The 55,081-nt window shown below is 64.3% G+C and carries 54 protein-coding genes and 3 tRNA genes (2 of these 57 running past the window's edge); 35 read left to right on the top strand and 22 right to left on the bottom strand.

What is annotated here, in order from left to right:
- From L879_RS0114085 to L879_RS0114075, 3 genes are all read right to left on the bottom strand, one after another.
- Positions 1 to 319: the 5' portion of a DUF1236 domain-containing protein gene (locus L879_RS0114085; RefSeq protein WP_027316673.1), read on the bottom strand. The gene continues 32 nt to the left of window position 1, outside the view; the window shows 319 of its 351 coding nt (coding positions 1–319); it begins with the start codon at positions 317 to 319; the stop codon falls past the left edge of the window.
- Between the two features lie 237 nt (positions 320 to 556).
- Positions 557 to 1,966, bottom strand: coding sequence for a type I glutamate--ammonia ligase (gene glnA / locus L879_RS0114080; RefSeq protein ID WP_027316672.1), 1,410 nt, complete (start codon positions 1,964 to 1,966; stop codon positions 557 to 559).
- Between the two features lie 70 nt (positions 1,967 to 2,036).
- Positions 2,037 to 2,375, bottom strand: a complete 339-nt coding sequence (locus L879_RS0114075; protein ID WP_027316671.1) for a P-II family nitrogen regulator — start codon at positions 2,373 to 2,375, stop codon at positions 2,037 to 2,039.
- 179 nt (positions 2,376 to 2,554) lie between these two features.
- Here L879_RS0114075 and L879_RS0114070 point away from each other — a divergent pair, with 179 nt between their 5' ends.
- Complete coding sequence (locus L879_RS0114070) at positions 2,555 to 4,042, top strand: NAD(P)H-hydrate dehydratase (RefSeq protein ID WP_027316670.1); 1,488 nt, start codon at positions 2,555 to 2,557, stop codon at positions 4,040 to 4,042.
- On the opposite strand, the gene L879_RS0114065 is transcribed toward L879_RS0114070, so the two are convergent.
- Complete coding sequence (locus tag L879_RS0114065) at positions 4,035 to 5,375, bottom strand: multicopper oxidase family protein (RefSeq protein WP_027316669.1); 1,341 nt, start codon at positions 5,373 to 5,375, stop codon at positions 4,035 to 4,037. The two genes, L879_RS0114070 and L879_RS0114065, sit on opposite strands and share 8 nt — an antisense overlap.
- A gap of 171 nt (positions 5,376 to 5,546) precedes the next feature.
- On the opposite strand from L879_RS0114065, the gene L879_RS0114060 reads away from it, so the two are divergent.
- From L879_RS0114060 to L879_RS0114030, 7 genes are all read left to right on the top strand, one after another.
- A tRNA-Leu gene (locus L879_RS0114060) sits at positions 5,547 to 5,631 on the top strand.
- Between the two features lie 116 nt (positions 5,632 to 5,747).
- A complete protein-coding gene (gene tig, locus L879_RS21715) occupies positions 5,748 to 7,145 on the top strand; it encodes a trigger factor (protein WP_035459639.1) in 1,398 nt (465 codons plus the stop codon).
- Between the two features lie 77 nt (positions 7,146 to 7,222).
- Positions 7,223 to 7,855, top strand: a complete 633-nt coding sequence (locus L879_RS0114050) for an ATP-dependent Clp protease proteolytic subunit (RefSeq protein WP_027316668.1) — start codon at positions 7,223 to 7,225, stop codon at positions 7,853 to 7,855.
- A 223-nt stretch (positions 7,856 to 8,078) separates the two neighbouring features.
- The gene (gene clpX / locus L879_RS0114045) at positions 8,079 to 9,347 is read left to right on the top strand and encodes an ATP-dependent Clp protease ATP-binding subunit ClpX (RefSeq protein ID WP_027316667.1); all 1,269 of its coding nucleotides are present in this window, start codon (positions 8,079 to 8,081) and stop codon (positions 9,345 to 9,347) included.
- A 229-nt stretch (positions 9,348 to 9,576) separates the two neighbouring features.
- A complete protein-coding gene (gene lon, locus L879_RS0114040) occupies positions 9,577 to 12,003 on the top strand; it encodes an endopeptidase La (protein ID WP_027316666.1) in 2,427 nt (808 codons plus the stop codon).
- Positions 12,004 to 12,200: 197 nt separating this feature from the next.
- On the top strand, positions 12,201 to 12,479 hold the full coding sequence (locus L879_RS0114035) for an HU family DNA-binding protein (protein ID WP_027316665.1): 279 nt from the start codon (positions 12,201 to 12,203) through the stop codon (positions 12,477 to 12,479).
- Positions 12,480 to 12,628: 149 nt separating this feature from the next.
- Positions 12,629 to 12,704: transfer RNA gene (locus L879_RS0114030), tRNA-Val, on the top strand.
- Positions 12,705 to 13,051: 347 nt separating this feature from the next.
- Here the strand turns inward: L879_RS0114030 and L879_RS0114025 are convergent.
- The 3 genes from L879_RS0114025 to L879_RS0114015 all read right to left on the bottom strand — a co-directional run bounded on the left by L879_RS0114025 (position 13,052) and on the right by L879_RS0114015 (position 14,613).
- Positions 13,052 to 13,129: transfer RNA gene (locus L879_RS0114025), tRNA-Pro, on the bottom strand.
- Positions 13,130 to 13,261: 132 nt separating this feature from the next.
- Positions 13,262 to 14,221: a threonine ammonia-lyase gene (locus tag L879_RS0114020; protein WP_027316664.1), complete on the bottom strand. Its 960-nt coding sequence runs from the start codon at positions 14,219 to 14,221 to the stop codon at positions 13,262 to 13,264.
- The gene (locus L879_RS0114015) at positions 14,218 to 14,613 is read right to left on the bottom strand and encodes a RidA family protein (protein WP_027316663.1); all 396 of its coding nucleotides are present in this window, start codon (positions 14,611 to 14,613) and stop codon (positions 14,218 to 14,220) included. The genes L879_RS0114020 and L879_RS0114015 overlap by 4 nt, the downstream gene beginning before the upstream one ends.
- A 137-nt stretch (positions 14,614 to 14,750) precedes the next feature.
- Here L879_RS0114015 and argE point away from each other — a divergent pair, with 137 nt between their 5' ends.
- From argE to L879_RS0113975, 8 genes are all read left to right on the top strand, one after another.
- Entirely contained in the window at positions 14,751 to 15,905 is a 1,155-nt protein-coding gene (gene argE, locus L879_RS0114010; RefSeq protein ID WP_084021034.1) for an acetylornithine deacetylase, read from the top strand.
- A gap of 154 nt (positions 15,906 to 16,059) precedes the next feature.
- Positions 16,060 to 17,658, top strand: coding sequence for an ABC transporter substrate-binding protein (locus tag L879_RS0114005; RefSeq protein WP_027316661.1), 1,599 nt, complete (start codon positions 16,060 to 16,062; stop codon positions 17,656 to 17,658).
- Positions 17,659 to 17,759: 101 nt separating this feature from the next.
- Positions 17,760 to 18,740: an ABC transporter permease gene (locus L879_RS0114000; protein ID WP_027316660.1), complete on the top strand. Its 981-nt coding sequence runs from the start codon at positions 17,760 to 17,762 to the stop codon at positions 18,738 to 18,740.
- A 10-nt stretch (positions 18,741 to 18,750) separates the two neighbouring features.
- On the top strand, positions 18,751 to 19,701 hold the full coding sequence (locus tag L879_RS0113995; RefSeq protein WP_027316659.1) for an ABC transporter permease: 951 nt from the start codon (positions 18,751 to 18,753) through the stop codon (positions 19,699 to 19,701).
- A 14-nt stretch (positions 19,702 to 19,715) separates the two neighbouring features.
- On the top strand, positions 19,716 to 20,708 hold the full coding sequence (locus L879_RS0113990) for an ABC transporter ATP-binding protein (protein WP_027316658.1): 993 nt from the start codon (positions 19,716 to 19,718) through the stop codon (positions 20,706 to 20,708).
- Positions 20,705 to 21,709: an ABC transporter ATP-binding protein gene (locus L879_RS0113985; RefSeq protein ID WP_027316657.1), complete on the top strand. Its 1,005-nt coding sequence runs from the start codon at positions 20,705 to 20,707 to the stop codon at positions 21,707 to 21,709. The genes L879_RS0113990 and L879_RS0113985 overlap by 4 nt, the downstream gene beginning before the upstream one ends.
- Positions 21,710 to 21,782: 73 nt before the next feature.
- Positions 21,783 to 22,721, top strand: coding sequence for a bifunctional helix-turn-helix transcriptional regulator/GNAT family N-acetyltransferase (locus tag L879_RS0113980; RefSeq protein ID WP_027316656.1), 939 nt, complete (start codon positions 21,783 to 21,785; stop codon positions 22,719 to 22,721).
- Positions 22,718 to 23,608 (top strand): DMT family transporter, encoded by an 891-nt coding sequence (locus tag L879_RS0113975; RefSeq protein ID WP_027316655.1) that lies wholly within the window; start codon positions 22,718 to 22,720, stop codon positions 23,606 to 23,608. Before L879_RS0113980 ends, L879_RS0113975 begins: the two co-directional genes overlap by 4 nt.
- 25 nt (positions 23,609 to 23,633) lie before the next feature.
- Here the strand turns inward: L879_RS0113975 and L879_RS0113970 are convergent, their stop codons facing one another.
- From L879_RS0113970 to L879_RS21705, 3 genes are all read right to left on the bottom strand, one after another.
- On the bottom strand, positions 23,634 to 24,200 hold the full coding sequence (locus L879_RS0113970) for a TetR/AcrR family transcriptional regulator (protein ID WP_027316654.1): 567 nt from the start codon (positions 24,198 to 24,200) through the stop codon (positions 23,634 to 23,636).
- 1 nt (position 24,201) lies between these two features.
- A complete protein-coding gene (locus L879_RS21710) occupies positions 24,202 to 25,149 on the bottom strand; it encodes an alpha/beta fold hydrolase (protein ID WP_210163825.1) in 948 nt (315 codons plus the stop codon).
- Between the two features lie 181 nt (positions 25,150 to 25,330).
- Complete coding sequence (locus L879_RS21705) at positions 25,331 to 25,882, bottom strand: DUF1697 domain-containing protein (RefSeq protein WP_051435316.1); 552 nt, start codon at positions 25,880 to 25,882, stop codon at positions 25,331 to 25,333.
- 354 nt (positions 25,883 to 26,236) lie between these two features.
- Between L879_RS21705 and L879_RS23275 the strand changes: the two genes are divergently transcribed.
- Entirely contained in the window at positions 26,237 to 26,713 is a 477-nt protein-coding gene (locus tag L879_RS23275; protein WP_084021024.1) for a hypothetical protein, read from the top strand.
- 62 nt (positions 26,714 to 26,775) lie between these two features.
- On the opposite strand, the gene L879_RS0113955 is transcribed toward L879_RS23275, so the two are convergent.
- Both L879_RS0113955 and L879_RS0113950 read right to left on the bottom strand, forming a co-directional pair.
- Positions 26,776 to 29,052 carry a CDC48 family AAA ATPase gene (locus L879_RS0113955; protein WP_027316653.1) on the bottom strand — a complete coding sequence of 759 codons (2,277 nt, stop codon included), beginning with the start codon at positions 29,050 to 29,052 and terminating at the stop codon, positions 26,776 to 26,778.
- A 124-nt stretch (positions 29,053 to 29,176) separates the two neighbouring features.
- Positions 29,177 to 29,704 carry a hypothetical protein gene (locus tag L879_RS0113950; protein WP_154664215.1) on the bottom strand — a complete coding sequence of 176 codons (528 nt, stop codon included), beginning with the start codon at positions 29,702 to 29,704 and terminating at the stop codon, positions 29,177 to 29,179.
- 164 nt (positions 29,705 to 29,868) lie between these two features.
- On the opposite strand from L879_RS0113950, the gene L879_RS0113945 reads away from it, so the two are divergent.
- Positions 29,869 to 30,576, top strand: coding sequence for an extensin-like domain-containing protein (locus L879_RS0113945; RefSeq protein WP_027316651.1), 708 nt, complete (start codon positions 29,869 to 29,871; stop codon positions 30,574 to 30,576).
- An 87-nt stretch (positions 30,577 to 30,663) separates the two neighbouring features.
- On the opposite strand, the gene L879_RS0113940 is transcribed toward L879_RS0113945, so the two are convergent.
- Positions 30,664 to 30,939: a hypothetical protein gene (locus L879_RS0113940; protein WP_154664214.1), complete on the bottom strand. Its 276-nt coding sequence runs from the start codon at positions 30,937 to 30,939 to the stop codon at positions 30,664 to 30,666.
- Between the two features lie 146 nt (positions 30,940 to 31,085).
- Between L879_RS0113940 and L879_RS23720 the strand changes: the two genes are divergently transcribed.
- Entirely contained in the window at positions 31,086 to 31,301 is a 216-nt protein-coding gene (locus L879_RS23720) for a hypothetical protein (RefSeq protein WP_154664213.1), read from the top strand.
- On the opposite strand, the gene L879_RS0113935 is transcribed toward L879_RS23720, so the two are convergent.
- Complete coding sequence (locus tag L879_RS0113935; protein WP_035459632.1) at positions 31,283 to 31,702, bottom strand: BA14K family protein; 420 nt, start codon at positions 31,700 to 31,702, stop codon at positions 31,283 to 31,285. The two genes, L879_RS23720 and L879_RS0113935, sit on opposite strands and share 19 nt — an antisense overlap.
- A gap of 405 nt (positions 31,703 to 32,107) precedes the next feature.
- On the opposite strand from L879_RS0113935, the gene L879_RS0113930 reads away from it, so the two are divergent.
- The 5 genes from L879_RS0113930 to L879_RS0113910 all read left to right on the top strand — a co-directional run bounded on the left by L879_RS0113930 (position 32,108) and on the right by L879_RS0113910 (position 36,662).
- On the top strand, positions 32,108 to 32,614 hold the full coding sequence (locus L879_RS0113930; RefSeq protein WP_027316648.1) for a putative pterin-binding protein: 507 nt from the start codon (positions 32,108 to 32,110) through the stop codon (positions 32,612 to 32,614).
- Between the two features lie 2 nt (positions 32,615 to 32,616).
- Complete coding sequence (locus tag L879_RS0113925; RefSeq protein WP_027316647.1) at positions 32,617 to 34,761, top strand: sensor histidine kinase; 2,145 nt, start codon at positions 32,617 to 32,619, stop codon at positions 34,759 to 34,761.
- Positions 34,762 to 34,774: 13 nt separating this feature from the next.
- Positions 34,775 to 35,818: a response regulator gene (locus L879_RS0113920; RefSeq protein ID WP_027316646.1), complete on the top strand. Its 1,044-nt coding sequence runs from the start codon at positions 34,775 to 34,777 to the stop codon at positions 35,816 to 35,818.
- Positions 35,819 to 35,990: 172 nt separating this feature from the next.
- Positions 35,991 to 36,359, top strand: coding sequence for a hypothetical protein (locus tag L879_RS24330; protein WP_084021032.1), 369 nt, complete (start codon positions 35,991 to 35,993; stop codon positions 36,357 to 36,359).
- Positions 36,360 to 36,467: 108 nt separating this feature from the next.
- Positions 36,468 to 36,662, top strand: coding sequence for a hypothetical protein (locus L879_RS0113910; protein ID WP_027316644.1), 195 nt, complete (start codon positions 36,468 to 36,470; stop codon positions 36,660 to 36,662).
- Between the two features lie 5 nt (positions 36,663 to 36,667).
- Here L879_RS0113910 and L879_RS0113905 read toward each other — a convergent pair whose 3' ends face one another.
- Entirely contained in the window at positions 36,668 to 36,877 is a 210-nt protein-coding gene (locus L879_RS0113905; protein ID WP_027316643.1) for a DUF2842 domain-containing protein, read from the bottom strand.
- Positions 36,878 to 37,014: 137 nt separating this feature from the next.
- On the opposite strand from L879_RS0113905, the gene L879_RS0113900 reads away from it, so the two are divergent.
- Positions 37,015 to 38,085 carry a COX15/CtaA family protein gene (locus tag L879_RS0113900; protein ID WP_438268106.1) on the top strand — a complete coding sequence of 357 codons (1,071 nt, stop codon included), beginning with the start codon at positions 37,015 to 37,017 and terminating at the stop codon, positions 38,083 to 38,085.
- A gap of 57 nt (positions 38,086 to 38,142) precedes the next feature.
- Here the strand turns inward: L879_RS0113900 and L879_RS0113895 are convergent, their stop codons facing one another.
- A complete protein-coding gene (locus tag L879_RS0113895) occupies positions 38,143 to 38,550 on the bottom strand; it encodes a DUF1236 domain-containing protein (RefSeq protein WP_027316641.1) in 408 nt (135 codons plus the stop codon).
- A gap of 457 nt (positions 38,551 to 39,007) precedes the next feature.
- Here L879_RS0113895 and L879_RS0113885 point away from each other — a divergent pair, with 457 nt between their 5' ends.
- The gene (locus L879_RS0113885; protein WP_027316640.1) at positions 39,008 to 39,682 is read left to right on the top strand and encodes an AAA family ATPase; all 675 of its coding nucleotides are present in this window, start codon (positions 39,008 to 39,010) and stop codon (positions 39,680 to 39,682) included.
- Positions 39,683 to 39,831: 149 nt separating this feature from the next.
- Here L879_RS0113885 and L879_RS0113880 read toward each other — a convergent pair whose 3' ends face one another.
- Together L879_RS0113880 and L879_RS0113875 are read right to left on the bottom strand one after the other, a co-directional pair.
- Complete coding sequence (locus L879_RS0113880) at positions 39,832 to 41,115, bottom strand: O-acetylhomoserine aminocarboxypropyltransferase (RefSeq protein ID WP_027316639.1); 1,284 nt, start codon at positions 41,113 to 41,115, stop codon at positions 39,832 to 39,834.
- 96 nt (positions 41,116 to 41,211) lie between these two features.
- On the bottom strand, positions 41,212 to 41,736 hold the full coding sequence (locus L879_RS0113875) for a CoA-binding protein (protein ID WP_027316638.1): 525 nt from the start codon (positions 41,734 to 41,736) through the stop codon (positions 41,212 to 41,214).
- Positions 41,737 to 41,787: 51 nt separating this feature from the next.
- Between L879_RS0113875 and L879_RS0113870 the strand changes: the two genes are divergently transcribed.
- Positions 41,788 to 42,219 (top strand): PaaI family thioesterase, encoded by a 432-nt coding sequence (locus L879_RS0113870; protein ID WP_051435313.1) that lies wholly within the window; start codon positions 41,788 to 41,790, stop codon positions 42,217 to 42,219.
- A 15-nt stretch (positions 42,220 to 42,234) separates the two neighbouring features.
- Here L879_RS0113870 and L879_RS0113865 read toward each other — a convergent pair whose 3' ends face one another.
- Entirely contained in the window at positions 42,235 to 42,867 is a 633-nt protein-coding gene (locus tag L879_RS0113865) for a glutathione S-transferase family protein (protein ID WP_027316636.1), read from the bottom strand.
- A 296-nt stretch (positions 42,868 to 43,163) separates the two neighbouring features.
- Here L879_RS0113865 and rplM point away from each other — a divergent pair, with 296 nt between their 5' ends.
- From rplM to argC, 3 genes are all read left to right on the top strand, one after another.
- The gene (rplM, locus tag L879_RS0113860) at positions 43,164 to 43,628 is read left to right on the top strand and encodes a 50S ribosomal protein L13 (RefSeq protein ID WP_027316635.1); all 465 of its coding nucleotides are present in this window, start codon (positions 43,164 to 43,166) and stop codon (positions 43,626 to 43,628) included.
- Between the two features lie 3 nt (positions 43,629 to 43,631).
- A complete protein-coding gene (gene rpsI / locus L879_RS0113855) occupies positions 43,632 to 44,108 on the top strand; it encodes a 30S ribosomal protein S9 (protein WP_027316634.1) in 477 nt (158 codons plus the stop codon).
- A gap of 407 nt (positions 44,109 to 44,515) precedes the next feature.
- Positions 44,516 to 45,487, top strand: coding sequence for an N-acetyl-gamma-glutamyl-phosphate reductase (gene argC / locus L879_RS0113850; protein WP_027316633.1), 972 nt, complete (start codon positions 44,516 to 44,518; stop codon positions 45,485 to 45,487).
- A 126-nt stretch (positions 45,488 to 45,613) separates the two neighbouring features.
- Here argC and L879_RS0113845 read toward each other — a convergent pair whose 3' ends face one another.
- Positions 45,614 to 46,498 (bottom strand): fumarylacetoacetate hydrolase family protein, encoded by an 885-nt coding sequence (locus L879_RS0113845; RefSeq protein ID WP_027316632.1) that lies wholly within the window; start codon positions 46,496 to 46,498, stop codon positions 45,614 to 45,616.
- Between the two features lie 384 nt (positions 46,499 to 46,882).
- Between L879_RS0113845 and L879_RS0113840 the strand changes: the two genes are divergently transcribed.
- Positions 46,883 to 48,214: an OmpP1/FadL family transporter gene (locus L879_RS0113840; RefSeq protein ID WP_027316631.1), complete on the top strand. Its 1,332-nt coding sequence runs from the start codon at positions 46,883 to 46,885 to the stop codon at positions 48,212 to 48,214.
- Between the two features lie 107 nt (positions 48,215 to 48,321).
- Here L879_RS0113840 and L879_RS0113835 read toward each other — a convergent pair whose 3' ends face one another.
- Positions 48,322 to 50,127, bottom strand: coding sequence for a PHA/PHB synthase family protein (locus L879_RS0113835; RefSeq protein ID WP_027316630.1), 1,806 nt, complete (start codon positions 50,125 to 50,127; stop codon positions 48,322 to 48,324).
- Positions 50,128 to 50,238: 111 nt separating this feature from the next.
- Between L879_RS0113835 and L879_RS21695 the strand changes: the two genes are divergently transcribed.
- The 4 genes from L879_RS21695 to glpX all read left to right on the top strand — a co-directional run bounded on the left by L879_RS21695 (position 50,239) and on the right by glpX (position 54,435).
- A complete protein-coding gene (locus L879_RS21695) occupies positions 50,239 to 50,682 on the top strand; it encodes a hypothetical protein (protein ID WP_154664212.1) in 444 nt (147 codons plus the stop codon).
- Between the two features lie 46 nt (positions 50,683 to 50,728).
- Positions 50,729 to 51,949 (top strand): LL-diaminopimelate aminotransferase, encoded by a 1,221-nt coding sequence (locus L879_RS0113825; protein WP_027316629.1) that lies wholly within the window; start codon positions 50,729 to 50,731, stop codon positions 51,947 to 51,949.
- Between the two features lie 109 nt (positions 51,950 to 52,058).
- The gene (locus L879_RS0113820) at positions 52,059 to 53,381 is read left to right on the top strand and encodes a homoserine dehydrogenase (RefSeq protein ID WP_027316628.1); all 1,323 of its coding nucleotides are present in this window, start codon (positions 52,059 to 52,061) and stop codon (positions 53,379 to 53,381) included.
- Positions 53,382 to 53,436: 55 nt separating this feature from the next.
- Positions 53,437 to 54,435 (top strand): class II fructose-bisphosphatase, encoded by a 999-nt coding sequence (gene glpX / locus L879_RS0113815; RefSeq protein WP_027316627.1) that lies wholly within the window; start codon positions 53,437 to 53,439, stop codon positions 54,433 to 54,435.
- Positions 54,436 to 54,485: 50 nt separating this feature from the next.
- On the opposite strand, the gene L879_RS0113810 is transcribed toward glpX, so the two are convergent.
- On the bottom strand, positions 54,486 to 55,081 hold the 3' portion of the coding sequence (locus tag L879_RS0113810; protein WP_027316626.1) for a DMT family transporter. Its footprint extends 322 nt past the window's final position; the window shows 596 of its 918 coding nt (coding positions 323–918); the start codon falls outside the window, past its right edge — the gene reads right to left on this strand; its stop codon occupies positions 54,486 to 54,488.

Genomic DNA, 55,081 nt, shown 5'->3' with positions numbered 1-55,081 from the left:
GCGGGTCCACGAGCACCACTTCGCCGTTGTAGACGAAGTACCGGTAGCCCTTCACGGCCGGGACCTCCGAGACGATGGTCTCGGGGACGGATTGCAGTTCGACCGTATCCGGTACCGTGGCGCCGACCGTCACGCGCTCCTTGATCGTCACGGGCTTGGTGGTGCCGAGCTGCTTATGGATGATGGTGCGCTTCTCAGGGGCTATCGTGATGGAGCCTGTGGTCTCGGTCGTGGTGGTCGTCACCGAGGTCTGCGCGCCCGCCGGGACGGCGGCCAGCAGGCCGATGGCGGTCGCGGTCGCGATCATGAGGCTTTTCATCGTGCGATCTCCTCTCAGGTTTCCGGGTTCATCATTCACGCAAGCGGCCAGGGGCCGCCCGCATGGGCTGGATAACTCGGGGCCGCCTGGACCGTTCCCTCCCCACACTGCTTTTGATCCCAGCTTTTGATCCCAACGAGGGCGTAAGTTTCTGATGCCGGGATAAAAAAAGCCGGAGCTCAGAGAGCTCCGGCGAAGGAAGGCCGCCGTCCAGCAGCCGGGAGGATGTCGGTAAGATCAGACCGAATAATACATCTGGAATTCGACCGGATGCGGGGTCATCTCGAAGCGAGCGACCTCGGTCATCTTCAGCTCGATGTAGGCGTCGATGAAGTCGTCGTTGAAGACGCCGCCGGCCTTGAGGAACGCACGGTCCTTGTCGAGGCTGGCGAGAGCTTCGCGCAGGGAGCCGCAGACGGTCGGGATCTTCTTCAGCTCGCGCGGAGGCAGGTCGTAGAGATCCTTGTCCATGGCCTGGCCGGGATCGATCTTGTTCACGATGCCGTCAAGACCGGCCATCAGCAGCGCCGCGAAGGCGAGATACGGATTGGCGGTCGGATCGGGGAAGCGGACCTCGACGCGCTTGGCCTTCGGCGAGGTCGTCCACGGAATGCGGCAGGACGCCGAGCGGTTGCGGGCGGAGTAGGCCAGCAGCACCGGGGCCTCATAGCCCGGGACGAGACGCTTGTAGGAGTTCGTCGACGGGTTGGTGAAGGCGTTCAGGGCCTTGGCGTGCTTGATGATGCCGCCGATGTACCACAGGCATTCCTGGCTGAGGTCGGCATACTTGTTGCCCGCGAAGAGAGGCTTGCCGCCCTTCCAGAGGGACTGGTGGACGTGCATGCCCGAGCCGTTGTCGCCATAGACCGGCTTCGGCATGAAGGTGGCCGTCTTGCCGTAGGACTGGGCGACGTTGTGGATGCAGTACTTGTAGATCTGCATTTCGTCGGCGGTGCGCACGAGCGTGTTGAACTTCGTGCCGAGCTCATGCTGGGCGGAAGCCACCTCGTGGTGATGCTTCTCGACCGTCACGCCCATGGCCTTCATGGCGGCCAGCATCTCGCTGCGCATGTCCTGCGCGGAGTCCAGCGGGGGAACCGGGAAATAGCCGCCCTTGGTCGGGATGCGGTGGCCGAGATTGCCGCCCTCGTAAGCGGTGTCGCCGTTGATCGGAAGTTCCGCGGCGTCGAGCTTGAAGCCGGTGTTGTAGGGATCGGCGGAGAACCGCACGTCGTCGAACACGAAGAACTCGGCCTCGGGGCCGACATAGACCGTGTCGGCGATGCCCGTGGACTTCAGATAGGCCTCGGCCTTCTTGGCGATGCCGCGCGGGTCGCGGTTGTAGGGCTCGCCGGTGGCGGGCTCGAGGATGTCGCAGTTGATCGACAGGGTGGACGCCGAGAAGAACGGATCCATCTGCGCCGTCGTCGGGTCGGGCATGAGGGTCATGTCGGATTCGTTGATCGCCTTCCAGCCGGCGATGGACGAGCCGTCGAACATGATGCCGTCGGCGAACAGGTCCTCATCGACCATCGACACGTCGAAGGTCACATGCTGCCACTTGCCGCGCGGATCCGTGAAACGGAAGTCGACGTACTTGACGTCGTTGTCCTTGATCGCCTTGAGCACATCCTTGGCGGTCTGCATGATCGTCTGGTCCTCTTCTGCCCTTTTGGGATTGTCCTCGGCCCACGGGCCTTGGTTTGGGAAAGCGAGCTTAGATCGCGTCGGATCCGGTCTCGCCCGTGCGGATGCGAACGGCCTCTTCGACCGTCGAAACGAAAATCTTGCCGTCGCCGATGCGACCGGTCTGGGCGGCCTTGCGGATGGCCTCGATGGCGCTTTCCACCATCTCGTCGTTGAGGACGATCTCGAGCTTCACCTTCGGCAGGAAGTCCACGACGTATTCCGCGCCGCGGTAGAGCTCGGTATGGCCTTTCTGGCGGCCGAAGCCCTTGGCTTCGATCACGGTAATGCCCTGAAGGCCGACTTCCTGGAGAGCTTCTTTGACTTCATCCAGCTTGAAGGGCTTGATGATGGCTTCGATCTTCTTCATCCGGATCAACCGTTCTCGTTCGAGGTTTTGCCGCTTTTAGCACCAGGAGGAGGCACCTTCCATGGCTTCAGCAATTCACGGGCGGCCGTTTTGCCGCCCTGAGAGGCATTCTCTGACTAAAGTTTGTGCAGGTGCATCTTTGGCGGTCATTGTGACTTTTTCGAAGCCGGTTGGCCCTCATGCCGGCCCCTGAAATCATCCTCACGGCCTCGGAAATGAGGCGGGCCGATGCCGCGACGATCGCCGCGGGCACGCCCGGTATCGATCTCATGAGGCGGGCAGGGCGCGCCGTGGCCGAGGCCGTGCAGGCCATGTCCCCAAAAGGCAGCCGCATCGCCGTCGTTTCCGGGCCGGGCCAGAACGGCGGCGACGGTTTCGTCGCGGCGACCCTTCTGGCGGAGCAGGGATATCGGGTCTCGCTGTTCCTGCTGGGAAGCCGGAAGCGCCTGACCGGCGATGCGATCGAGGCGGCGAAAGGATGGGCCGGAAAGATCGGCAGCGTCGACGACGCAGCTCTCGATGAGGCGGATCTTATCGTCGACGCCCTTTTCGGCACGGGCCTCACCCGTGACCTTGAAGGGATGGCGCGGCTCGCGGTGGATCGCATGAACGGGACAGGCAAGCCGATCCTGGCGGTCGATCTGCCGTCGGGAATCGACAGCGACACCGGGGAAGTTCGGGGCGTGGCCGTCAAGGCGGTCCGCACGGTGACCTTCGCCGCCCGCAAGCCCTGCCATCTGCTCCTGCCCGGGCGCGCCTACAGCGGCGCTGTCGAGGTGGCGGATATCGGGATCCTGCGCGAAACCCTGGAGGCCGAGAGCGGAGGCCTCTTCGCGAACGGTCCGGCCCTGTGGCGGCATGCCCTGCCGAAGCCCGGGCTTTCCTCCCACAAATACGAGCGCGGTCACACCCTCGTCGCCTCGGGCGGAGCCACCCGGACGGGGGCGGCGCGTCTGGCGGCGCGCGCGGCCCTCAGGATCGGCTCCGGCCTGGTCACCGTGGCCTCGCCTCCCGAGGCCCTCGGGGTCAACGCGGCGCAACTCACCGCCGTCATGCTCCGGGGCTGCGACGGTCCGGAGGGCCTCCATGCGATTCTCCAGGACCCGCGCTTCAACGCCCTCGTGCTCGGTCCTGCGCTGGGGGTCCACGCCGCGACCCGGGCCATGGTTTCCGTCGCGGTCCATGCAAGGCGCAGCCTCGTCCTCGATGCCGATGCGCTAACCTCCTTCGAGGGCCTCGCCTCCGAGCTTCATGGAGCCTTCCGCCATGCGCCGACCGTGCTCACGCCTCATGGCGGGGAGTTCAACCGGTTGTTCAAGGGACACCCGGACATCCTTGATCCGGAATCGAAAATCGAGCGGACCCGGCGAGCCGCCGCCTATACGGGCGCCGTGGTGCTGCTCAAGGGTGCCGATACGGTCATCGCCGCCCCCGACGGGCGGGCCGCGATCAACGAGAACGGCACGCCCTATCTGGCGACGGCGGGTTCGGGCGATACCCTGTGCGGCCTGATCGCAGGCCTGATGGCGCAGGGCCTGCCCGCCTTCGAGGCGGCTTGCGCCGGGGCCTGGATCCATGCGGAGGCGGGCGCGCAGTTCGGGCCCGGCCTCATCTCCGAAGACTTGGCGGAACAGGTGCCCGCCGTCCTGCGCGAGCTTCTCAGGTGACCTCGATCCAGGTCCACAGGCCCGCATCGAACCGCTCCATCACGGTCGAGGCGAGAAGCCATTTGCCGGGGTTGTCGGCGACGAAGGCGATGCGGATCGTCCTGTTTTCCGGCACCTGCACGGTGTCGAGGAAGTAGGGCTCCCAGCCGTCGTCGAGGGCGTGCAGCAGGCGGAAGCAATGGCCGTGCAGGTGCAGGGGCTGCATGAACGCCGTCTGGTTCGTCAGCGTCAGAACGACGGGGCTGCCGCGCCTGACCTTCAGGAGAGGGGGGCCCGACGCGTTCCCGGCGGCGCCATTGATCGTCCAGGGGACGGTCGGCGACTGGGGATCGCCCTTGATCACCAGATCCTTGCGGGCGGCGTTCTGCAGCTTGATGGCGTCCGGGAGCTTCGGGTTAGGAGGCAAGGGGGCGACCGGCGGCAGCGCCGGTCGCGCGCTGCCGGTGGCGACGATCTCGACGAGAGGCATCCCGTCGCCGATCAGGGCCATGACCGCGCCTCTCGCCCCGGCCTCGGCGGGGATGTCCGCCAGCAGGTCGTAGCGGGTGCCGGGCGCGAAGGGCAGGGAGGCCCTAAGCGGCTCGAAGGAGCTCGTCGGCTGCCCGTCCACGGCAATCACATAGGCCTTCAGCCCATCGAAGCGCAGGCGCATGGCCCGGGCGTTGCAGGCATTGGCGAGGCGTAGGCGAAGCCGCCCGCCGGGCGGAGCCTCGATCCTCTGCGGAGTCGGCCCGCCGTTCACGCTCAGCCAATTTCCGAGCCGCCCGGCAGGGGCGGGCTCCGATGGCCTTTCGAAGGGAGCCAGCGTCCCGTCCTCGGCGAGCCGCCAGTCGTCCATCAGGAGAGCCAGGTCCCGGTCCACTTCGGGAGCGCGCGGCTCCTCCACGATCAGCAGGCCCGAGAGACCCCGCTCCAGGGGCTCCGCACTGCCGCCGAGAATGCAGGGACGGAGCAGGAAGGTGCCGGAATCGGGCGGGACGAAGCGGGATTCGTGGCTCTGGCCCGGAAACACCGGAGCCTGGGTCAGCCCGCCGACGCCATCCGCGGCGTTCGGGCCCCGCATCCCGTGAACGTGGAGGGAGAGCGGTCGGGAAGTTTCGTTCCGCAACGTCATCCGGAGTTCCTGCCCAGGCCTCGCCCGCAGGACCGGGCTCAAGGAATCGCCGAGGGTCCAGACCTCCGCCGTGCCGGGCGCATCGGGGCGCAGCTTCAGCCGGGCGGGCTTGGCCGTAAGGAGAAATTCGGAGCCGAGGGAATCCTGCGCCTGTCCCGTTCTGGGGAGGCCGATCAGGGTCGTTGCGAGACCGGCGGCGACGGCGCGGCGGGTGATCATGCGGGGCTCATATCGGTTCGAGGTTGCGCTCCAGGCGCTACAGCTTTGAACGCCAATGGCCAAGGTTGGTTGCGAGGGGACCGGCCATGAACTTTTTTGATGCACTGTCTTTTAACCGTGCTATAGAGCCGCGTCCCGGAGGAGGGGCGCGTTCGCGCGCGCCGCTCACGCGCGGGCGTGGCGGAATTGGTAGACGCACTGGATTTAGGTTCCAGCGACGAAAGTTGTGGGGGTTCGAGTCCCTCCGCCCGCACCAATCCCGTCAGGGTTGGGTTCCGGAGGCTCCACATGGCCTGGTTGTGCCGGCATGACGCCGCATCGGCCGGAGCCTGGATTTGAGATTCTTTCGAGCGAATGAAGGCGAATAGTACCATGCAGGTGACGGAAACACTGTCCCAAGGCTTGAAGCGAGAGTTCAAGGTCGTGCTCCCGGCCACCGAGTTGGAAGAGCGCCTGAACAGCGAATTGTCGGCCCTCAAGGGTCGCGTGCAGCTCAACGGGTTCCGTCCCGGCAAGGTGCCGGTTGGCCATCTGCGCAGGGTCTATGGCCGCTCCGTCATGGCCGACGTCATGCAGAACGCCGTCAACGAGGCCAACCGCAAGATCGTTGAGGATCACGGCCTGAAGCTCGCCCACGAGCCCCAGGTCCAGTTCCCCGAGAGCAAGGACGAGGTCGAGAAGGCCATGGAGGCCAAGGGCGACCTGGCTTTCACGATCGCTCTCGAGGTGCTGCCGACCTTCGACCTCGTCGATCTGTCCGACGTGTCGGTTAAGAAGCCGGTGGCCGAAGTCACCGATGCCGAGATCAACGAATCGCTCGAGCGGATGGCCAAGCAGAACCGCTCCTTCGAGACCAAGAACGGCAAGTCGGCCGAGGGCGACCGCGTCGTGGTCGATTTCGTCGGCCGCATCGACGGCGCGGAGTTCGACGGCGGTAAGGGTGAGGATATCCGGGTCGAGCTCGGCTCCAACACCTTCATTCCCGGCTTCGAGGAGCAGCTCCTCGGCCTGAAGGCAGGCGACACCAAGCTCGTGAAGGTGAAGTTCCCCGAGAACTACCTGGCGGCCCACCTCGCCGGCAAGGATGCCGAGTTCGACGTGACCGTGAAGGAGGTCGAGGCTCCCGGCGAGCTGAAGATCGACGACGAGATGGCCAAGGGCTTCGGCATGGAGTCCCTGGAGAAGCTCAAGGACGCGATCCGCGACGCGATCAAGCGCGACTTCGACGCGCAGTCCCGCCGCAAGGTCAAGAAGGATCTCCTGGACGCTCTCGACGGCAAGTACAGCTTCGAGCTGCCGCCGACCCTGGTCGAGCAGGAATTCTCGGCCGTGTGGGCGCAGGTCCTCGGCGACATGAAGTCGAACAACCGCACCTTCGCGGATGAGGACACCACCGAAGAAGAGGCTAAGGCCGAGTACCGCAAGATCGCCGAGCGCCGCGTGCGTCTCGGGTTGGTCCTTGCACAGATCGGTGAGAAGTCCGATATCAAGATCTCCGACGATGAGGTGACTCAGGCTCTCATCGAACGGGTCCGTCAGTATCCCGGCCAGGAGCGCCAGGTTTGGGAGTTCTACCAAAAGAACCCGCAGGCCCTAGCTGAAATCCGGGCTCCTCTGTTCGAGGAGAAGGTCGTGGACCAGATCCTGTCCCAGGTGAAGGTGAACGAGGAGGCCGTCTCCAAGGAGGCGCTCTTCAGCGACGACGAAGAGGAAACCGTTTCCGAGCCGAAGAAGGCGAAGGGCGGTAAGAAAGCCGGCAAGGGCGAGTAACGCTCTCTTAAGCGTCTCGTTGCTTGCTTGACACGCACGGCCGCGGAGATTCGCGGCCGAACTGGAGCAGTGAGACAATGAGAGACCCGGTAGCGCTCTTTAACAATACGCTCGTCCCGATGGTGGTTGAGCAGTCGAATCGCGGCGAGCGTGCGTTCGACATCTATTCGCGCCTCCTGCGCGAACGGATCATCTTCCTCACGGGTCCCGTCGAAGATTACTCGGCCTCGCTGATCGTGGCGCAGCTTCTGTTCCTCGAGGCCGAGAACCCCAAGAAGGAAATCTCCTTCTACATCAACTCGCCCGGCGGCGTCGTGACCTCGGGCCTGTCGATCTACGACACCATGCAGTTCATCCGCTGCCCGGTTTCGACCCTCTGCGTCGGCCAGGCCGCTTCCATGGGCTCCCTGCTGCTGACCGCCGGCGAGAAGGGGATGCGCTTCGCCCTCCCGAACGCCCGCATCATGGTCCACCAGCCCTCCGGCGGCTACCAGGGCCAGGTCACGGACATCATGATCCATGCCCGCGAGAGCGAGGCCCTCAAGCGTCGCCTGAACGAGATCTACGTGGGCCACACCGGCCGCAGCTACGAAGAGATCGAGCGGGCTCTCGAGCGCGACAACTTCATGACCGCCGAAGCCGCCCGCGAGTTCGGGCTGATCGATCAGGTGATCGCCAAGCGCCCCGAGCCGGCCGCGACTCCGGCCTAACCCTTAAAACCTGGGGACAAATTCCTCCCGGGTGCGTCTTTTTGGCGGGCATTCCCGTTCCTATTGATCATGCGCGCCTCGCGTGATTGCATGGGGATTCGGGAAGGTAGGGCGATCAGGCGATCAATTCTTAGCGACGGAACATTTTATTAGCTCCGTCGCTCGTAACTTAAGAGTGTTGGGTCGGCAGGGGGCCGTCCCGGCACGGATTGGAGATGTGATAATGACCAAGGCTGGCGGCAACGACTCCAAGAGTACGCTGTACTGCTCCTTCTGCGGCAAGAGCCAGCATGAGGTTCGCAAGCTGATCGCTGGCCCGACCGTTTTCATCTGCGATGAATGCGTCGAGCTCTGCATGGACATCATCCGCGAGGAGTCGAAATCGTCCCTCGTGAAGTCCCGCGACGGGGTCCCGACCCCCAAGGAAATCAGCCGCGTTCTGGATGATTACGTGATCGGCCAGGAGCACGCCAAGAAGGTGCTCTCGGTGGCGGTCCACAACCATTACAAGCGCCTGGCCCACGCGACGAAGCACAACGACGTCGAGCTGGCCAAGTCCAATATCCTGCTGATCGGCCCCACCGGATCGGGCAAGACCCTGCTCGCTCAGACCCTCGCCCGGATCCTGGACGTGCCCTTCACCATGGCCGACGCCACGACCCTGACCGAGGCGGGCTATGTCGGCGAGGACGTGGAAAACATCATCCTCAAGCTGCTCCAGGCCTCCGACTACAACGTGGAGCGGGCCCAGCGCGGCATCGTCTACATCGACGAGATCGACAAGATCTCCCGCAAATCGGACAATCCCTCGATCACCCGCGACGTCTCGGGCGAGGGCGTGCAGCAGGCGCTCCTGAAGATCATGGAAGGCACCGTGGCCTCCGTGCCTCCGCAGGGCGGCCGCAAGCACCCGCAGCAGGAGTTCCTGCAGGTCGACACCACGAACATCCTGTTCATCTGCGGCGGCGCCTTCGCCGGCCTCGAGCGGATCATCGCCGGCCGCGGCAAGGGCACGTCCATCGGCTTCGGCGCCTCCGTGAGCGCGCCGGACGACCGCCGGACGGGCGAGATCTTCCGCGAGGTGGAGCCCGAGGATCTGCTGAAATTCGGCCTCATTCCCGAGTTCGTCGGCCGCCTGCCGGTCCTGGCGACCCTGGAGGACCTGGACGAGGACGCCCTCAAGAAGATCCTGCAGGAGCCCAAGAACGCCCTGGTGAAGCAGTACCAGCGTCTCTTCGAGATGGAGAACGTTCAGCTGACCTTCCAGGAAGAGGCCCTGTCCCTGATCGCCCGCAAGGCGATCGAGCGCAAGACGGGCGCCCGCGGCCTGAGGTCGATCATGGAGGGCATCCTCCTGGAGACCATGTACGACCTGCCGGGCCTCGATTCCGTCGAGCAGGTGGTGATCGGTCCCGAGGTGGTGGAGGGCAAGGCCAAGCCGCTCTTCATCCACGGCGACCGCAGCGAACAGGCGGCAAGCGCCAGCGCCTGAGGGCGGGGCGAGGCTCTTTGATGAATCGATCCGTTGCGGGCCGTTGTCTTGAAACGCCCGGTCCGCAACGCCACATTATCTCTTGCGCCGGCGCTGTCCGCTCATCGTTCGAGGGAGGGCCCGACGTACCGGGTGCAGCCCATAAAAACAGCCTGAGCATTCCGGTTATCCGTCCGAGGTCCAGCTCATTCGAGGGGGCGGTCGGACGCAGTGAAAAGGAAGTCGCCTCATGACACAATCGAAGCCACGTCAGCCTGTCGTTCCAGGCTCGACCGGAACCTATGCGGTTCTGCCTCTGCGCGACATTGTTGTCTTTCCGCATATGATCGTGCCGCTCTTCGTCGGCCGCGAAAAGTCGATCCGCGCGCTTGAGGAAGTGGTCAAAGGGGACCGTCACATTCTCCTGGCAACCCAGATCGACGCGACGGATGACGATCCCGCCACGGATGCGATCTACAAGGTCGGCACCCTCGCCAACGTGCTCCAGCTCCTGAAGCTGCCCGACGGCACCGTGAAGGTGCTCGTGGAGGGCGCCAGCCGCGCCCAGGTGAAGGCCTATACCCGCACGGACGAATATTACGAGGCCGAAGCCGAAGCGCTTCCGGACGCGCTCGGGGATCAGGTGGAGGCCGAGGCGCTCGCCCGCTCCGTCGTGGCCGAGTTCGAGAATTACGTGAAGCTGAACAAGAAGGTGTCGCCGGAGGTCGTGACCGCCGTGACCCAGATCGACGAGCCCGCCAAGCTCGCCGATACGATCGCTTCGCATCTGGCCATCAAGATCGCCGACAAGCAGGCGATCCTGGAGACGCCGACCGTCGCCCAGCGCCTGGAGAAGGTGCTCGGCATGATGGAGAGCGAGATTTCCGTTCTCCAGGTCGAGAAGCGGATCCGCACCCGCGTGAAGCGTCAGATGGAGAAGACGCAGCGCGAGTACTACCTCAACGAGCAGATGAAGGCGATCCAGAAGGAGCTCGGCGACGACGAAGGTCGCGACGAGCTGGCCGAGCTCGAGGAGAAGATCGAGAAGACCAAGTTCACGAAGGAAGCCCGAGAAAAGGCGCTGGGCGAGCTCAAGAAGCTGCGCCAGATGTCGCCCATGTCCGCGGAAGCCACCGTCGTGCGCAATTATCTCGACTGGCTGCTCGGCATTCCGTGGGGCCGCCGCTCGAAGATGAAGAAGGACCTGAAGGCCGCCCAGGACGTCCTGGATTCGGACCATTACGGTCTGGAGAAGGTCAAGGAGCGCATCGTCGAGTACCTGGCCGTGCAGCAGCGCGCCAACAAGCTCACGGGCCCGATTCTCTGCCTCGTCGGTCCTCCCGGTGTGGGCAAGACCTCCCTCGGCAAGTCGATCGCCAAGGCCACGGGCCGTGAGTTCGTGCGCATGTCGCTCGGCGGCGTCCGTGACGAATCCGAGATCCGCGGCCACCGCCGCACCTATATCGGCTCGATGCCCGGCAAGATCATCCAGTCGATGCGCAAGGCCAAGACGTCCAATCCCCTCATCCTGCTCGACGAAATCGACAAGATGGGCATGGACTTCCGCGGCGATCCATCGGCGGCCCTGCTGGAGGTTCTCGACCCCGAGCAGAACAACACCTTCAACGATCATTACCTGGAGGTCGATTACGACCTGTCCAACGTCATGTTCGTCACGACGGCCAACACGCTCAACATTCCCGGTCCGCTTCTCGACCGTATGGAGGTGATCCGCATCGCGGGCTACACCGAGGAAGAGAAGGCCGAGATTGCCCGCACCCACCTCATCCCCTCATCCATCCAGAAGCATGGACTGGCGGAGAAGGAGTGGAAGATCGGCGACGAGGCCCTCCTCATGCTGATCCGCCGCTACACCCGCGAGGCGGGCGTGCGTAACCTCGAACGCGAGATCAACAATCTCGTCCGCAAGGCCGTGAAGGAGATCCTCATCTCCAAGGTCAAGAACGTCGAGGTCACGACCGGCAACCTGCCGGACTTCCTGGGCCCGCCGCGCTTCCGCTATGGCGAGGCCGAGACGGAGGATTCGGTCGGCACGGTCACGGGTCTGGCCTGGACCGAGGTCGGTGGCGAGCTGCTCACCATCGAAGGCATCATGATGCCGGGCAAGGGCAAGATGACCGTCACGGGCAACCTGCGTGACGTCATGAAGGAATCGATCTCGGCGGCGGCGTCCTATGTCCGCTCCCGGGCCGTCGATTTCGGCGTCGAGCCGCCCCTGTTCGACCGTCGGGACATTCACGTGCACGTGCCGGAAGGCGCGACGCCCAAGGACGGTCCGTCCGCCGGCATCGCCATGGCGACCGCCATCGTCTCCGTGATCACGGGCATTCCGGTTCGCCGCGACGTGGCCATGACGGGCGAGGTGACGCTGCGGGGCAGGGTGCTGCCCATCGGCGGCCTCAAGGAGAAGCTCCTCGCGGCGCTCCGCGGCGGCATCAAGAAGGTCTTGATCCCCGAGGAGAACGCGAAGGATCTGGTCGACATCCCGGCCAGCGTGAAGAACGGCCTGGAGATCGTCCCGGTCTCCATGATGGACCAGGTTCTCCAGCACGCTCTCGTGCGGATGCCTGAGCCGATCGAGTGGGACGAGGCCTCGGTTCTCAAGGGGCCCAAGCCTGGGGTCGAGGACGACTCGGCCGGGGTCGTGGCTCACTAAGCGTTTACGGCATGACCTAACGACAGAAGCCCCCGGGCAACCGCCCGGGGGCTTCTTTTTGATGAAAACTACGGAAAAACGGCTGAAATCAGCCACTTCGGGACTTGCTTACCGATAAGCTTTGCGCCAAACGGGTTGTCCCTGAAACGGTGGACCATTTCTTTTTTGCGGCCGCCGTGATCACTGGAGGATATAAGATGAACAAAGGCGAGCTCGTTGCTGCCGTCGCCGACAAGGTCGGTCTTTCTCGTGGCCAGGCTGGTGAGGCGATCGACGCCGCCATCGAGGCGATCACGGGCGCCCTCAAGAAGGGCGACGAGGTGAAGATCGTCGGTTTCGGCACTTTCGTGGTGACCAACCGTGCCGCCGGCGAGGCGCGCAACCCGCGCACCGGCGAGAAGGTGAAGGTTCCCGCTTCCAAGACCCCGAAGTTCCGCGCCGGCGCGGGCCTGAAGGACGCCGTCAACGCGAAGTAATCGCTTTTTGGCGACATTCGCGGGTACATCCGCGGATAGGCGCATCGGATCGATACCGGGGTGGGTTCCACTTTTGGGTCCGATGCTTTAGCAAAGAGGGCCGACGACGCTTGCGTTGTTGGCCTTCTCTTTTTATGTCAGGCCCGAGCGGGCGGTTAGCTCAGTTGGTAGAGCTTCGGTTTTACACACCGCAGGTCGGGGGTTCGAGTCCCTCACCGCCCACCATTCCTCCTGAAATGAACGGACATGGCGACCTTGGCCGCAAGCTGCCATAGCTTGGATGCGGCATGGCTTCGTCATCCCTGGGATCGAAAGCCGCAGCCTGCAACCTTTCGGCCCGATCACGGGTTTGGAGAACATCCCTCCAAGGATTGCTCCTGAGACTTCAAATCCCGCTCCAGCGTCAAATGGGGCGGGATTTTTTATGCCTGAATACAGGCAAAGCCGCAGGACGCCGCCAGGGCGGGGCGATGATGTGAGAAAGAGATTGAGCGGGTGCGTAGGATCTTTCGGCAAGCCTTCCGGGGATATCCGCTGCGAAAGGAAACACGATCCAGGCTTTTGAAGAAGAATGGTCGGAGCGGCGGGATTTGAACCCACGACCCCTAGTCCCCCAGACTAGTGCGCTAACCGGGCTGCGCTACGCTCCGACTTGTGTCAATTAGCTCCGGCGGTTCCGGTGTGCAACCCCTGAAATGCACTTTCGCAGGGAAAGTCGTCAAAACGCGCCCGATGGCTTGTCTGGCCATGATCCGGGCGAGGGAAGCGGGGCTCCCATGCCCTCACGCTTTGCGCCAGGCGTCCAGGTCCCCGAGCGACAGATTGGAGCCGCAGAGCACGAGGCCGACGACGCTGTCAGGCGGCAGGGAGGACGCCACCGTTTCGGCTGCGGTGAGGACGCAGGCGGCCGCCGGCTCGCAGAGCAGCTTTTCGTTCTGCAGGAGCCAGCTCACGTCCTTGATGACCGGCTCGTCCTCCACGAGGAGGATCTCCTTCAGGAAGAGCCTGACGGCGGCGATCGTCCTGTGCGTGGCGAAGGGCGCGCCCAGCGTGCGGGCGATGGAGGTCGCACGGATCGTCACGGGCTCGCCGGCCTTCAGGGCCTCCGTCATGGTCTGTGCGCCCACGGTTTCGACGCCGTAGACGGTGAGGGAGGGCTTCTTCGCCTTCAGGGCGCTCGCCACGCCCGACATGAAGCCGCCGCCGCCGATGGAGACGAAGACATGGGTGAGGTCCGGGATGTCCTCCAGGAATTCGAGCCCGAGCGTTCCATGGCCTGCGATGATCGCCGGATCGTCGTAAGGGTGCACGAAGAGGCGGCCTTCGCTCTGATAGGCTTCGGCCTTGGCGAAGGCTTCGGCGGCGTCGTCGCAGAGTTCCACCCGTGCGCCGTATTTCGTCGTCAGGTCGATGTTGAACCGGGGCGTCACCTTCGGCATCAGCACGAGAGCGTCGAGCCCGAGCGTGCCCGCGACCCACGCGACCGCGATGGCATGATTGCCGCCCGACACGGTGACGAGCCCGCGGCGGCGGTCCTCTTCGCTCAAGGTCATGACCTTGTTGAAGACGCCGCGCACCTTGAAGGAGCCTGCAAGTTGCAGCGCCTCCATCTTCAAGGCCGTGCGGCGGCCGAGCCGCGCGGACACCTCGCGGCTCTCAAAAGCCGGTGTCCGCCTCACGCGTCCGGCGATGCGGCTGCGCGCGGATTCGATGTCGGAGAGCGTCACGTCGAAGGTGGTCATGGGGCGGTCCGTTCAACTTGTGCGACGCATTCGACTTCGAGGAGCATGCCGCCGGGAAGCCGGCCGGTCTCGACGGTCGAGCGCGCGGGGTAGGGCTGCTTGAAGACCGAGGCGTAAACGTCGTTCATGCCTGCAAAGTCGTCGAGATTGGTGAGAAACACCGTCGTCTTGACCACGCGGTCGAGCGACGATCCGGCAGCGCGCAGGATGGCCTCGATATTGGCGAAGACCTGCCGGGTCTGCGCTCTGATGTCGCCAGCTCCCACGAGGAAACCCTCGGGATCGAGCGGCAACTGGCCCGAGACGAAGACGAGATCCCCGGCCCGGATGGCCTGGGAATAGGGGCCAGCTGGCGGAGCGGCATTGGGGGTGTGAATGGAGAAACGTGTCATGGCAGGTGGGGGATCATGGCGGCGGCAAGCCCGCCTCGTCAACAGGCAAGGTTTCGCTCGAGGCCGATAAATCCAGCTTGACCGCGCTCTCGATAGGATCGGATGCTGAGGCCTCTCACCGCAAGGAGATGCCTTCCATGTCCCTGTCCTCCCGCGAAATGCTCGCGCGTCTTGTTGCCTTCCCGAGTGTTTCGACAAGCAGCAATCTCGACATCATCGCGTTCTGCCGCGACTGGCTGAACGCTCATGGCGTCGAAAGCACGCTCGTCATGAGCCCCGAGGGCGACAAGGCCAATCTCTATGCGAGCATCGGTCCGCAGGTGGAGGGGGGCGTCGTGTTTTCGGGCCATACCGATGTGGTTCCGGTGGACGGGCAGAACTGGACGACCGATCCGTGGACGCTGACGGAGAAGAACGGCCGTCTCTACGGACGCGGCGCAACAGACATGAAGGGCTTCGACGCGCTCGTCCTGGCACTGGTGCCCGATATGGTGCGGGCTCCGCTCAAGCGGCCGATCCACATCGCTCTCTCCTACGACGAGGAAATCGCCTGCCGGGGTGCGCCATCCATGGTGCAGGCCATGGCGCGATCGATTCCGACGCCCGCCGCTGTGATCGTGGGCGAGCCGACGCGCCATGCGGTGGTGACGGGGCACAAGGCCTCCGTCCAGCTGCGCACCGAGGTCACGGGCCATGCCGTGCATTCGAGCCGGATCGACCGGGGCGTGAGCGCCGTGATGAACGCCGCGCGCCTCATCGCCTGGCACGAGGACGTGATGGAGGAAAACCGCCGCCGGGCCGATCCGGCCGACCCGTTCGAGCCGCCCTACACCACATTGCATTGCGGCATGATGGCCGGGGGCAATGCGGCGAACGTGGTGTCGTCCTCCGCATGGTTCTTCAGCGACATCCGGGCGATCCCGACCGAGAGCCCGCACGACTACCTGGATCGCTACCGGGCCTATATCCGCGACGTGATCGAGCCGCGGATGAAGGCGATCGCTCCGGAGACCGGCGTTTCCGTCGAACTGATCGCCGAGGTTCCGGGGCTGCGGCCCGAGACCGATGGAGCCGCCGAGCACCTGATGCGCAGGGTCACGGGCGACAACGGCACCCATGTGGTCGCCTATGGCACCGAGGCCGGTCTGTTCCAGCGGGTCGGCTGGTCGACCGTGGTCTGCGGGCCGGGGGATATCGCCCAGGCCCATCAGCCGGACGAGTACATCGAAATCGGCGAGCTGGAGGCGGGGGAGCGCGTGTTGCGCCGCATCGTCGAGGGGCTTTGTGCCTGATCCATGGGCAACAAGGTTGAGAACGGGGGCTAGACCGTCGGCCACTTTCCTGCCTAACTTCATGCCCGGCGGAAAGGACACGGCAAGAATCCGGCCTTCCGAGAAGAACAACATCGCGCAAAGACGCGGGACTTCCAGAGGAGAAAGACAAAAGATGACGATGCGTTCGAAGTTTCTGGCCGCAACGGTTGCGACGCTCTTGGCCGGCGCCGCCCTGCCGGCGATGGCCGTCACCCTCCGCTATGCCAACCAGGGCGACCTGAAGTCGCTCGATCCCTACACCCTCAACGAGACGACCACCAACGCCCATCTCGGCCATGTCTATGAAGGCCTGACCAAGCGCGGCAGGGATCTCGCCATCGAGCCCGGCCTCGCCGAGCGCTGGGAAATCAGCCCGGACGGCCTGACCTGGCGCATCTATCTGCGCAAGAACGTGAAGTTTCACAACGGCAACCCGTTCACCGCCGACGACGTGATCTTCTCGGCGAACCGGGTGCGGGCGCAGGGCTCCAACTTCCAGACCCGCGTTCCCAGCGGCGCCGAATTCGTGAAGGTCGATGACTACACGCTCGACGTGAAGCTGAAATCGCCCAACCCGATCATGAATGCCCAGTGGGATACCTGGTACATCATGGACAAGGAATGGGCTGAGGCGAACAACGCCGCGGCACCCACCCCGGCCGCCGCGACGACGCCCAGCTACGCGGCGCTGAACGCCAACGGCACCGGCCCGTTCAAGATCGAGAGCCACCAGCCCGGCGTGAAGACCGTCTTCAAGCCCAACAAGGATTGGTGGGGCAAGGTCGAGCACAACCTCGACGAAATCGTCTTCACGCCGATCGCCTCCGATGCGACCCGCGTCGCAGCGCTGCTCTCCGGCGAAGTGGACGTGATCGAGCCGGTTCCGCTGCAGGACGTCCAGCGCGTCAACAGCAGCGCCAATGCGAAGGTGCTGGCCGGTCCCGAGCTGCGCACTATCTTCCTCGGCTTCGACCAGACCCGCGACGAGCTTCTGTTCTCGAACGTGAAGGGCAAGAACCCCTTCAAGGACAAACGGGTGCGCGAGGCCTTCTACAAGGCCATCGACATCGAGACCATCAAGTCCCGCGTCATGCGCGGCATGTCGACGCCCTCGGCCCTGATGATCGCGCCGCAGCTCTTCACCTATGCAAAGGATTTCGTGCGTCCGAAATACGACGTCGAGGAGGCGAAGAAGCTTCTTGCCGATGCCGGCTATCCCAACGGCTTCGAGGTCGGCATGGACTGCCCGAACGATCGCTACGTGAACGACGAGGCGATCTGCCAGGCTGTCGTCGGCATGCTCGCCCGCGCTGGCATCAAGGTGAACCTGATGGCGCAGCCCAAGGCGCAGTATTTCGCCAAGGTGCTGAAGTCCGGCAACTACAACACCTCGTTCTACCTTCTGGGCTGGACGCCGGGCACCTTCGACAGCCACAACGTGCTGCACGACATCGAAGGCTGCCGCGACAATCCACAATCCTCGCGCGGCGAGTCGAACCTCGGCAACTTCTGCAACAAGAAGCATGACGAGCTGACCGACAAGATCCTGGTCGAAAGCAACAAGGAGAAGCGCGACCAGATGATCAAGGAAGCCTTCCAGATCACGGTCGACGAGTACGGCTACATCCCGCTGCACCAGCAGGCTCTGGCCTGGGGCGTCTCGAACAAGGTGACGATGCCGCAGCGCGCCGACAACTCGGTGCTTCTCTACTGGGCGCAGAAGAAGGAATAATCCGCGCCCGATCGCTCGTCCCGGGCAGGACTCTGCCCGGGACCCTTCATTCGATGGTCCCTGGACACGACTCCTGGGACGCAGCGATCCAGAGATTGCTCATGTTTGCTTTCATCATCCGACGTGCCCTCCAGGCCATCGGTGTTCTTCTGGCCGTCGGTATCATTTCCTTTGCCATGTTCCGCTTCGCCGGCGATCCGGTGAACCAGATCGTTTCCCTCGATACGCCCGCGGCGGAGCGGGAGCAGGTGCGCCGCTCGCTCGGCCTCGACGATCCGGTGCCCGTGCAGTTCGTGCGCTATCTGGCAAAAGCCGCGCAAGGCGATTTCGGCGTCTCCTACCAGTTTCGGCAGCCCGTATCGGATCTTCTGGCGGAGCGCATGCCGGCGACCCTGGAGCTCGCCCTCTGCGCCACGCTCTTCGCGACCGGTTTCGGCGTTCTGATGGGCGTCTATTCGGGCCTGAAGCGGGACAGCTTCATGGCGAAGGTGTTCCAGACGATCTCGCTCGTGGGCATTTCGCTGCCGACCTTCCTGATCGGCATTCTGTTGATCTATCTTTTCTCCGTCACCCTGGGCTGGCTCCCGTCCTACGGCCGCGGCGACACCGTGCGGCTCGGCTGGTGGTCGACGGGACTTCTCACCGGGTCGGGCCTCAAGGCGCTCATCATGCCCTCCATCACCCTGGGCCTGTTCCAGATGACGCTGATCATGCGCATCGTCCGGGCCGAGATGCTGGAGGTGCTGCGCACCGATTACATCAAGTTCGCGCGGGCGAGGGGGCTGACGACCCGGGCGATCCATTTCGGGCACGCGCTCAAGAACACGCTCGTGCCGGTCATCACCATCGTGGGCCTGCAGCTGGGCTCGGTGATCGCCTTCGCGATCATCACGGAGACGGTCTTCCAGTGGCCCGGCATGGGCCTGCTCTTCGTCCAGGCCGTGCAGAACGTCGATATCCCGATCATGGCGGCCTACCTGATGCTGGTCGCGCTGATCTTCGTGGCAATCAATCTCGCCGTCGACATCCTCTACACGGTCGTCGATCCCCGCCTGAGAACGACCATCCGGCAGCCGGCCTGAGGAGGGAGCGATGGCAGAAGCAACGCAAACGGCACCCGCGCCTCAGCCGGCCTCCTTGCTGGCCCGGTTCCTCGACAGCGACGTGTGGGCGAGCTTCAAGCGCTCGAAGCTCACCATGGCGGCGGCCGTCCTGACGGTGGCCTTGATGGCCGCCGCCGTGCTCGCAGGATTCCTCGCACCGCAGGATCCCTTCGATCCCGCGCAGCTGGAGCTCATGAACAGCCGCCTGCCACCCGTCTGGGATGCGGAAGGGCAGATGCCTTTCCTGCTCGGCACGGACGAACAGGGACGCGACATCCTCTCGGCCATTCTCTATGGCCTGCGCATCTCGCTCGCCGTCGGCTTTCTCGGCGTAGCCTTCTCGGCGACGCTGGGCATCGGGCTCGGCCTCGTCGCCGGCTATCTGGGCGGCACGGTCGATGCCGTCATCATGCGCATCGCCGACGTGCAGCTGACCTTTCCGGCCATCCTCATCGCGCTTCTCGTGGACGGAGTGGTGAAATCCGTACTCGGCGGTCAGCTCGACGGGGTGACGACGCTCTCGGTTCTCGTCTTTTCCATCGGCCTGAGCTTCTGGGTGCAGTACGCGCGCACCGTGCGCGGCTCCGTGATGGTGGAGAAGAACAAGGACTACATCGCCGCCGCCCGGCTCATCGGCCTTCCCGCGCCGGTCATCATGGTCCGGCACGTGCTTCCCAACGTGCTTGGCCCCGTGCTGGTCATCGCCACCATCAACCTCGCGCTCGCCATCATCACCGAGGCGACGCTGTCCTTCCTCGGCACCGGCATGCCGGAGACCATGCCGTCCCTCGGCACGCTCATCCGCATCGGCAACAACTACCTGTTCTCCGGCGAGTGGTGGATCGTGGCCTTCCCCGGCATCGCGCTGGCGCTGCTGGTCCTTTCCATCAATCTCCTGGGGGATTGGCTGCGCGACGCGCTCAATCCGAAGCTGCGGTGAGAGAGGGACTATCCATGGCTCAACCCGTTCTCTCCGTCCGCGACCTGCGCGTCGAGTTCGTCACCCGGCGCGGCATCCTCAAGGCCATCGACGGGATCTCCTTCGACATCGGCAAGGGGGAGGTGCTCGGCGTCGTGGGCGAATCCGGTGCCGGCAAGTCGGTAACAGGCTCCGCCGTGATCGGCCTCATCGATCCGCCGGGGCGCATCGCTGGGGGCGAGATCCTGCTCTCGGGGCTTCGCATCGACAACCTGCCGCCGGAGGAGATGCGCAAGGTGCGCGGCAAGCGCATCGGCATGATCTTCCAGGATCCGCTGACCAGCCTCAATCCGCTCTACCGGGTCAGCGAGCAGCTCATCGAGACGATCCGCACCCACACAAACCTGTCCGCCTCGGCGGCGCGCAAGCGCGCCATCGACCTTCTGGCGGAGGTCGGCATTCCCGCGCCCGACAAGCGCATCGACAGCTACCCGCACGAGTTCTCGGGCGGAATGCGCCAGCGCGTCGTGATCGCTCTTGCTCTCTGCGCGGAGCCCGAGCTCATCATCGCCGACGAGCCGACCACCGCGCTCGACGTGTCGGTGCAGGCTCAGATCATCGCGCTGTTGAAGCGCCTCGGCCGCGAGCACGGCACGGCGATCATGCTCGTCACGCACGACATGGGCGTGATCGCCGAAACGGCCGACCGCGTGGCGGTGATGTATGCGGGCCGCATCGCGGAGATCGGGCCGGTGCGGGACGTGGTGCAGAATCCGCTTCATCCCTATGCCAAGGGCCTGATGGGGGCGATCCCCTCGCTCGAAGCCGACACGGAGCGCCTCGTGCAGATCCCGGGATCCATGCCGCGCCTGTCGGCCATCCCGCCAGGCTGTCCGTTCAATCCGCGCTGCCCCTATGTGTTCGAGCGCTGCCGGGTCGAGCGGCCGGAGCCCATCGCGCATAACGGGCACCGCGTGGCCTGCCATCTCTACGATCAATCCCCCGTCCGCACGGAGGCCGCCGCGTGACCGAGCGTTCCTTTGTCGAAGTCAAAGACCTGCGCCGTGTGTTCGACGTATCGAAGCCCTGGCTCAACCGGGTGCTGGAGGGGGGTGAGAGGCAGTTTCTGAAGGCGGTCGACGGCGTTTCCTTCACCATCGCCAAGGGCGAGACCTTCGCGCTCGTCGGCGAATCCGGCTCGGGGAAGTCAACGGTGGCGCGCATGGTGGTGGGCCTGCTGCCGCCGACGGGCGGCGAGGTCGTGATCGACGGCATCTCCATGTCGAGCCAGGCCGCCGCCGCCGAACGCCAGCGCCTGAGGCGGCGCATCCAGATGATCTTCCAGGATCCCTATGCCAGCCTCAACCCGCGCTGGCAGGTGGACCGGATCGTGGCCGAGCCGATCCGGGCCTTCCAGCTGATGCGAAGCGAGGCGGAGATCGCCGCGCGGGTCGGGGAGCTCCTGTCCCTGGTCGGTCTTCATCCGGCGGACGGCAAGAAATATCCGCACGAGTTCTCCGGCGGCCAGCGCCAGCGCATCGCGATTGCCCGCGCGCTCGCCTCGAATGCGGAGTTCATCGTCTGCGACGAGCCGACCTCGGCGCTCGACGTGTCCGTTCAGGCGCAGATCCTGAACCTCATGCGGGACCTGCAGGATCGCCTCGGCCTGACCTACCTGTTCATCAGCCACAACCTCGCCGTGGTGCGCCATATGGCGAGCCGCATCGGCGTAATGTATCTCGGCCGCATCGTCGAGATCTCCAACGGGCGCGAACTCTTCTCGCATCCCAAGCATCCCTATACCCGGATGCTTCTCGATGCGGTGCCGGATGTGGGGATGACCGGCCGCCAGCGGATCCCGGTGCAGGGCGAAATCCCGAACCCGATCAGCCCGCCGTCCGGCTGTACCTTCAACCCGCGCTGTCCGTTCGCCAACGATCGCTGCCGGGCCGAGATTCCGCCGCTCCTGGGAGGCGTGGCGTGCCATGCCATCCATGAAGGCCGCCTTTCGGTGGACGCCGCGGCCTAGGCTGGAGATGGTCCAGCCAGATTGTTGACTTAGTCAACAATCTGGCTGACTCTTTTCGGCGGAGGAGGCGCTCATGTCTCACATGCCGCAGCTGCCCACGGACGATCAGATCGAACACGTCCGCCGCTTCAACCGCTTCTACACCCGCCAGATCGGTCTCTTGAGCGAGGGCCTGCTGGAGAGCGAGTTCTCGCTTACGGAGGCTCGCGTCCTGTACGAGCTGGCTCATCGCGTCTCCGTCACCGCCTCCGATCTGGGGCGGGAACTGGGGCTCGACGCCGGCTATCTCAGCCGTCTGATGAAACGCTTCTCCGCGAGGGGCCTCATCGAGCGCACCCCCCTTGAAGGAGACAGGCGCCAGGTTCTTCTGTCGCTCACCGATGCCGGTCGCGCCGCTTTCGCGCCGCTGAACGATGCCTCCGCGGCTCAGGTCGGCGCGATGCTGTCGGATCTTTCTGCCGGGGAAAGGCAGCAGCTGGTCCGTGCCATGCAGATTGTCGAGCGTCTCCTCGGCGCTGCGACGGAACCGAAGGTTCCTTACATCCTGCGTCCGTACCAAGTGGGCGATATCGGCTGGATCGCGCACCGGCAGGGCGTTCTTTATGCGCAGGAATATGGCTGGGACGAAACCTTCGAGGCGCTGGTGGCGGAAATCGCCGCCGCCTTCGTCAAGACCTTCGATCAGAAGCGCGAGCGCTGCTGGATCGCGGAGCGCGAGGGCGAGATCGTCGGCAGCGTCTTTCTGGTGCGCCAATCCGACGACGTCGCCAGGCTCCGGCTGCTCTATGTGGAGCCTTCCGCGAGAGGGCTCGGCATCGGGCGCAGGCTCGTCGACGAGTGCATCGGTTTTGCGAGAGCCAAGGGCTACAAGCGGCTGACTCTCTGGACCAACGACGTGCTCGTGGCGGCCTGCAGGATCTATCGGGCGGCCGGGTTCCGGCTGGTGAAGGAAGAGGCCCATCATTCCTTCGGGAGGGATCTCGTGGGGCAGACCTGGGATCTCGACCTGTGAGGCGCACGCAAGCGCTTGCCCTGATGGCCGCCGCGGCGACCGGCGTGCAGGTCGGGGCGGCGCTTGTGGCGACCCGGTTCGTCGTCCACGAGATCGGCCCCGCCTCCCTGGCTTTCCTGCGCTATGCGATTGCCGTTCTCTGTCTCGTTCCGCCTCTCATCATGAGCGCGCGAACGCGGTTCGCGCCCCGCGATCTTCTCGTCGTCATGGGGCTTGGCATCGTCCAGTTCGGCATCCTCATCGCGCTCCTGAATCTCGGGGTTCAATTCATTTCGTCCACGCGCGCCGCGCTGCTGTTCTCGACCTTCCCGCTCATGACCATGGTCATCGCGGCGGCTCTCGGGCGCGAACGCTTGAGCGGACGCAAGGCGATCGGCGTGGTTCTGACGGTCGTCGGGGTCGCGATTGCGCTGGGTGAGCGGCTGATCACGGAAAGCTCGGCAGGCGAGGGGATGGGGGCGCTCCTGGTTCTCGCCGCGGCCCTCTGCGGCGCTGCCTGTTCCGTGCTCTACCGGCCCTATCTCGTCCGCTATCCGACGCTGCCCGTGGGCTTCTGGGCCATGCTGGCCTCGGTCGTCTTCCTGTCAGGCCTCGCTGGCGCGGAAGGACTCTTTACGAATCCTCCCCATCTCGGGAAGCAGGGATGGCTGGCCGTCGTCTTCATCGGCCTGTCAAGCGGCGTCGGCTACGTTCTGTGGCTCTGGGCTCTCAAGCACGCCACGCCGACGCGGGTCACGGTGTTCCTCTCGCTCAGCCCCATCACCGCGGCGTTGCTCGGCGCCCTCGTTCTCGACGAGCCTCTCACGGCAGGGGTGTTCATCGGACTAGCGGGAGTCGTAAGCGGATTATGGCTTGCGACCAGAACCGCCTCCGCCGAGGGGGGCTAGACTTGGGTAAGGCGGAGCCCGCGCGTCAGCCGTCTCGGGGTTGGAGGCCTGCGATGAACGCGCGCAGGAGCCGCCTGAAGGATTCGTCCAGATCCAGCGGAAGGCCAAAGGCCCCCGCGGCTTCGAGGGAGGCGAAACCGTGGATGATCGCGCGCAGGCCGCGCGTCGCGTGCAGAGCATCCTCGTTGCCCAGGCCATAGCCCGCGAGCACGGAGGCGACGACGGCGACGATCTCGTTGCCCGCCGCAGCGAGTTCGTCATCGCCCCGGTCCGGAGCCCGCAGGGAGGCGGTGTAAAGGCCCGGATGTTCACGGGCGAACGTGCGGAACGCGGCGGCGATGGCGATGAGGGCTTCGTCCTTGGCCAGCCCGACGGCGGCCCGCGTGATGCGCGCGTCGATCTCCCGCAGCGCCCGCAGGGCCAGCGCGCGGCGGACGCCTTCCAATCCATCGAGATGGTTGTAGAGGGAGGGGGGCTTCACGCGCAGGCGCTTCGCCAGGCTCGCCAGGGTGACGGCGTCCAGCCCTTCCGCGTCCGCCAGCTCCGCCGCAGCGTCGATGACGGCTCGGGCGTCCAGTCCGATCCGGGGCATGTCAGGCTCTTCCCTGTCCGCGAAGGAATTGCAGGAGGGCGGGCGCGACGAGGTCGGGAGCCTCGACATGCGGGTAGTGACCAGCGCCGGGCACCATGTGAACGGCGCCGCGCAGGAGGCGGGCGACCGTCTCGGCCTCGCCGCGCGGGTCCGCGAAATCCGGATCGGCTTCGCCCATGATGACCAGGGTCGGGCTCTGCACCTCCGGCAGACGCGCCTCGACGTCGCTCTTGCTGGCGAAGATCATGCCCTTCACGGCATCGAGCCTGCCGGGCTCCCTCAGGTTTGCCACCAGCGCGTCCTTGTAGGGGGCGAAATCTGCCGGCTTCATCGCATAGAACGATCCGTACGCCATGCCCCAGGCACGGGCAGCCCAGGGACCGGCAAATCCGATCCTGAGCATGGCCTGCTGCAACGCCGCCTTGAAAGCCGAGGCAGGGGGTATGTCGCGGACGAAAGGACCGATCAGGGCAAGGCTGCCGACCTGATCCGGCGCCTCCGCCGCCGCCCAGGCCACGGCCGCCGCCCCCATCGAGGTGCCGACCAAATGGGCGGGGCCGGCATCGAGGTGCCGGACCAGCGCGACCACATCGCTGCCGAGGGCCGCCGAGGTGTAGTCCGGCCAGCCGACGCTGGACTGTCCGTGCCCGCGAAGATCGAGGGTTACGACGCGATAGCCGGCTTGCACGAGCCTGGGGGCCAGATAGCGGTACTCGGCGCGAAGGTCTCCCAGGCCGGGCACCATCACGACCAGCGGGCCAGCCCCGACGTCGTCATAGGCCAACCGGCCATCGGGACGCTGGAGGAAGCGCGGAGACCCTGTGGCAGCCGCAAGGCCCGTCCGGTCTTCGCCTCTGGCGGGGGCGGAGGCCGCGAGGCTGGAAAGGAAGGCGGTGCCGACGAGTGCGGCCTGGGCGGCCATTCTGACGGAGGCATGTCGCGTGCGCATCGTTTGAAGCTCTATCTAATTAAATTAGTTTAAAAACTAATATCATTAGTTTTGAGCCGAGGCAAGGGACCCCTGGCCTATCCTTGAGAGGCCTAGCGGCGTGGCTCGAAGCCTCGATGCACAGCGGAGAGACCGCAGGCGGCGTTGAGATCGGTCCTGCCAGGCCAGGTCCGGAGGACGCTCAGCCGTTCATCGCCTCGAGCGCCTGGGCGATCTTGAGGGCCGTGTTCCAGTTCCGATTGGTGCCGACCGCACCGAGCGCCTTGAGGGAGAAGCCTGCGGGGATCTTCGAGTCCGAGATCTTGCCCTCGCCGAACCAGACATAGAAATCCCCGTCCGGCGTTCTCGCGATCCGTTCCTCGCCATGCGCGCGCCGTCGCATCTGTTCCAGCCCATTGTCCGGCAGAGGGCTGCGCATCGCCCAGACCAGAAGCCGTGACGGGGCCTTCTTCGCTTCTTCGGGAAAAGGATTGGCGGCCAGGAGGGATCGCCATTGCTCGGCAGTCTTCACCACCATTTCCGTCGGGCGTCCATAAAAGCTCTCGCAGGCCGCTTCGAGCGCGCCTTCCAAGGCACGGGGCGTCTCGCTCGAGCGGAACAGCAGATTGCCTGTCGCGATGATCGACCGCACATCCGTTCCGCCGACCCGTTCGACCAGAGCGCGTGCGTCGCTCATCTTCACACGCTGGCCGCCGATGACGATGCTGCGCATCAGGACGATCTTGATGGACATCGAGACGAAACCCGGATCGGTTCAAAGCCGCATCCTCGCGGCAGCCTCTTGAGAAGTCCACACATGCTGCGGTCCGTTCCACGCAAAACCTCTCGCGTGGGAACGGGAGGGCAGGCCGCCCGGAAAGGTGACGGATGTTGCTGGCTACGATGCGAAATCCGTTCCCATTGCGTCCAGCTTGGCCGGAAAGAGTCGTCCATGAGGAGATCAGCAAGGCAGCTCGGTCCTTTCGCAGTGCGACAATCACAACTCTGTGCGCTGCGAATGCCGAGGGAAACCATTCCCTGTCGATGCGTTGAGTCCATGTCCTTCATGGCTTCCGGCCATGTCCCAGTGAACCAGAGGAGATGAACGATGAAGAGGTTGGCAATTCTTGCCGGCGCCGGTTTCGTGGTGCTTGGCGGCATTGGTGCGGCCATCGCGCAGCCGGCCCCCGTTTCCGGAACGCCGGATTCTCCGTTCCCCTATGCGGCTCCCCATGAGATCCGCTGGATCAACGGCGTTCCGTGCCGCACCGTTTATGAACCCGGCTCGGGTGCGCGGGTTGCGGTGGCCTGTGCAGGCCCTGTCGCCGGTGTAAACGCGCCGATGGCCCCCGCCGGTCCGATGGCGCGTATGCCCGGCGACGTAGTCACCACGGGCAGCATCAGGCCCGCTCCGATGGGGCCCGCTCCGATGGGACCTGTCATGGGCGTCCCGGCCTCAGGTACGCCTGCGTCTCCCTTCCCCTATGCGGCTCCTCACGAGATCCGCTGGATCAACGGCGTTCCTTGCCGGACCGTAATCGAACCCGGTTCGGGAGCACGCGTCCCGATTGCCTGCGCGCGGTAATCTCGAAGACGTTTCATAAAGAGCGCGGGTCCTTAGAGCCGCGCTTTTCGTTGTGCCGCACCTTACTCCGCTGCCTGCCTGATCGGCAGGAAGCCGATGGGCTGGCGCTGCGGCCCTTCCTGCTTCAGGGTGCGGACCATGTCCTCGTATTCCCGCTCCATTTCGGGCGTGACGGAGGGCCGTGTCTCGCGCAGGGCCTGCTCGAAATGCGCCATGGTCACATGCTGGGCCTCAAGCGTCTCGCGCAGGGCGAGGAGGCCCGCGCGCCGGGTGAGGTCCTCGAGATCGGCGCCCGTGAAGCGGGTCGTGCGCTCGGCGACCACATCCAGGTCCACGTCCGGACCCAGGGGCATGGTCTTGGTGTGAATGCCGAGAATATGCCGGCGGCCCTGGGCATCGGGAACGGGTACATAGATCAGCTCGTCGAAGCGGCCTGGGCGAAGGAGGGCAGGGTCGATGAGGTTGGGCCTGTTGGTCGCCGCCATCACGACGACGCCCTGCAATTCCTCAAGGCCGTCCATTTCGGCGAGGAGCGTGTTCACCACACGCTCCGTCACGGCGGGCTCGCCGAGCCCGCCGCCGCGAATGGGCGCCAGGGAATCGATCTCGTCGATGAACACGATTGTCGGTGCGACCTGTCTGGCGCGGGCGAAGAGCCGCGATACCTGCTGCTCGGATTCGCCATACCATTTCGAAAGAAGGTCGGAGGATTTCGTGGCTACGAAATTGGCCTGCGACTCGCGGGCGACGGCCTTCGCCAGAAGCGTCTTGCCGGTGCCGGGCGGCCCGAAGAGGAGGAAGCCCTTGGCCGGGCGGATGCCCAGGCGGCGGAAGGATTCCGGGCTCTTGAGCGGAAGTTCCACACCCTCCCGCAGGCGGGTGCGCGCTTCCTCGACGCCGCCGATGTCGTCCCAGGTGACATTAGGTACCTGGATCATGATCTCGCGCAGGGCGGAGGGCTGGACGCGCTTCATCGCGTTGTGAAAATCCTGCCGGGTCACCTGCAGGCTTTCGATCACATTGGCCGGAATCCCGTCCCTCAGGTTGACCTCGGGCAGGATGCGGCGCAGGGAGTCCATGGCCGCCTCGCGCGACAGGGCCGCCAGATCGGCGCCGACGAAGCCGTAGGTGGTGCGGGCGATCTCGTCGAGATCGACATCCTCCGCAAGCGGCATGCCGCGGGTGTGGATGGCGAGAATTTCCCGGCGGCCCGGCTCGTCCGGCACGCCGATCACGATCTCGCGGTCGAAGCGGCCCGGACGGCGCAGGGCCTCGTCGATGGCCTCGCGCCGGTTCGTCGCGCCGATCACTACGATGTTCTGGCGCGGCTCCAGCCCGTCCATGAGGGTGAGAAGCTGCGCCACGATGCGCCGTTCGACCTCGCCCGTCACCTCTTCGCGCTTGGGCGCGATGCTGTCGATCTCGTCGATGAAGATGATCGCAGGCGCGTTCTGCTGAGCCTCTTGAAACACCTGCCTCAGGCGCTGCTCGGATTCGCCGTAATGGCTGCCCATGATCTCGGGGCCGGCAATATGGAAGAACTGCGCCTCCGTCTCATTCGCGACGGCGCGTGCCAGCCGGGTCTTGCCGGTTCCGGGAGGGCCGTAGAGCAGTACGCCCTTGGGAGGATCGATGCCGAGGCGCTGGAAAAGCTCGGGATGGCGCAGAGGCAGCTCTACCATTTCGCGCACCTGATCCACCGTGCTGCCCAGGCCGCCGATATCGTCGTAGGTCACGTCGGCGCGGCGGGCCTCGCGCGGTTCCTCGAATTGCGGGCGCAGCTCGATCTCGGTCTCGGCGGTCACATGCACGATGCCGCGCGGCTGCGTCGAGACGACCACGAGGCGGATTTCCTGGAGGCCGTAGGCCGGGATGTTGAGAAGGCCGCGCAGTTCTTCCGGGTATCTTCGGTCCGTGGCGCGGGGCGAGTACACGGAGGTGGAAATCACGTCTCCGGCCGTGAGCGGTCGCTGATAGAAGGTGCGCTTCAGGGCTTCGCCCGAGCCCTGAAGCCGCAGACCCTTCTGGGCGGGCGCCAGCACGACGCGGGTCGCGGGGCGGACCTCCGCCCGTTTCACCTCCACATGATCGCCGCTGCCTACGCCGGCATTGACGCGCTGCAGGCCGTCGAGGCGGATGATGGTGAGCCCTTCGTCCTCGGCATAGGGGGTGACGGCAATCGCGGTGGTGTGACGCTTGCCGACGATTTCTATGGCCTGACCTTCCTGGATGCCGATATCGGCCAGGGCCTGCCGGCTCACCCGTGCGATGCCGCGGCCGGAATCGTCCGGACGGGCATTGGCGACCTGAAGGCGTACGCTCTGCCCATCGTCTGCCATGGGTTGCTCCCCTCGTTCGAGCGCACGTGCGGCCGAAGGCTCCGCGGACGCTTCAGGCTGCAAAGCTGCATGGCAAACGCCGCATGCCGTGAATTGTTCAGGCCCGGAATGCCGCTTCGGGCGATCAGGACGTCATCGTGCCCGACGGCGACCAGAGCCGACGCAGCGAAGCCTCGATGTCGTCCTCGGCCGATAAAGGTTCGCGTTCCGGGCGATTGGCGAGCATGAAGGGGGCAATCGCCGGAAGCTCCGAAGAGCCGCCGGGTGCTCCCTGCGCTTCCGACTCATCGAAGGGCGGGTCGATCAGCTCCCAGCTGTCGAAGAGATCCATGGCCGAGTGACCCGGCAGGTGCGGCCCGAGATAGGGGATGATCTCGACCCAGGCGCGTCCTTGAGGCCGGGGCGTGATCTTCGTGACGCGTCCGAAGAAATTGGTCAGAGGGCAGCGGACGAAATCGCCGGGGGCCGGAACGCGCGTGATTTCCCGCTCCAGCTCGGCCTCGGCCTCTTCGAGTTCGCTTCGCAGCCGGGCGATGCGGCTCTCCAGCTCCGCAGTGCGTCTCGTGCAGACGTGGTCGTAGTCCTGGTTCAGCGACGCGACCAGGGAAAGGCTCTTGTCCGCACCGATCTCCATCGTCGGGAATGTCCTCATCGGAAACCCTCCGTTCATTCCTGAATTGTGGGGTGTTCCCGCATGAGAACAAGACGCGCAAACGGGCGCTCGGGAACTCAAGCTTGGCGCATGAGAGTTATAGACGGAGGCTCGGGTCTGGAGGCGGTATGGATCTCAAACGGCACAGGACGGGGTGTGCGGGTATGATCGCGCTGACGATGCTCTCTCCCGTCATGGCCCGGGATGCATCGCCGCCCCTTCCGCCGCCAAGGCCGGATCGGCTGGAGGCCCCGGCTCCGGGTCAGAATGCCGTGACAATGCCCCGCGACATGGCGCCCACCGAAGAGACGGGCATGGAGGATCGCGAGGCAAGCTCCGCTTGTCTCGGGCGCCTCGCACAACGCGGAGTCGTATTCGAGAGCAGGGCGCCGGTTCAGGAAAAGGGCTGCGGAATCGAGGATCCGGTTCTGGTCTCGGCGCTTCCCAACGGCGTCGCACTGGCCCCGGCCTCCCTCATGGCGTGCCCGATGGCGGAAAGTCTCGCGCGATGGATCGCAGAGGTTGTGGCTCCCGAGGCGGAGCGGCAGTTGCAGAGCGTTCCGGTCAAGCTCGTCGTCGGAACGTCCTACCTGTGCCGTGACCAGCGCAACGGAGCAAAGCCGAGCGAGCACGCCTTCGGCAACGGCGTCGATGTCGTGGGCTTCGAGTTCGGCGCGACGGCCGAGAGGATCTCGCTGGACATCGCGGCTCAGGCCGAAAACTCACCCGAGGCCAACTTTCAGGATGCGATCCGCAAGGCGGCATGCCCGATCTTCACCACGGTGCTCGGGCCGGGCGCGGACGCGGATCACGGCGATCACCTTCATCTCGATCTACGCCAGCGCAAGGGCGGTTATCGGATCTGCCAGTAGCTGAATGGGAGCGGTGACGCTGGCCGGTATGGAGCCGGGCATCTCAAGCCCGGAGGAGCTTGCTGCTCATGTCTCCGACCGTTCGGATCAACCGTCGTTGGCGGAATTCAGCTGATCTGGCCGCAATCCCTCGTCCGTCTCCGCATCATGGGCCCGCACGAGCCATTCCAGCTGCTCCTGGACGAAATCGGGATCGCTGTGAAAGCGCATGGCGCAGGCGACGAGGAAGATTGCGATTTCGGGAAGGTCGCTGTCGCCCAGATCCGGAAGGATCAGCTCGAGGTCCGTCATGTTGCCTGAGGTCAGGATTGCGGCCTCAGTAGGAGGAATGACGGTTCCAGTGCTTTCAGAATCGCGTGTCATGGAGCTGTTCCTGAACCTTTCGCTGCTCGATTGACGATGGGATGGAGGAACGCAGGCCCCAGGTCTCCCGATCTCAAGTTCTCCTGTTCTAGCGCACCGTGCGGAAAAGTGGATCCGGTTTTCGCTGCGCGGCCCTGCGGGGCCGCTTGAACGATGCGCTCCTCAAGGAAGGAAGCATCGGATCGACCTCAAAAGTGAAAATCCACTTTTCTCGTCCGATGCTTCAGGGCGTGCCTGCGGCAGGTAAAGGCGCAAGGGCGGGCGTGAGCGGAAATGCACAAGCAAAAGCCCTGCCGCAGGTCTCTGCGGCAGGGCTTGAAGCGCGGCTCAACGCCGGAGTTTGTCAGTACGTGCAGACGTAGCGCATGCCGTTATGGGCAAGGAAGGTCCCCGTGACCGGATCGTAGGAGCGGTACTTCCGGGCACAGTAAGCCGCCAGCTGCGGATCGACCGTTCCGGGAGGCGGAGGGGCGGCGGGTTGCGCCTGAGCCTGGCTTGCGATTGCGCCCGCGATCAGGGCGCCGGCCGCAAGACCCGCGACGCCGGCGGCGACCGCCGCGCCGTTGTCCCGGCGATAATAGTGACGCGGCGGCGGATAATAGGGGCGGTGGCCATAATAGCCGCGGCGGTAATACTGAGCGTAGCTCTCGTTCGGATAAGCTTTCTCGATCTGCGGCAGGGGGCGGCGAACGGGGCTTGCACTCGCGGGCAGGGCGGAGGCCAGCATGGCGGCTCCGACCAGGCACGTAACCAGTTTACGCATCAAATCTCCTCCTTTGCAGGTGCGCGAAGCTCAGGCTCCGCCTGCATTGGCGGGCAATATAGCCTCAATGGACAAGCTTGCAAAACACAATAAATCTTCAGGATAAGTTAGATTTCCTACGTCGAGGATTTCGGCCGTGTTGGTATCGGTGGCTTTGAAGTTTCGGGAAGGCTCCCCATTTTGTCCGCTGCAAGCTCAAGACAACGGACGAAATCTTGAAACGATGTTCCATGAGCTTTCCCGTGGAAACGGAGCTGAGGCACAGGGCCCGATAACGACATGGGCAAAGTCACTGTGACTTAAGGGAAAGTTTTGATCTCATCCCTGACGAGCGCTCTGGATTTTTCGAAGCAGATCGCCGACAATGACCGCGTTCTATTATAATCTGTCCCGCAGTAGGAATTCATGCGCTGCTTTCTGGCTCTTCTGCCGCTGATCGGCCTCTTGACCTTCGGAGCACCGTCCTCTGCGGCGGAGCCGCTGCCGCAGCCCAAGGGAGCCGTCATCCTGACCGTCACGGGGCGGATCGAGCAGACCAATGCTCCGGGGCAGGCGCGGTTCGACAGGGACATGCTGGAAGCCCTGGGCAAGGCATCCTTCGTCACCGGATCGGAGGTATCGGAGAAGCCGCAATTGTTCGAGGGTGTGCCATTGCGCGCCGTCCTGGAGAGGGTAGGGGCGCATGGCACGGTCATCAAGGCTTCCGCCCTGAACGACTATGCGGCTCCGATCCCCTTCGAGGACCTGCGGTTTGAGCCCATCCTCGCCATGAAGGTCGACGGGCAGGTTCTCACCGTGAGGGACAAGGGTCCCTTGTGGGTTGTCTATCCCCGGGATGCCCACGAGGTTCTGCATGACGTGCGCTACTACGCACGGTCCGTCTGGCAGCTGAACAGGCTCCACGTGGAATAGCGATGAAGTTCAGCCTCAACGGATACAAGGCCGCTCTGGTCACGCTGATCGCGATTGTGAGTCTCGTGATCTGCCTCGCCTTCTCCGTGGTGCGCCTTTACGAGGTGGAACGGGCCCTGCGGACGGATGGCATGTACAGCAGCATCTGGTTCGTCAGCCAAGCGCAGTTCGAGGCTGCCGTGTTCGCCGAGAGCCTCGCCCGAAAGGCCGCCAACGAGATCTTCGACACCTCGGATCAGGAGCCGGGATTTCGCGCCAATATTCTGATCAGCCGGCTGGCGGTGCTCCTGGAAAGGGACAACGGCCAGGTCTTCGAGGAAATCGGCCTTCTGGCGGACCTGAAGCAGGCCTATCTCCAGCTCACTCTCGCAGAGACGCAATTGCAGGGCGAGATAACGCCGCAAAGCGCAGGGCTCCTCCGCGAGCAGTTTCACGATCTGGCATACAAGCTGCGCGAGGCGGCCAACAAGATCGTGGTTCTCGGCCGCGAGCAGGCGGCTGCGAAGCGGACCGCTTATCTGCGCGTCGTCTTCGAGAGCTTCGCCTTCTTGACCGGCATCGTGCTCAGCGCCGTGTTCTTGCTGGTCCGCCTCTTCAAAGGGGTTCAGGAAGCGAGCCAGGCCAAGCAGCTTCTCAAGCAGGAGCAGGAACTCTCCGACCTGGTGATCAGCAATATCAGCAACCAGGGCATCGTGATGTTCGACAGCCAACTCCGCTGCCTGCTCTGGAATCCGGGCATGGAGGACTTGCTGAGCATCAAGCCGGAGCAGGCCGTCGGCCAGCGACTGGACGAGTTGGACCGACTGTTCGGCAAGTCCGAGATCATCAGCGCCCTCACCCAGGCCACGGACGGCACGAGCGCGGTCCTGGAAGACGAGGCCGTGTCACCGGAAGGCCATGAGCGCTGCCTCGAGATCAACTGCTTCCCGGTCTACATGGCCGAGCGGAAGCTCGGCATTGCGTTCGTTCGCGACGTGACGGAGCAATGGCTGGCCCGAAAGCAGGCCGAGCGGCAGAATTTCGATCTCGAGATCAAGGTTCTCCAGCGGACGGCAGCCCTCCGGCAGGCGGAACGCCGCCTGATCGCGGCCATCAATTCCGCGTCGGAGGGTTTCGCGGCGTTCGACTGGACCGGAAAGCTGCTCTTCGCCAACGAGCAAATCTGGGCCGCGTCCCCGGTGTCGCTCTGGTGCGGGGAAGAGATGAGCCTGTCCGTCTTCCTGCGATGCTTCGCCATGTGCGAGGGGGCGGACGAGCGACTCCTGAACGCGCAGCCTCCTTTCGAGGAGATCGAATTCGATCTTCTGATCAGGAAGGACAGCTGGGCCCGTCTTTCCCTGGCGAAAGCAGACGGCGCGACGATCTTCGTCAGGCTCACAGACATCACGGGCTACAAGCAGGTGGCCAGGGCGCTCGAATCGGCCCTCCAGCGCGAGCGCGAGACGACCAATGCCTACCGCAACTTCGTGTCCATGGTGTCTCACCAGTTCCGGACGCCGTTGGCGATTCTCGATTCCAGCGCCCAGCGCATCCTCCGCCGCGGCGCGGAGCTGACGCAGGACGAACTCGTCACCCGCGTGCAGAAGATCCGGAACGCCGGAAGCAGGCTCACGCGCCTCGTCGACAGCGTGCTGAACGCTGCCAAGCTCGATGCCGGCACGATCGAACTGAACCCGACCTCTTACAATCTGGTCGATCTCGTCATGGATATCTGCGAGCGGCAGCGCGAGGTCAGCGCCCAGGCCGATATCCGCTTCGATGTCCCGGACGTTCCGGTGAGAGTGTATTGCGACGGCATGCTGATCGAGCAGGTTGTCGTCAATCTGTTGTCGAACGCCATCAAGTATTCGGGCGATTCGCCGGTTGTAGAAATCAAGATCTGGATGGACGGATCCCGGGCATTCTGTTCAGTCAGGGACTGGGGCATAGGAATTCCTGCGGATGAACTGCCGAAGATCTTTGATCGCTTCTATCGGGCGCGCACGGCTTCTGGTATCGCAGGCACGGGAATTGGATTAAACTTCGCCCAGAAGATCATGCACCTGCATGGGGGGGAGATACAGGTGGAGAGCTATGAGGCAGCGGGATCCTTGTTCACATTCGATTTGCCCATAGCGAATGCCGATCAAGCACAACAGGCAGCATGAGTGACAGACTCCAATGACGATAAAAACGATTCTTTGCGTTGAAGACGAAGACGATCTGCGGGGCGACATCGCGGAGGAGCTGGAGGCGGCCCATTACCGCGTCCTTCAGGCCGCCAATGGCAGCGAGGCGCTCAGCCTGCTCGAAAAGGAGCGCCCCGATCTCGTGCTTTGCGACATTACCATGCCGGGACTCGGCGGCTACGACGTGCTCAAGGCCCTCCGCGAGCAGGGCAACATGGCGGATGTTCCCTTCATCTTTCTGACGGCCCTGGCCGAGAGGAACGACGTGCTGGTCGGAAAGCAGGCCGGGGCGGACGATTATCTCGTCAAGCCGATCGATTACGAGATCCTGCTCGCGACCGTTGCGGCGCGCCTCGACCAGGTCGCCCGCGTTCAGTCCAGCGCCGTCCACCGCGCCGAGGAATCCTGGCAGGAAATCCTGAAATCCTCGCAGGGCCGCACCGTCGATGCGCTCTACAAGGCGACCTTCGCCTTCGACCGGTTCCTGGTCGGCGTCGTGATCGTCGACGAGGCGGGCAACGTCCGGGTGATGAACAAGGAGGCGCAGCGCATCCTTTCCGAAGAGGACGGCCTGAGCGTCGTGCAGGGTGTCCTGAGGGGCTCGGCCGTCAAGCAGAACGGCATGCTCTATGCCGCGATCGGCAAGGCCTTCGAGGAAGAATCCCTCGACGAGATCGTGTCCTTCCCGCGCAATTCCGGCGGCAGGCCCTATCTGGTCCTGATCCCGGGGCAGCGTTTCTCCGCAGAGGAGAGGCCCGAAGCCGTCGTGCTTCTCGTCATCGACACGGAACAGCGGGCCAAGGTGTCGGGAGATACGCTGGTCAGGCTCTACAACCTGACGCCGTCCGAGACGCGGGTGGCCCTGATGCTGATCGATGGAAAGAGATTGGATCAGATCGCCGAGGAACTCGACGTCGCACAGACCACGGTCGTCTTCCACCTAAAGAACCTGTTCCGGAAGACCGACACCAACCGTCAGGCCGATCTGGTCCGCGTGTTGCTTTCGGTCCCGCTGCGGAGCGCCGAGAAAGGCTGACAAAGCTGCCCGTACCGGGGTGAAGGCCGTTAACGGATCGGTGACCATTCCGGCAAGTTGGGCTCAAGCCCAAGCTTTGCCACATTCCGTTCAGCTTTCAGAGAGGTTTCGAACAGTATATCTCTCGTATGAAGAGGGGGCATATGGTTTCCCTCCTGTCGAGGTGATGATCATGAAGATCTTCCGTCCTGTTTCCGGTGCAGTCGCGGCTCTGGCCCTGGTCACCGGTCTGGCTGCCGCCCAGCCGGCTGCGGCGCGTGATCGCCTGTCGCCCGGTGCCGCCGTCGCTCTCGGCGCCCTGGGAGGTCTTGCCGTCGGTGCTGCTGTGGGCGCGGCTGTCGCCCAGCCGCAGCCTCCCGTCGTCTACCGGGCGCCGCCCCCGCCGCCTGAGCCGGTCTATGTGGAGGAGCGCCGGGTGCCGGTCTATTATGAGCGCCCCGTCCGCGAGCGCGTCTATGTGGAGCGCTGCGTGACCGAGCGTTACCGCGAATGGGTTCCCGGCTGGGGCTGGGAGCATCGCACCCGCCGCGTTTGCAACTGAGCTTCCTCAAAGGCCCGCTTCTCCAGCGGGCCTTTTCTTTTCGCGGAAAACGGCAACCTCGAATCCGCTGCGGCGTTGATCGCATGACGTCACATGCGGGCATAAGCCATGAGCAGCACACCGAACGAGCCGGCCGGTTCCGACCATCCCAAGCTCAATCCCGGCGATCAGGCCGAACCAGGAACCCCTGGGACGGGCGAGAATCTATGCCCCGAATGCAAGGGCAGCGGGCGAATCGGCGCCATGCCGTGCCCGACCTGCGGAGGAACCGGCAAGGTCATCGAGGGTATCGGCGGCGCTTGACCGCTTCAGGACTTGTCCGGCTTCGCCATCCAACGAACGAGCGGCATGAGCGGCACCACCCAGATCAGGCCAAGGACGATATAGGCCAGTGTCTGGACGAGCTTGGGCGCCTGCGTGATCCGGCCCTCGGCCACGGCCATGGCGAAGAGCGCATAGAAGATGATGAAGGCCAGCATCGCCACTGTGCCGATCAGCTTGCGCATACGAATGCCCATGGGCCCACATCCTCTGTCCAAGCTCTGTCCAAGACGCACCGCCGTGACACTGCGTCACCGGCATGAATTGCCTCTGCGCGGCTCAGCCTCTATGTGACAGCCTGTATCCCGGGTTCAAGCCCTAATCGACGATGAGAGTGAGCATGGCTGTCGCAGCCTCCACCGAGGGCGTGCCGCTGGCGCGCGTTTCCCGATCCCAGTCCCTGACCGCCGTTCGCATCTGGATCTATGGCCTGGCGGCCCTAGTCGTCCTGATGATCGCCGTCGGCGGTGCGACGCGCCTGACCGGCTCAGGCCTGTCGATCACCGAATGGAAGCCCGTGACCGGGGCCATTCCGCCGCTCACGGAACAGGCCTGGCTGGCGGAGTTCGAGAAGTACAAGCAGATCTCGCAATACGAACTCCTCAACAAGGGTATGACCCTGTCGGAGTTCAAGTTCATCTATGCCTGGGAGTGGGGCCATCGGCAGCTTGGGCGGCTCATCGGCCTGGCCTTCTTCCTGCCCCTGATCTGGTTCTGGGCGCGGGGCGCGATCAAGGGCAAGCTTGCCTTGACGCTTCTCAGCATCGGAGCCTTGGGAGGCCTTCAGGGAACCATCGGATGGATCATGGTGGCGTCCGGTCTGGAACCGGGCATGACCGCCGTGGCCCCGATCAAGCTCGCCCTGCACCTGACGGTCGCCAGCATCATCCTTGTCTGCCTCGTCTGGGTGGCTTCCGGGCTCAAGGATCGTTCCGCCACCGACGAAGTGAGCGCAGGCTCTGCGCCGCGCATCCTTCTCGGGCTGATCCTGCTGCAGATCGCCCTGGGCGGTCTCGTGGCCGGCTCGAAGGCCGGGATGACCTACAACACCTGGCCTCTGATGGACGGCGCCCTCGTTCCTCCGTCCTCCGCGCTGTTCTCGGTCAAGCCGTGGATCGAGAACTTCGTCGACAACGTCGTGCTGGTGCAGTTCAACCACCGGCTCGTCGCCTATGCTCTCGTGGCCTTCGCCCTCTGGCATGCCTGGACGATGCGCCGCAAAGCGCCGGACTCGAAGGCCTCGCGCCGGGCGACCGCGATGGCGGGGCTGACCCTCGGTCAGATGGCGCTCGGCATCGTGACGCTGCTGCTCGTCGTGCCCCTCTGGGCCGGTTTGGCGCACCAGGTCTTCGCCATGGCCGTGCTCGCCATGGCGACCGTCCATGCCCGCGTGAGTGCGCCCTGACATGAGAAAGGGCGGCCTGGAAGGCCGCCCTGGAACATCCGCTGAGGCCGCGGAAGATTAACGGATCACCTGGACGATGCGATGGGTGCCCGGATCGACCAGAACCGGCGTGTCGTTGACCACGGTGTAGCGGTACTGGGTCACGCCGTACTCGGCAGGAACCTCGTAATACTTGACGCCGGTGGCCGGCAGGGTCGCGCCGACGCGGACCTGCTCCGCATAGGTGTAGGACGGAACGCCCTGGGTCACCACGTATTCGCGGAAGCGCGGCTGCTGCTGATCGGCGAGGCCACCTACGATGGCGCCCGTCACGCCGCCCACCGCAGCGCCGACCGGGCCGCCCACAATAGCGCCGCCGACAGCGCCCGTCGCCGCACCGGCGGCCGCGCCGCCCGATTGAGCGAACGCACCCACGGGGGCAAGGGCAACAAGAAGGGCGCCTGCAAACAAGATCTTCTTCGACATCTGTCAGCTCCTCGTCTGTTGAAGTCTGGAGCTTAACGGCCATGTGCGAGGGTGGTTCCGACTCTGTAAAGCAGTTTGGAGCACGAAATATGAATAAAACTTTCGCAATGTACGACCCATCACTCCTCGGCAAACGCAAAGCTTGTTTGCTCGAGCCGGGAGGCGAGAAATTCTCTCTGGAGCGGGTCTTTGCTGTCAGGCTTAGTGACATCCATGCGCAACCGAGCCGCTTGCACGGGAGGGAGGGCAATAGCCGCGTCAAAGACGGCTTTCACGGGTGATGATGCCGCTAGGGAATTGGAATTTGGGCGCTTTCGACGAACGAATGATGAAATTCGTGGTGGGAATGCGACGGGAATTGGGAAAACAGTACTTGCTCTGCTACAGGTGAACAATATTAAGATGTCGTCAACCCTCAAGCGCAGTGCTGAAGGAACAGGTTGATAAGGAGTCAGGCATGAATGTGCTGGTCTTTGCTTCGCGGAAAGGCGGCTCGGGAAAGAGCACGCTTGCTGCTCATCTCGCGAGTTACATCGCCAACCCTTCACGCCCCACATTGCTGATCGACAACGACCCGCAGGGCTCCCTGTCGCTGTGGCACAAGATCCGCGACCAGGAATATCTGGGCCTCAGGCACAACGTGCGCAACATCGGCGAGGCCCTCAAGGAGGCCAAGCGCGAGGGCTATGAGTGGGTGCTGGTCGATACGCCGCCGAACAAGTCCTCGATCGTGGCGGAATCGATCAAGCATGCGACGCTCGTGATCGTCCCGACCCGCGCCAGCCTGTTCGATATCGCAGCCCTTCAGGACACGGTGGCCATCGCCCGTGAACTGCGCAAGCCCTACGCGGCCGTCATCAACGCCGCTCCGCCCAAGCACGGCGATACGGAGGCCCATGTGGTGGCCGACGCTCGCGGCGCGCTCAACGCCCTGCAGGTTCCGGTCTGGGCCGGCCAGATCACGCACCGTCCCGAGCTGACGCTCTCTCTCTCCACGGGCGAGGGTGCCCGTGAATACGATGCGGATTCGCAAGGAGCCGAAGAGATCGGCCGCCTCTGGACGGCCCTCGAGCGTTCGCTCAACGCCATCCACAACACCTACAAGAAGGCCGGCGCCTCCCGCGCGGCCTGAGGCACCGTTCGGCGAAGCGCTTGCTTCGCCGGGAGCCCAGGATTGCTGGATTCTTATTCAACGAAAAGGGCGGCCCGAGAGCCGCCCTTCTTGCTTTTTGTATCATCGCTCCGAGGCGCACGAAGCCGTCTCGGAGCGATGAAAGATCCTCAGGCTGCGTCGAGGGCCTGGTTCAGATCGTCGATCAGGTCCTCCTTGTCCTCGAGCCCGATGGACAGGCGCACCACCTCGGGGCCCGCTCCCGCCTGGACTTTCTGTTCGTCCGTGAGCTGGCGATGGGTGGTGGAGGCGGGGTGAATGACCAGCGAGCGGGTGTCGCCGATATTGGCCAGATGCGAGAATAGCTTCAGGCTGGACACCAGCTTCACGCCGGCCTCGTAGCCGCCCTTGAGGCCGAAGGTGAACACCGCGCCCGCACCCTTGGGGCAGTACTGCTTCGCCAGGTTGTGGTAGCGGTCCGTGCGCAGGCCCGGATAGCTGACCCAGGAGACCTTGCCGTGGTTCGCGAGGTGCTCCGCGACCGCGAGCGCATTGTCCGAATGACGCTGCATGCGCAGTGGCAGGGTCTCGATGCCGTTGAGGATCAGGAAGGCGTTGAAGGGCGAGAGCGCCGGGCCGAGGTCGCGCAGGCCGAGAACCCGGCAGGCGATGGCGAAGCCGAAATTGCCGAAGGTCTCGCCCAGCACCATGCCGCCATATTCGGGACGCGGCTTGGAGAGCATCGGATAGCGGTCGTCGCCCGCGAAGTTGAACGAGCCGCCGTCGACGATCAGGCCGCCGATGGAATTGCCGTGACCGCCGAGGAATTTGGTGGCCGAATGCACGATGATGTCGGCGCCGTGCTCGAACGGGCGGATCAGGTAGGGCGAGGCCATCGTGTTGTCCACGATGAGCGGGATCCGGTGCTTCTTGGCAATGGCCGCGATGGCCTTGATGTCGACGATCACGCCGCCCGGATTGGCGATGGACTCGATGAAGATCGCCTTGGTCTTCGGCGTGATGGCCGCCTCGAAGGTCGAGGGATCGTCGGAATCGGCCCAGACCACGTTCCAGCCGAAATTCTTGTAGGCGTGGTTGAACTGGTTGATCGAGCCGCCATAGAGCTTCTTGGCGGCGACGAACTCGTCGCCCGGCTGAAGCAGGGTGTGGAATACCAGGAATTCCGCTGCATGACCCGAGGCGACAGCGAGAGCCGCAGTGCCGCCCTCGAGGGCCGCGACGCGCTCTTCCAGCACGGCGCAGGTCGGGTTGCCGATCCGCGAATAGATGTTGCCGAAGGCCTGCAGTCCGAACAGGGAAGCCGCATGGTCCACGTCGTCGAAGACGAAGGACGTGGTCTGATAGATCGGCGTGGCACGCGCGCCGGTCGCGGCGTCGGGGGCGGCCCCCGCATGAATGGCAAGCGTATTGAAGCCTGGCAGACGATCAGACATGGGGAGCCCTTTTCCTGTTGGGACGACGTTCTGTTCTCTTTAAAGAACGAAACGTTCGTCCGGTCAAGGAGGTCGTCCGGGCTCCTGCGATGAGATTTATGGGCGATTGAGCCCCAGCTTCTGGAAGCCTTTGCCGGAGAGGACCGGCTTCTTGGAACTCAGCATCCGCGAATTGACCCCCTGCCAGGAAATCTCGCCGGACAGGCGGCCGAACTCGATCTTCGGGCAGCGGTCCATCACGACCTTGAGGCCCTTGGCTTCCGCCTTCGCTGCGGCCTCGTCGTTCCTAACCGAAAGCTGCATCCAGATCACCTTCGGCAGCGGGTCGAGCGCCAGGGCCTCGTCCGTGATCGGACCCGCCGCTTCCGAATTGCGGAAGATCTCGACCATGTCGATGGGAACGGGCACGTCCTTCAAAGAGGCATAGACCGGCTTGCCCAGGAGTTCGCTGCCGGCGAGGCCCGGATTGATCGGAATCACGTCGTAGCCGCGCTCCAAGAGATACTTGGTCACGATCCAGCTCGGGCGGGCGGGGTTCTGCGACGCGCCGACCAGTGCAATGGTCTTTACGCTGTTGAGGATGCCCCGGATGTAATCGTTCGGATAATTGCTGTGATCCATGGCGAAACCGTATGGGAAAGGGCAGGGCAGTTCAATGAGCTTCGTACATTCATGGCATCCCATCACCCCATCATGACCAAGGACGAGCTCGTTGCCTTCCTGGACCGGGAATTTCCGCAGATCCATGCGGGCGGGCGCAGCTACTTCGTCGATGACATCGGTCCCCTCTCGGCCCGCATGCGCATGGAGTATCACGACCGCCATCTGCGTCCCGGCGGGACGATCTCGGGACCGGCCATGATGACTCTGGCGGACCTTGCCCTCTACGCGGCGATTCTCGCGCATGTCGGCCCCGTGGCGCTCGCCGTCACCACGAGCCTCAATTTCAACTTCCTGAGAAAGCCGGAGCCGCGCGCGCTCATCGCGGATTGCAGGCTGCTCAAGCTCGGCAAGCGTCTCGCCGTGGGAGAGGTCTCGATCTTCTCGGAGGGCAATCCCGACGTGGTCTGCCACGCGACCGGGACCTATTCGATCCCGGCGTGATGATCGCAGCGCAGCTTAGGGAGCGGCCTTTTTCTGGGCCGCGACGAGCGCATCGTCCATCTCCCTAGCCCGGATAGCCGCCGGGCGTCCGCCCACGCGTTTCAGGTAGCTCTCGAAGGCCGGGCGCTTTTCCAGCGATCCGGACATCAGGCCCCAGCCGATCTGCGAGCCGACATAGACGTCGGCCGCCGTGAAACGGTCGCCGGCGACGTATTTCGACTGGGAGACGGCATATTCGAGCGTGTCGACGGCGTCCTCGACGCTGCCGTAGCCGATCATCCGCTGCCGCTCGGCCGCAACCTCGAAACCGAGCGCCCGGTTGCTCAAGGCCGCTTCGAGCGGCCCGGCGGCAAAGAACATCCACCGGTAATAGGCTCCTCGCTCCGCAGGCGAGGGTGCGAGACCGGCACCGGGGAAGGCATCGGCGAGATAGGCACAGATCGCGGCCGCCTCGGTGACGACCACGCCGTCATGAAGGATGGCGGGCACCTTGCCCATCGGGTTGATCGCCCGGTAGCCGGGGGCCTTCATCTCCGCTCCGAAGCCCAGGATTTCCGCCCGATAGGCGCAGCCCGTTTCTTCCAGCATCCAGCGCACGATCCGGCCACGCGACATGGGGTTCGTGAAGAAAATCAGTTCGTCAGGCATGGCGACCCCTTCTGTATGGCTGTAGCGTAATAATGCCCGACTCCCACGGCCAAGCATAGCCTTGGGCATCGTGCTTCCGCATAGATGTGGTTTCAGGATACCGTTTATGTGGTATTTATATACCTAATATCTTTAAGTATCTGACTTATAAGGTATTTATCGCGATTTGGTAGTTGGCGTTTCCTGTTGACTTGCCGGTCTGAAGTCACTAAACAGCCGTCACTCGCCGCCGCATCTCGCGGCGGTTTGTCATTTTTCAGAACCTGAGCCTGACGGCTCCAACGGGAAACAGCGCAATGAAGACTACGACTTCGCTGAAGCCCGCCGAGGTCGAGAAGAAGTGGGTTGTGATCGACGCGAAGGGCCTTGTCGTTGGCCGTCTCGCTTCGATCGTTGCCATGCGCCTGCGTGGCAAGCACAAGGCGAACTACACGCCCCACGTCGACTGCGGCGATAACGTCATCGTCATCAACGCCGACAAGGTGGTTTTCACCGGCCGCAAGCGCGACCAGAAGGTGTACTACCATCACACCGGTTATCCGGGCGGCATCAAGGAGCGTACGGCCAAGTTCATCCTGGACGGCCGCTTCCCTGAGCGCGTGGTCGAGAAGGCTGTGGAGCGCATGCTCCCCCGCGGCCCGCTTTTCCGCCAGATCATGGGCAACCTGCGCGTCTACGGCGGCGCTGAGCATCCGCATACCGCTCAGCAGCCGGAAGTCCTCGACGTGGCTGCCCTCAATGCCAAGAACGTGAGGGCCTAATCCATGGCGACCCTTCAGTCTCTCGCCGATCTGGGTCAGAACGCCCAGGCCGCCGCTCCGGAAGCTCCTAAGCACGTCCAGAAGCTCGACTCGCTCGGTCGCGCTTACGCCACCGGCAAGCGTAAGGACGCTGTCGCCCGCGTTTGGATCAAGCCCGGCTCCGGCAAGATCATCATCAACGACCGCGCCGTCGAGGTTTACTTCGCTCGTCCGGTTCTCCGCCTGATCCTGACGCAGCCGCTTCAGATCGCTCAGCGCGAGGGCCAGTACGACATCGTCGTGAACGTCAGCGGCGGTGGCCTCTCCGGCCAGGCCGGTGCGGTCCGTCATGGCCTCGCCAAGGCGCTGACCTATTATGAGCCGGAGCTTCGCGGCCCGCTCAAGAAGGAAGGCTTCCTCACCCGCGACGCGCGCGTGGTCGAGCGCAAGAAGTACGGCAAGGCCAAGGCCCGCCGCAGCTTCCAGTTCTCGAAGCGCTGATCGCTTCAGGGTTCTACCCTTCAAGAAGGGCGGCTTTCGGGCCGCCCTTTTTCTTTGGCTCATGCCGGCACGTGTTGACAGGTCCGGCCTTCAAATTCATACAGGCCCTATGAACCAGAGCCTCCGCATCATCCGACGCCGAATGATCGCCGCCCCGGCGCGCGCGCGATGATGGCTGTCCGAATGGCCTGACCCGCAAGCCGCGCACAGCGCATCGCGCGGAAAAGTGGATCCGGTTTTCCGCTCAGTGCGATGCGCCGCTTCAAAATGAGAGCATCGGATGATCCCAAAAGTGGGGTCCACTTTTGGGTACGATGCTTTAGCGCGGCTTTTTTGTTTCCCGAGAACCGTATTGGCGTTATGCGGCTTAAGCCTATCGGCGGCCCTCAAGCGGATGGATCGACCCTATGACAACCACGACTCTGAACCAGATCAATCTCGGCCAGCAGGCGAAGACTGTCTTCATCGACGGAGAGGCAGGGACCACGGGACTCGGCATCCGCGAGCGTCTGAAGAGCGTGAAGGGCGTTGCCGTCCGCAGCATCGATCCGCAGCGCCGCAAGGATCCGGAGGCCAAGCTTGAAATTCTCGCAGAGGTCGACCTCGTGGTGCTCTGCCTGCACGACGATACGGCACGGGAAACGGTCGCTCTCGTCGACGGCCTCGGCGGCAGGAAGCCGAAGATCCTCGATGCCAGCACCGCGCATCGTGTCGCTCCCGGCTGGGTCTATGGCTTTGCGGAACTGACCTCGGAGCAGAAGCAGGCCGTCGCCGCCGCCGAGCGCGTCGCCAATCCCGGCTGCTATCCGACCGGCGCCATCGCGTTGATCCGGCCCCTGGTGGATGCGGGCTTGATTCCGGCCGATTACCCGATCACCGTCAATGCGGTGAGCGGCTACAGCGGCGGCGGCCGCTCGATGATCGAGGCTTACGAATCCGGCACGGCGCCCGCCTTCGAGCTTTACGGCCTTGGCTTCGAGCACAAGCATGTGCCCGAGCTTCAGACATATACCGGCCTGACCCGCCGCCCGATCTTCATTCCCTCCGTCGGCAATTTCCGGCAGGGCATGCTGGTCAGCGTGCCGCTCCATCTCGACATGCTTCCCGGCAAGCCGAAGGCGGCGGATATCGAAGCGGTGCTTGCTGGGCATTATCCGGGCGGCGGCCTCGTCAGCGTCGTGCCGACGGTGAAGGAGGGCAAGAAGATCGAGCGCCTCGAGCCCGAGGCCTTGAACGACACCGACCGGCTGGAGCTCTTCGTCTTCCAGCATGACAGCTACAGGCATGCCGTGCTGGTGGCCCGTCTCGACAATCTCGGCAAGGGGGCCTCGGGCGCAGCGGTGCAGAACATCCAATTGATGCTGGGCCTGATGGGATAGGTCGCGCGCCCTCTCATCATTGCCGGCATCGAGCAGGCAGTCGCGATGGGAAGGGCTCTTCGTCCCCTCGAAAAGATATGGCCGGGACGAGCCCGGCCATGATGTGAGAAACTCTGTTCGGCCGGATCAGTCGCCTTTCCAGCTCCGGCTCGTATCCACCGCAGGGCCTTCGAAAGCCACGCAGCGCTGACGCTGCTCCCCGAGCCCTTCGATCCCGAGCGACATCACATCTCCGGCCTTGAGGAAGCGCTGGGGCTTCATGCCCATGCCGACGCCCGGAGGGGTGCCCGTGGTGATCACGTCACCGGGCTCCAGGATCATGAAGTGCGAGACGTAGGAGACGATCTGCGCGACGGTGAAGATCATCGTCTTCGTGGAGCCGGCCTGCACCCGCTCGCCGTTCACGTCGAGCCACATGGAGAGATTCTGCGGATCGGGAACCTCGTCCGCGGTTACGAGCCAAGGGCCGAGCGGGCCGAACGTGGGGCAGCCCTTGCCCTTGGTCCAGGTGCCGCCGCGTTCGAGCTGATACTCGCGCTCCGAGACGTCGTTGCAGACGCAATAGCCCGCCACGTAGTTCATGGCCTCGTTGGCGCCGACATAGGAGGCGCGCTCGCCGATCACGAGGGCGAGTTCCACCTCCCAGTCGGTCTTCTGGGAGCCGCGCGGAATGACGACGTCGTCGTTGGGGCCGACGATGCAGGAGGGAGCCTTGTTGAAGACGATGGGCTCCGCCGGAATGGGCGCGCCCGTCTCGGCGGCATGGTCGGCGTAGTTCAGTCCGATGGCGATGAAGTTGCGCACCTGACCCACGCAGGCGCCCAAGCGCTGGCCCGCCGGAGCGAGGGGGAGGGTCTCAGGGTCGGTCTGGCGGATGCGCTCCAGCGACGTCGCGGAAAGGGTCGCTCCGGCAATATCGGGGACGAGGCCCGACAGGTCGCGAACCTGTCCTTTGGAGTCGATCAGTCCGGGTCTTTCCCGTCCCGCTTCCCCAAATCTCACCAGCTTCATCAGGCGCTCCTCTCGTTACGGCATGGGCATAGTTGGTGCGGACGCACCCCGCTACAATGCATGTTCCTGGCGCAAATATGTTGCCGTTATGCCACGAACTTCCACAAAGTGGGGGATTTCCACGTTTTGCGCGGTGCCCGACGAACTTCCCGGCATGGGTGGTCTATACATTTGTTTACATATGAACCTTCCATTCATACTTGGACTTGTCTAAAGGTTAACAAAGTAAAATTAAGTTATCATTTGGATGGATACATTGGATTTATGAAATATTAATCCGAAGTCGGCAGCGAGTGGGAAGATTGCAGCCAAATTTAAGCCTTGGCACACTATCCTCAGAGCGGGATTCTCCCGCGCAAGAAGACTATAAGGGCAGGAAAACTCATGAGCCGTCTCTCTCGTTCTTTGACCCTGGCTGCCGTCTCCTTCGCAGCCCTCGTTGCCGCTCAAGGCGGCGCTCAGGCCGGTGCCTTCGCCCTTCGCGAGCAGAGCGCCACGGCTCAAGGCTACTCCTTTGCCGGTGCCGCTTCGGGCTCGGGCTATCTCTCCTCCATGTTCTGGAACCCCGCCGTCATCACGATGATGCCGGGCTGGCAGTTCGAAGGGCATGCCGCCCTGATCATCCCGCGGGTCGACATCAACCCGCTGCCGTCGGTTCCGACCTTCGCGCTCGGCGGCTCGGGCGATATCGGCCAGGACGCGCTCATCCCGGCGAGCTATGCCTCCTACCAGATCAACGACATGCTGTGGGTCGGCCTCTCCACGACCTCGCCTTACGGCCTCGTCACCGATCCGAAGATGAACTGGTCCGGCCAGCTCTACTCGCGTTCGTCCAAGATCTTCTCGGTCAACGTCAACCCGGTTCTCGGCGTGAAGGTGAACGACTGGTTCTCGTTCGCCGTGGGCCCGTCCCTGCAGTATTTCGACATCACGCTGAAGCGGGCCGTGCCGTTCCCCGGCGCTCCGGCCGCATCGGCGACGCTGCCCGGCGCTCCCAGCGCCATCCTCGACGGCGACGATCTCGGCTTCGGCTTCACGGCCGGTGTGACGATCACCCCCATGGCCGGCACGACGATCGGTCTCGGCTACCGCTCGCAGGTCGAGCATGAGCTCGAAGGCAACCTGTCGGCTCCCTTCGGCTCCATCGGCCCGTTCGCCCGGCTTCCGATCACCGCAAAGCTGAAGACCCCTGATCAGTTCACCCTCGGCATCTCGCAGGTGGTGACGCCGGCCCTCACGGTTCATGCCGGTTTCGAGTGGACGAACTGGAGCGTCCTCAAGACGCCTCTCGTGATCGGTCCGACCGGCGGCGCCGTGACGGATATTCCGCTCAACTACGATGACGGCTTCTTCTATTCGCTCGGCTTCGACTACAAGGTGACCAACCAGTGGACCGTGCGCGCCGGTCTGGCCTACGAGCAGTCGCCCATCGATACGCAGATCCGCTCCACGCGCCTGCCCGACAACGACCGCATCTGGGCGTCGGTCGGCCTGGGCTATCAGTGGAACGACCAGCTGTCCTTCGACGTCGCCTACACGCACATCTTCTCGAAGGAGACGGATATCCGCATCCTGCCGGGTCACCAGGATTTCGAAGGCCTGCCGTTCGTGGCTGACGTCGATGCGGGCGTCGACATCGTCTCGGTCGGCCTGCGCTATCGCTGGGACAACCCGAAGGTGGCGATCCCCGCGGCTCCGATCGTTCGCAAGAACTGAGGTCTCGCGAACCGACAGCAAGAAGGCCGGCGTAACGCCGGCCTTTTTCTTTTGCGCCATCAGCGAACCGGCGTTGTCCCGGTGAAAGCGGCAGTTGCCGCAGAGGGTCAGGATTTTTCCAGAACATAAGTTCCAGGGGCGTCGCAGAGGGGCTCCAGCTTGCCGCCTCCCGGCTCACGGGCCTTGACCATGCGCGGGGCCTGGGCCTCGATCCACGAGAACCAGTAAGGCCACCAGGAGCCCGGTGTTTCGCTCGCCTGCTTGACCCAATCCTCCAGCTCGCCCGCGACGGGACCGCCGGTCCAGAACTGGTATTTCGGCTTGCCCGGCGGATTGACGACGCCCGCGATATGTCCCGATCCGGCCAGCACGTAATGGACGGGGCCTCCGAAGGCCTTCGAGCCGGTGAAGACCGAGCGGGCAGGGGCGATGTGATCCTCTTTGGTCGCCAGGTTGAAGATCGGCACCTTCACCTTCTTCAGGTCGAGCTTCACGCCGGCGAGCTCCATCTCGCCCTTGGCGAGCCTGTTCTCCAGATAGCAGTTGCGCAGGTAGAAGGCGTGGTTGGCCGCCGGCATCCGGGTCGAGTCGGCGTTCCAGTAGAGCAGGTCGAACGGGAAGGGGGATTGCCCCTTCATGTAGACATTGATCACGTAAGGCCAGATCAGGTCATTGGGCCGCAGCATGTTGAAGGCGCTGGCCATGCGCGAGCCTTCGAGATAGCCGCGCTTTCTCATGGCGGCTTCGAGGCTGCTCACCTCCTCCTCTCCGGCGAAGACCTTCAGGTCGCCCGCATGGGTGAAATCGACCTGCGCGGTGAAGAGGGTGGCGCTGTCGATCCGCTTGTCGCGCTTGGCGGCCATGAAGGCGAGGGTGGTGGCGAGAAGCGTGCCGCCGACGCAATAGCCGATGGCCGTGACCTTCTTCTCTCCCGTCGCCTGCTCGATGGCGTCGAGGGCCGCGAAGATGCCGTCGCGCATGTAATGCTCGAAGCCCTTCTCGGCATGTTGCTCGGCCGGGTTCACCCAGGAAATGCAGAAGACGGTCAGGCCCTGCGAAACCGCCCAGCGGATGAAGCTTTTGTCCGGGTTCAGGTCGAGAATGTAGTACTTGTTGATCCATGGCGGCACGATGAGCAGCGGCCGCTTGAGCACCTTCTCCGTCGTCGGGGCATACTGGATCAGCTCGATGAGATCGTTGCGAAAGATCACCTTGCCGGGCGTGGTGGCGATATTCACGCCGACCTTGAAGGAACTCTGGTCCGACTGGCGGATCTTCAGCTCGCCGCGTCCCGCCTCGATATCCTCCGCGAGCATGGTGACGCCGCGTACGAGATTGGCCCCGTTCTCCTTGAGCGTCTCGCGGATCAGCTCGGGATTGGTGAGGAGGAAGTTGGAGGGCGAGAGCGCGCTGGACAATTGCTTGAGGTAGAACTGCGCCTTGTGGCGGGTGCGCTCGTCGAGGCCTTCCGCGTTCTCCACCAGGTCGTCCGCCCACCGGGAGGAAATCAGGTAGGCCTGCTTCAGGAAGTCGAAGATGGGGTTCTCGGACCATTCGGGGTCCTTGAAGCGGTTGTCCTTGGGGTCCGGTTCGGCCACGGGCTCGGCGGGTTCGCCCTGGGCGCGCTTCAGGGTCGCCGCCCAGAGGCTCAGGAACTGGGTGCCGAGACGGGACTGGGCCTCGAAGCTCTTCTGCGGATCGCTCATCCAGGCTTCGGCGACGCGGCCCAGGGATTTGATCGCCTCCGAGGCGTCGCGGGGGACCTCCGGCTGGGCCTGCCCGTCCTGGACGGGCTTGAGATAGGCGGCTGCGGCCTTGCCCGCTCCCTCGATGAACCGCGCCACATTCCTGGAGAGTTCTTCGAAGTCCGGGCTTGAGGATCGAGTTTTCTCTTCACCATATGGCTTGTCCATAAGGCGATCTCCCTCTATCGCAGCAGCATTGCCCGCAGGCTGCATTTCCGACATCTTACCGTTCCACCTGTCGGATATGCCAGGGTCATGTTGCCATCCTTAGGTATCAGAATGCTTACAAAGCCCCTTTCGCTCCCTCGCGCTTCGGCCCTCGCGCTCGCTGCGGCGGCAAGCATCGGTCTTGCCGGATGCAACAGCAACCCCGTGCGGGATGTGGCTACGGCGGTCGGGGCAGGGCCGCAGATGGCTGCGACGCCGGAATTCGTCGCCCGCTCGCGCCCGGACAGCCTGGATTACATGCCCATCGGCACGCCGGTTCCGGAGCGCCCGACGCCCGCCCGCACCGCAGCGGAGGTCAAGGCTGCGGAAGCCGAGCTCGATGCCCTGCGGGCACGCAACGAGGCCGCAGGCGCAGAGGCCGCCGAACTCGGCAAGACGCCCCCGCCGGAGCCGATCAAGCTCCCGGTCGCCGCGCCTTCCAGCACACCCGCGAATGCGCCGGCCAACAAGCCGCAGGCGGCGCGCCAGAAGGCGAATTCCAAGAGAATGCCCTAGGACCTATACCGAGATCACCTGATTCCGCTCGAGGACGAGAAATTCCATGTCTGACTTTTACCGGATCAAGCGCCTTCCCCCTTACGTCTTCGAGCAGGTCAACCGCATCAAGGCCGCAGCCCGGGCCAACGGCGCCGATATCATCGACCTCGGGATGGGCAATCCGGACCTCCAGGCTCCGCAGCATGTCATCGACAAGCTCGTCGAGACGGTGGGCAAGTCCCGGACCGACCGCTATTCCGCCTCCAAGGGCATCACGGGCCTGCGCCGGGCCCAGGCCGCCTATTACGAGCGCCGCTTCGGCGTGAAGCTCAATCCCGACACCCAGGTGGTGGCGACGCTGGGCTCCAAGGAAGGTTTCGCCAACATGGCCCAGGCGATCACGGCGCCGGGCGATGTGATCCTGGTGCCGAATCCGAGCTACCCGATCCATGCCTTCGGCTTCCTGATGGCCGGCGGCGTGATCCGTTCGGTTCCGGCCGAGCCGACCCCCGACTTCTTCGTCGCCGCCGAGCGGGCTGTCGCCCACTCGATTCCGAAGCCGGTGGCGCTCGTCGTCTGCTATCCGTCCAACCCGACGGCCTATGTGGCCTCCCTCGATTTCTATCGGGATCTCGTGGCCTTCGCGAAGAAGCACGAGCTGATCCTCCTGTCGGACCTGGCCTATTCGGAGGTCTATTTCGACGACAACGATCCGCCGCCCTCGATCCTCCAGGTGCCGGGCGCCATCGACGTGGCGGTGGAGTTCACCTCCATGTCCAAGACCTTCTCCATGGCCGGCTGGCGCATGGGCTTCGCGGTCGGCAACGACCGCCTTCTGGCGGCCCTCGCCCGCGTGAAGTCCTATCTCGATTACGGCGCCTTCACCCCGATCCAGGTGGCTGCCACCGCGGCCCTCAACGGGCCGGACGACTGCATCCGCGAGATGCGCGCCACCTACAAGCGCCGCCGCGACGTGATGGTCGATGCCTTCGCGAAGGCGGGCTGGGAGGTTCCGGTGCCGACGGCCTCCATGTTCGCCTGGGCGCAGATCCCTGAGCAGTTCCGCTCCATGGGCAGCCTCGAATTCTCCAAGCTGCTGGTCGAGAAGGCTGACGTTGCGGTCGCGCCCGGCATCGGCTTCGGCGAGCACGGCGACGATTACGTGCGCATCGCCCTTGTGGAAAACGAGCAGCGCATCCGTCAGGCCGCCCGCAACATCCGCAAGTTCTTCGATCAGGCCGACCAGACCCTTCACAACGTGGTGCCTTTGGTCCGCCGGGGCTGAGCCCGCTCGAAAAACTCAGCCGACGAGCTCGCCGGGGATGCGCGTCCACATGGACATCAATCCCCGGCAGTCGTAAAAGCAGCCCGGCACTTTGAAGGAGCTGTTGTTCGTGACACGTCCCCTACGGGTCGGCATCGTCGGCCTCGGCACCGTCGGCGCATCGGTCATTCGCATTCTCGACCGCCAGAACGAGGCTGTCGCCCAGCGTGGCGGGCGGCCGGTCCAGGTCGTGGCGGTCTCCGCCCGGGACAGGGCCAAGGATCGGGGAATCGATCTCTCCCGCTTCACGTGGTTCGACAGCCCGGTGGATCTCGCCGGGGCGGCGGACGTGGATTGCGTGGTCGAGCTCGTCGGAGGCGCGGATGGCACGGCCCTGGAGACGGTGCGCACGGCCCTGTCCCTGGGCAAGCACGTGGTGACGGCCAACAAGGCGCTGCTTGCCAAGCACGGCCTTGCCCTTGCGAAGCTCGCCGAGGAGAAGGACGTTTCGCTCGCCTTCGAGGCCTCCGTCGCCGGCGGCATTCCGGTCATCAAGACCCTTCGGGAGGCGCTGCCGGCCAACCGGATTTCGCGCCTCTACGGCATTCTCAACGGCACCTGCAACTACATCCTCTCCCGCATGGAGCTGGAGGGGCTCACCTTCCAGGAATGCCTGAAGGACGCCCAGCGCCTCGGCTATGCGGAGGCGGATCCGACCTTCGACGTGGAAGGCTTCGACACGGCCCACAAGCTCGCCATTCTGACAAGCCTCGCCTTCGGCACCGAGATCGATGCCGATGCGATCTATGTTGAGGGTATCTCCTCCATCGCGCCGCTCGACCTCGCCATGGCGAAGGAGCTGGGCTTCCGCATCAAGCTTCTGGGCGTCGCCGAGCGCACCAAGACCGGCATCGAACAGCGCGTTCACCCGACCATGGTGCCCCGCACCTCGTCCATCGCGCAGGTGATGGGCGTCACGAACGCGGTCACTATCGACGCGGATGCGGTTCGCGAGCTGACCCTGATCGGCCCGGGGGCCGGGGGTGACGCCACCGCTTCCGCAGTGGTGGCCGACATCGCCGACGTGGCGGCCGGCCATGTCCAGCCGCTCTTCGGCAAGCCCGTCGCGCAGCTGGAGAAAGCGCCGCGCGCCCCGATGCAGCGTCACGAGGGCGGATATTACATCCGCCTCACGGTCCATGACCGCCCGGGCGTCGCCGCCGGGGTGGCGACGCGCATGGCGGAAGAGGACATTTCGCTGGAGAGCATTCTGCAGAAGCGCTCCGAGGTTGCTGCGACGCAGGATCCCCATGGCCGCTCCGGCGCGCCGGTCTCCCTCGTTCTCATCACCTACGCGGCGACGGAAGCCTCCATCCGCTCGGCCGTGGAGAAGATTTCGAGGGATGGTCTTATCGCCGAACCGCCCCAAGTCATCCGCATCGAGCGGGATTAATCATCGGGCGGGCACAAGCCCGCCGGATCACCTTCAAGAGGGAGTCGATTTATCCATGTCGCAAGGCATTACCGTCCAACCGGGCCAAATCATCGAGCGCATCCTGACCCTGGAACTCGTCCGCGTGACCGAGCGCGCGGCGGTGGCTTCCGCCAGGCTGCGCGGCCGCGGCAACGAGAAGGCGGCCGACCAGGCCGCCGTGGATGCCATGCGCCGCGAACTGAACAAGCTCCCCATCGACGGCACCGTGGTGATCGGCGAGGGCGAGCGTGACGAAGCGCCGATGCTCTTCATCGGCGAGAAGGTCGGCAACAAGCAGGGCCCGAAGGTGGACATCGCCGTCGACCCCCTGGAAGGCACCACGCTCTGCGCCAAGGACATGCCGGGCTCCATCGCCGTGATGGCCATGGCCGAATCCGGCACGCTGCTGGCGGCTCCCGACGTCTACATGCACAAGATCGCCGTCGGTCCGGGCTATCCCGCTGGCGTCGTCGATCTCGATGCCTCGCCGGAGGACAACATTCACGCGCTCGCCAAGGCGAAGGGCGTGAAGCCGAACGAGATCAACTGCCTCGTGCTCGACCGTCCGCGCCACTCCGAGCTGATCGCCGCCATTCGCAAGACGGGCGCGGGCGTTCGCCTGATCTCCGACGGCGACGTGGCCGGCGTGATCTTTACGACCCAGCCGGAAGAGACGGGCATCGACATGTATCTCGGCATCGGCGCCGCGCCTGAGGGCGTGCTCGCGGCCGGTGCGCTGCGCTGCATCGGCGGCCAGATGCAGGGCCGCCTCATCCTCGACACCGAGGAGAAGCGCTCCCGCGCGTTCCAGATGGGCGTGACCGATCCCAACAAGAAATACGACATGACGGACCTCGCCCGCGGCGACGTGATCGTGGCCGCCACCGGCGTGACCGACGGCGGTCTGCTCAAGGGCGTTCATTTCGGCAAGGACGTGATCACCACCGAAACCGTGGTCTACCGCTCCGCCACAGGCACCGTCCGCCGCATCTATGGCGAGCACCGCGAATTGTCGAAGTTCCACCTCGACTGAACTGAGGCGCAGGGCTCGAAGCACCGTGGCCGGGCTCGTCCCGGCCATTTTCATTGGGAGATGACGATTTCTTCGCTCTGGCCGGCGACCTTGCGCGAAACGCCGGGCTTTGCGAAATGCCTTGCGCCTGCGACGCAGGCGATCACGGCGACATTGACCGCGATCATCTCCCAGCCGACGCTCTCATGCAGCAGCAGCGCCGCCAGGAGCAGGCCGAAAAAGGGCTGGAGCAACTGCAGCTGCGCCACTCCGGCGATGCCCCCGAGGGCGAGGCCCCGGTACCAGAAGACAAAACCGATCAGCATCGAGAACAGGGACACATAGGCAAGCCCCAGCCAGGCGGGCATGCCGATTCCGGTCCAGGACGGCGGCAGGTTCAAAAGCATCAGCCCGGCCATCAGGGGCAGGGACAGAACGAGCGCCCAGGAGATCACCTGCCAGCCGCCGAGCGTCAGTGAGAGCTTTGCTCCCTCCGCATAGCCGAGGCCGCAGAGCAGGATGGCTCCCAGCATGAGGAGATTGCCCAGGGGCGATGTCGAGGGGCCCTGCAGGAGGGCGAAACCCGCAACGCAGACGGCGCCCAGGCCGGAGAAGAGCCAGAAGGCAGGCCTCGGCCGTTCGCCTCCGCGGACGATGCCGAAGATCG

Source organism: Microvirga flocculans ATCC BAA-817 (assembly GCF_000518665.1).
GTDB lineage: Bacteria > Pseudomonadota > Alphaproteobacteria > Rhizobiales > Beijerinckiaceae > Microvirga > Microvirga flocculans.
This window is presented reverse-complemented; position numbering and strand designations above follow the sequence as displayed.

What these genes read in the sequence shown, in the direction of transcription:
- L879_RS0113925 (WP_027316647.1), top strand. Translation starts at nt 32,617, where the DNA reads ATGAAGTTCAGCCTCAACGGATACAAGGCCGCTCTGGTCACGCTGATC.
- glpX (WP_027316627.1), top strand. Translation starts at nt 53,437, where the DNA reads ATGTCGCAAGGCATTACCGTCCAACCGGGCCAAATCATCGAGCGCATC.
- L879_RS0113940 (WP_154664214.1), bottom strand. Translation starts at nt 30,939, where the DNA reads ATGACACGCGATTCTGAAAGCACTGGAACCGTCATTCCTCCTACTGAG.
- L879_RS0113920 (WP_027316646.1), top strand. Translation starts at nt 34,775, where the DNA reads ATGACGATAAAAACGATTCTTTGCGTTGAAGACGAAGACGATCTGCGG.
- L879_RS0113955 (WP_027316653.1), bottom strand. Translation starts at nt 29,052, where the DNA reads ATGGCAGACGATGGGCAGAGCGTACGCCTTCAGGTCGCCAATGCCCGT.
- L879_RS0113880 (WP_027316639.1), bottom strand. Translation starts at nt 41,115, where the DNA reads ATGTCTGATCGTCTGCCAGGCTTCAATACGCTTGCCATTCATGCGGGG.
- L879_RS0113980 (WP_027316656.1), top strand. Translation starts at nt 21,783, where the DNA reads ATGTCTCACATGCCGCAGCTGCCCACGGACGATCAGATCGAACACGTC.
- L879_RS0113935 (WP_035459632.1), bottom strand. Translation starts at nt 31,702, where the DNA reads ATGCGTAAACTGGTTACGTGCCTGGTCGGAGCCGCCATGCTGGCCTCC.
- L879_RS0113910 (WP_027316644.1), top strand. Translation starts at nt 36,468, where the DNA reads ATGAGCAGCACACCGAACGAGCCGGCCGGTTCCGACCATCCCAAGCTC.
- argC (WP_027316633.1), top strand. Translation starts at nt 44,516, where the DNA reads ATGACAACCACGACTCTGAACCAGATCAATCTCGGCCAGCAGGCGAAG.
- argE (WP_084021034.1), top strand. Translation starts at nt 14,751, where the DNA reads ATGTCCCTGTCCTCCCGCGAAATGCTCGCGCGTCTTGTTGCCTTCCCG.
- L879_RS0113835 (WP_027316630.1), bottom strand. Translation starts at nt 50,127, where the DNA reads ATGGACAAGCCATATGGTGAAGAGAAAACTCGATCCTCAAGCCCGGAC.
- lon (WP_027316666.1), top strand. Translation starts at nt 9,577, where the DNA reads ATGACACAATCGAAGCCACGTCAGCCTGTCGTTCCAGGCTCGACCGGA.
- clpX (WP_027316667.1), top strand. Translation starts at nt 8,079, where the DNA reads ATGACCAAGGCTGGCGGCAACGACTCCAAGAGTACGCTGTACTGCTCC.
- rpsI (WP_027316634.1), top strand. Translation starts at nt 43,632, where the DNA reads ATGGCGACCCTTCAGTCTCTCGCCGATCTGGGTCAGAACGCCCAGGCC.
- L879_RS0113845 (WP_027316632.1), bottom strand. Translation starts at nt 46,498, where the DNA reads ATGAAGCTGGTGAGATTTGGGGAAGCGGGACGGGAAAGACCCGGACTG.
- L879_RS0113825 (WP_027316629.1), top strand. Translation starts at nt 50,729, where the DNA reads ATGTCTGACTTTTACCGGATCAAGCGCCTTCCCCCTTACGTCTTCGAG.
- L879_RS24330 (WP_084021032.1), top strand. Translation starts at nt 35,991, where the DNA reads ATGAAGATCTTCCGTCCTGTTTCCGGTGCAGTCGCGGCTCTGGCCCTG.
- tig (WP_035459639.1), top strand. Translation starts at nt 5,748, where the DNA reads ATGCAGGTGACGGAAACACTGTCCCAAGGCTTGAAGCGAGAGTTCAAG.
- L879_RS0114000 (WP_027316660.1), top strand. Translation starts at nt 17,760, where the DNA reads ATGTTTGCTTTCATCATCCGACGTGCCCTCCAGGCCATCGGTGTTCTT.
- L879_RS0113840 (WP_027316631.1), top strand. Translation starts at nt 46,883, where the DNA reads ATGAGCCGTCTCTCTCGTTCTTTGACCCTGGCTGCCGTCTCCTTCGCA.
- L879_RS0113990 (WP_027316658.1), top strand. Translation starts at nt 19,716, where the DNA reads ATGGCTCAACCCGTTCTCTCCGTCCGCGACCTGCGCGTCGAGTTCGTC.
- L879_RS21710 (WP_210163825.1), bottom strand. Translation starts at nt 25,149, where the DNA reads ATGCGCACGCGACATGCCTCCGTCAGAATGGCCGCCCAGGCCGCACTC.
- L879_RS0114075 (WP_027316671.1), bottom strand. Translation starts at nt 2,375, where the DNA reads ATGAAGAAGATCGAAGCCATCATCAAGCCCTTCAAGCTGGATGAAGTC.
- L879_RS0113870 (WP_051435313.1), top strand. Translation starts at nt 41,788, where the DNA reads ATGGCATCCCATCACCCCATCATGACCAAGGACGAGCTCGTTGCCTTC.
- glnA (WP_027316672.1), bottom strand. Translation starts at nt 1,966, where the DNA reads ATGCAGACCGCCAAGGATGTGCTCAAGGCGATCAAGGACAACGACGTC.
- L879_RS0113995 (WP_027316659.1), top strand. Translation starts at nt 18,751, where the DNA reads ATGGCAGAAGCAACGCAAACGGCACCCGCGCCTCAGCCGGCCTCCTTG.
- L879_RS0114020 (WP_027316664.1), bottom strand. Translation starts at nt 14,221, where the DNA reads ATGACCACCTTCGACGTGACGCTCTCCGACATCGAATCCGCGCGCAGC.
- L879_RS0113885 (WP_027316640.1), top strand. Translation starts at nt 39,008, where the DNA reads ATGAATGTGCTGGTCTTTGCTTCGCGGAAAGGCGGCTCGGGAAAGAGC.
- L879_RS0114035 (WP_027316665.1), top strand. Translation starts at nt 12,201, where the DNA reads ATGAACAAAGGCGAGCTCGTTGCTGCCGTCGCCGACAAGGTCGGTCTT.
- L879_RS0113945 (WP_027316651.1), top strand. Translation starts at nt 29,869, where the DNA reads ATGATCGCGCTGACGATGCTCTCTCCCGTCATGGCCCGGGATGCATCG.
- L879_RS21695 (WP_154664212.1), top strand. Translation starts at nt 50,239, where the DNA reads ATGCTTACAAAGCCCCTTTCGCTCCCTCGCGCTTCGGCCCTCGCGCTC.
- L879_RS0113930 (WP_027316648.1), top strand. Translation starts at nt 32,108, where the DNA reads ATGCGCTGCTTTCTGGCTCTTCTGCCGCTGATCGGCCTCTTGACCTTC.
- L879_RS0113905 (WP_027316643.1), bottom strand. Translation starts at nt 36,877, where the DNA reads ATGGGCATTCGTATGCGCAAGCTGATCGGCACAGTGGCGATGCTGGCC.
- rplM (WP_027316635.1), top strand. Translation starts at nt 43,164, where the DNA reads ATGAAGACTACGACTTCGCTGAAGCCCGCCGAGGTCGAGAAGAAGTGG.
- L879_RS0114070 (WP_027316670.1), top strand. Translation starts at nt 2,555, where the DNA reads ATGCCGGCCCCTGAAATCATCCTCACGGCCTCGGAAATGAGGCGGGCC.
- L879_RS0114005 (WP_027316661.1), top strand. Translation starts at nt 16,060, where the DNA reads ATGACGATGCGTTCGAAGTTTCTGGCCGCAACGGTTGCGACGCTCTTG.
- L879_RS0113865 (WP_027316636.1), bottom strand. Translation starts at nt 42,867, where the DNA reads ATGCCTGACGAACTGATTTTCTTCACGAACCCCATGTCGCGTGGCCGG.
- L879_RS0113950 (WP_154664215.1), bottom strand. Translation starts at nt 29,704, where the DNA reads ATGAGGACATTCCCGACGATGGAGATCGGTGCGGACAAGAGCCTTTCC.
- L879_RS23275 (WP_084021024.1), top strand. Translation starts at nt 26,237, where the DNA reads ATGAAGAGGTTGGCAATTCTTGCCGGCGCCGGTTTCGTGGTGCTTGGC.
- L879_RS0113970 (WP_027316654.1), bottom strand. Translation starts at nt 24,200, where the DNA reads ATGCCCCGGATCGGACTGGACGCCCGAGCCGTCATCGACGCTGCGGCG.
- L879_RS0114015 (WP_027316663.1), bottom strand. Translation starts at nt 14,613, where the DNA reads ATGACACGTTTCTCCATTCACACCCCCAATGCCGCTCCGCCAGCTGGC.
- L879_RS0114050 (WP_027316668.1), top strand. Translation starts at nt 7,223, where the DNA reads ATGAGAGACCCGGTAGCGCTCTTTAACAATACGCTCGTCCCGATGGTG.
- L879_RS0113875 (WP_027316638.1), bottom strand. Translation starts at nt 41,736, where the DNA reads ATGGATCACAGCAATTATCCGAACGATTACATCCGGGGCATCCTCAAC.
- L879_RS21705 (WP_051435316.1), bottom strand. Translation starts at nt 25,882, where the DNA reads ATGTCCATCAAGATCGTCCTGATGCGCAGCATCGTCATCGGCGGCCAG.
- L879_RS0114065 (WP_027316669.1), bottom strand. Translation starts at nt 5,375, where the DNA reads ATGATCACCCGCCGCGCCGTCGCCGCCGGTCTCGCAACGACCCTGATC.
- L879_RS0113895 (WP_027316641.1), bottom strand. Translation starts at nt 38,550, where the DNA reads ATGTCGAAGAAGATCTTGTTTGCAGGCGCCCTTCTTGTTGCCCTTGCC.